The organism is Flagellimonas sp. L-11, from assembly GCF_056857735.1.
Genome location: NZ_JBSXNR010000068.1, coordinates 115344 through 173014 on the forward strand (window position 1 = coordinate 115344; position 57671 = coordinate 173014).

Annotated in this window: 56 protein-coding genes (2 of these 56 cut by a window edge); 23 read left to right on the top strand and 33 right to left on the bottom strand. The window is 42.6% G+C overall.

Features of this window, described 5'->3' with window-relative positions; all coding sequences use genetic code 11:
- A protein-coding gene (locus tag AC13CC_RS12595; protein ID WP_482878059.1) for a mechanosensitive ion channel family protein crosses the window boundary here: on the bottom strand, positions 1 to 1005 show its 5' portion. Its footprint begins 66 nt before the window's first position; only the first 1005 of its 1071 coding nucleotides appear in the window; its start codon is at positions 1003 to 1005; the stop codon falls past the left edge of the window.
- A gap of 146 nt (positions 1006 to 1151) precedes the next feature.
- On the opposite strand from AC13CC_RS12595, the gene hemH reads away from it, so the two are divergent.
- Genes hemH through AC13CC_RS12610 form a run of 3 tightly spaced genes read left to right on the top strand, consistent with a single transcriptional unit; the run spans position 1152 to position 4759 of the window.
- Positions 1152 to 2198, top strand: a complete 1047-nt coding sequence (gene hemH, locus AC13CC_RS12600) for a ferrochelatase (protein WP_482878060.1) — start codon at positions 1152 to 1154, stop codon at positions 2196 to 2198.
- 30 nt (positions 2199 to 2228) lie between these two features.
- Positions 2229 to 3605, top strand: a complete 1377-nt coding sequence (locus tag AC13CC_RS12605; protein WP_482878061.1) for an MATE family efflux transporter — start codon at positions 2229 to 2231, stop codon at positions 3603 to 3605.
- Positions 3606 to 3658: 53 nt separating this feature from the next.
- Complete coding sequence (locus AC13CC_RS12610) at positions 3659 to 4759, top strand: lactonase family protein (protein ID WP_482878062.1); 1101 nt, start codon at positions 3659 to 3661, stop codon at positions 4757 to 4759.
- A gap of 153 nt (positions 4760 to 4912) precedes the next feature.
- Here the strand turns inward: AC13CC_RS12610 and AC13CC_RS12615 are convergent, their stop codons facing one another.
- The 3 genes from AC13CC_RS12615 to AC13CC_RS12625 all read right to left on the bottom strand — a co-directional run bounded on the left by AC13CC_RS12615 (position 4913) and on the right by AC13CC_RS12625 (position 7150).
- Positions 4913 to 5515 carry a hypothetical protein gene (locus AC13CC_RS12615; RefSeq protein ID WP_482878063.1) on the bottom strand — a complete coding sequence of 201 codons (603 nt, stop codon included), beginning with the start codon at positions 5513 to 5515 and terminating at the stop codon, positions 4913 to 4915.
- Between the two features lie 20 nt (positions 5516 to 5535).
- Positions 5536 to 5742: a hypothetical protein gene (locus AC13CC_RS12620; RefSeq protein ID WP_326276784.1), complete on the bottom strand. Its 207-nt coding sequence runs from the start codon at positions 5740 to 5742 to the stop codon at positions 5536 to 5538.
- A gap of 313 nt (positions 5743 to 6055) precedes the next feature.
- On the bottom strand, positions 6056 to 7150 hold the full coding sequence (locus AC13CC_RS12625) for a TFIIB-type zinc ribbon-containing protein (protein ID WP_482878064.1): 1095 nt from the start codon (positions 7148 to 7150) through the stop codon (positions 6056 to 6058).
- 255 nt (positions 7151 to 7405) lie between these two features.
- Between AC13CC_RS12625 and AC13CC_RS12630 the strand changes: the two genes are divergently transcribed.
- On the top strand, positions 7406 to 7579 hold the full coding sequence (locus AC13CC_RS12630; RefSeq protein WP_482878065.1) for a hypothetical protein: 174 nt from the start codon (positions 7406 to 7408) through the stop codon (positions 7577 to 7579).
- Between the two features lie 165 nt (positions 7580 to 7744).
- Here the strand turns inward: AC13CC_RS12630 and AC13CC_RS12635 are convergent, their stop codons facing one another.
- From AC13CC_RS12635 to AC13CC_RS12650, 4 genes are all read right to left on the bottom strand, one after another.
- Positions 7745 to 9169: a Gfo/Idh/MocA family protein gene (locus AC13CC_RS12635; RefSeq protein WP_326276787.1), complete on the bottom strand. Its 1425-nt coding sequence runs from the start codon at positions 9167 to 9169 to the stop codon at positions 7745 to 7747.
- Between the two features lie 63 nt (positions 9170 to 9232).
- Entirely contained in the window at positions 9233 to 9892 is a 660-nt protein-coding gene (locus AC13CC_RS12640) for an HD domain-containing protein (protein ID WP_326277119.1), read from the bottom strand.
- Positions 9892 to 10626 carry a lysophospholipid acyltransferase family protein gene (locus AC13CC_RS12645; RefSeq protein WP_482878113.1) on the bottom strand — a complete coding sequence of 245 codons (735 nt, stop codon included), beginning with the start codon at positions 10624 to 10626 and terminating at the stop codon, positions 9892 to 9894. The genes AC13CC_RS12640 and AC13CC_RS12645 overlap by 1 nt, the downstream gene beginning before the upstream one ends.
- A gap of 79 nt (positions 10627 to 10705) precedes the next feature.
- On the bottom strand, positions 10706 to 11116 hold the full coding sequence (locus tag AC13CC_RS12650) for a BrxA/BrxB family bacilliredoxin (RefSeq protein ID WP_326276788.1): 411 nt from the start codon (positions 11114 to 11116) through the stop codon (positions 10706 to 10708).
- 122 nt (positions 11117 to 11238) lie between these two features.
- Between AC13CC_RS12650 and AC13CC_RS12655 the strand changes: the two genes are divergently transcribed.
- A complete protein-coding gene (locus AC13CC_RS12655) occupies positions 11239 to 11976 on the top strand; it encodes a TerB family tellurite resistance protein (RefSeq protein WP_326276789.1) in 738 nt (245 codons plus the stop codon).
- Here AC13CC_RS12655 and AC13CC_RS12660 read toward each other — a convergent pair.
- Positions 11973 to 13133, bottom strand: coding sequence for a PepSY-associated TM helix domain-containing protein (locus tag AC13CC_RS12660; protein ID WP_482878274.1), 1161 nt, complete (start codon positions 13131 to 13133; stop codon positions 11973 to 11975). The two genes, AC13CC_RS12655 and AC13CC_RS12660, sit on opposite strands and share 4 nt — an antisense overlap.
- Positions 13134 to 13247: 114 nt before the next feature.
- Here AC13CC_RS12660 and AC13CC_RS12665 point away from each other — a divergent pair, with 114 nt between their 5' ends.
- From AC13CC_RS12665 to AC13CC_RS12675, 3 genes are all read left to right on the top strand, one after another.
- Entirely contained in the window at positions 13248 to 13832 is a 585-nt protein-coding gene (locus AC13CC_RS12665; protein WP_326276791.1) for a HupE/UreJ family protein, read from the top strand.
- Positions 13833 to 13917: 85 nt separating this feature from the next.
- The gene (locus AC13CC_RS12670; protein WP_482878067.1) at positions 13918 to 14355 is read left to right on the top strand and encodes a deoxycytidylate deaminase; all 438 of its coding nucleotides are present in this window, start codon (positions 13918 to 13920) and stop codon (positions 14353 to 14355) included.
- A gap of 15 nt (positions 14356 to 14370) precedes the next feature.
- Positions 14371 to 15999, top strand: coding sequence for a S41 family peptidase (locus AC13CC_RS12675; protein ID WP_482878068.1), 1629 nt, complete (start codon positions 14371 to 14373; stop codon positions 15997 to 15999).
- Between the two features lie 216 nt (positions 16000 to 16215).
- Here the strand turns inward: AC13CC_RS12675 and AC13CC_RS12680 are convergent, their stop codons facing one another.
- Both AC13CC_RS12680 and AC13CC_RS12685 read right to left on the bottom strand, forming a co-directional pair.
- Positions 16216 to 16416, bottom strand: coding sequence for a hypothetical protein (locus AC13CC_RS12680; RefSeq protein WP_482878069.1), 201 nt, complete (start codon positions 16414 to 16416; stop codon positions 16216 to 16218).
- A 9-nt stretch (positions 16417 to 16425) separates the two neighbouring features.
- On the bottom strand, positions 16426 to 17010 hold the full coding sequence (locus AC13CC_RS12685) for a MarC family protein (protein WP_326276793.1): 585 nt from the start codon (positions 17008 to 17010) through the stop codon (positions 16426 to 16428).
- A gap of 122 nt (positions 17011 to 17132) precedes the next feature.
- Between AC13CC_RS12685 and AC13CC_RS12690 the strand changes: the two genes are divergently transcribed.
- Positions 17133 to 17702 carry a DUF3109 family protein gene (locus tag AC13CC_RS12690; RefSeq protein ID WP_326276794.1) on the top strand — a complete coding sequence of 190 codons (570 nt, stop codon included), beginning with the start codon at positions 17133 to 17135 and terminating at the stop codon, positions 17700 to 17702.
- Here AC13CC_RS12690 and AC13CC_RS12695 read toward each other — a convergent pair.
- From AC13CC_RS12695 to AC13CC_RS12710, 4 genes are all read right to left on the bottom strand, one after another.
- Positions 17695 to 19662, bottom strand: coding sequence for a tetratricopeptide repeat-containing sensor histidine kinase (locus AC13CC_RS12695; RefSeq protein ID WP_482878070.1), 1968 nt, complete (start codon positions 19660 to 19662; stop codon positions 17695 to 17697). The genes AC13CC_RS12690 and AC13CC_RS12695 overlap by 8 nt on opposite strands.
- A gap of 15 nt (positions 19663 to 19677) precedes the next feature.
- The gene (locus tag AC13CC_RS12700; protein WP_482878071.1) at positions 19678 to 20412 is read right to left on the bottom strand and encodes a LytR/AlgR family response regulator transcription factor; all 735 of its coding nucleotides are present in this window, start codon (positions 20410 to 20412) and stop codon (positions 19678 to 19680) included.
- 1118 nt (positions 20413 to 21530) lie between these two features.
- Complete coding sequence (locus AC13CC_RS12705; RefSeq protein WP_482878072.1) at positions 21531 to 22184, bottom strand: gluconate 2-dehydrogenase subunit 3 family protein; 654 nt, start codon at positions 22182 to 22184, stop codon at positions 21531 to 21533.
- Complete coding sequence (locus AC13CC_RS12710; protein WP_326276798.1) at positions 22184 to 23902, bottom strand: GMC family oxidoreductase; 1719 nt, start codon at positions 23900 to 23902, stop codon at positions 22184 to 22186. Before AC13CC_RS12710 ends, AC13CC_RS12705 begins: the two co-directional genes overlap by 1 nt.
- 136 nt (positions 23903 to 24038) lie before the next feature.
- On the opposite strand from AC13CC_RS12710, the gene AC13CC_RS12715 reads away from it, so the two are divergent.
- From AC13CC_RS12715 to AC13CC_RS12735, 5 genes are read left to right on the top strand one after another with little or no spacing between them, the layout of a single operon-like run.
- The gene (locus tag AC13CC_RS12715) at positions 24039 to 25034 is read left to right on the top strand and encodes a sugar phosphate isomerase/epimerase family protein (RefSeq protein WP_482878073.1); all 996 of its coding nucleotides are present in this window, start codon (positions 24039 to 24041) and stop codon (positions 25032 to 25034) included.
- A gap of 23 nt (positions 25035 to 25057) precedes the next feature.
- Positions 25058 to 25501: a DinB family protein gene (locus tag AC13CC_RS12720; protein WP_482878074.1), complete on the top strand. Its 444-nt coding sequence runs from the start codon at positions 25058 to 25060 to the stop codon at positions 25499 to 25501.
- A 23-nt stretch (positions 25502 to 25524) separates the two neighbouring features.
- Complete coding sequence (locus tag AC13CC_RS12725; protein WP_482878075.1) at positions 25525 to 26754, top strand: nucleoside permease; 1230 nt, start codon at positions 25525 to 25527, stop codon at positions 26752 to 26754.
- Positions 26755 to 26782: 28 nt separating this feature from the next.
- Positions 26783 to 28021 carry an MFS transporter gene (locus AC13CC_RS12730; protein WP_482878076.1) on the top strand — a complete coding sequence of 413 codons (1239 nt, stop codon included), beginning with the start codon at positions 26783 to 26785 and terminating at the stop codon, positions 28019 to 28021.
- A 22-nt stretch (positions 28022 to 28043) separates the two neighbouring features.
- Positions 28044 to 29180, top strand: a complete 1137-nt coding sequence (locus AC13CC_RS12735; protein ID WP_482878077.1) for a Gfo/Idh/MocA family protein — start codon at positions 28044 to 28046, stop codon at positions 29178 to 29180.
- A gap of 47 nt (positions 29181 to 29227) precedes the next feature.
- On the opposite strand, the gene AC13CC_RS12740 is transcribed toward AC13CC_RS12735, so the two are convergent.
- Positions 29228 to 29692, bottom strand: coding sequence for an ASCH domain-containing protein (locus AC13CC_RS12740; RefSeq protein WP_482878078.1), 465 nt, complete (start codon positions 29690 to 29692; stop codon positions 29228 to 29230).
- Positions 29693 to 29853: 161 nt separating this feature from the next.
- Between AC13CC_RS12740 and AC13CC_RS12745 the strand changes: the two genes are divergently transcribed.
- The 6 genes from AC13CC_RS12745 (at position 29854) to nadD (ending at position 34532) form a co-directional block, all read left to right on the top strand.
- On the top strand, positions 29854 to 30906 hold the full coding sequence (locus AC13CC_RS12745) for a sugar phosphate isomerase/epimerase family protein (protein ID WP_326276803.1): 1053 nt from the start codon (positions 29854 to 29856) through the stop codon (positions 30904 to 30906).
- Positions 30903 to 31649: a 3-keto-disaccharide hydrolase gene (locus tag AC13CC_RS12750; protein WP_482878079.1), complete on the top strand. Its 747-nt coding sequence runs from the start codon at positions 30903 to 30905 to the stop codon at positions 31647 to 31649. The genes AC13CC_RS12745 and AC13CC_RS12750 overlap by 4 nt, the downstream gene beginning before the upstream one ends.
- Before the next feature lie 43 nt (positions 31650 to 31692).
- A complete protein-coding gene (locus AC13CC_RS12755) occupies positions 31693 to 32406 on the top strand; it encodes a 3-keto-disaccharide hydrolase (RefSeq protein ID WP_326277121.1) in 714 nt (237 codons plus the stop codon).
- Positions 32407 to 32493: 87 nt separating this feature from the next.
- Positions 32494 to 33351: a YicC/YloC family endoribonuclease gene (locus AC13CC_RS12760; RefSeq protein ID WP_326276805.1), complete on the top strand. Its 858-nt coding sequence runs from the start codon at positions 32494 to 32496 to the stop codon at positions 33349 to 33351.
- Entirely contained in the window at positions 33348 to 33944 is a 597-nt protein-coding gene (gmk, locus tag AC13CC_RS12765) for a guanylate kinase (RefSeq protein ID WP_326276806.1), read from the top strand. The genes AC13CC_RS12760 and gmk overlap by 4 nt, the downstream gene beginning before the upstream one ends.
- Positions 33945 to 33947: 3 nt before the next feature.
- Positions 33948 to 34532, top strand: coding sequence for a nicotinate (nicotinamide) nucleotide adenylyltransferase (gene nadD / locus AC13CC_RS12770; protein WP_326276807.1), 585 nt, complete (start codon positions 33948 to 33950; stop codon positions 34530 to 34532).
- 2 nt (positions 34533 to 34534) lie between these two features.
- On the opposite strand, the gene AC13CC_RS12775 is transcribed toward nadD, so the two are convergent.
- From AC13CC_RS12775 to AC13CC_RS12790, 4 genes are all read right to left on the bottom strand, one after another.
- The gene (locus AC13CC_RS12775) at positions 34535 to 35641 is read right to left on the bottom strand and encodes a glycoside hydrolase family 130 protein (protein ID WP_482878080.1); all 1107 of its coding nucleotides are present in this window, start codon (positions 35639 to 35641) and stop codon (positions 34535 to 34537) included.
- Between the two features lie 5 nt (positions 35642 to 35646).
- Positions 35647 to 36363 (bottom strand): DUF6503 family protein, encoded by a 717-nt coding sequence (locus AC13CC_RS12780; protein ID WP_482878081.1) that lies wholly within the window; start codon positions 36361 to 36363, stop codon positions 35647 to 35649.
- A gap of 38 nt (positions 36364 to 36401) precedes the next feature.
- Positions 36402 to 38696, bottom strand: a complete 2295-nt coding sequence (locus AC13CC_RS12785; RefSeq protein WP_482878082.1) for an inorganic phosphate transporter — start codon at positions 38694 to 38696, stop codon at positions 36402 to 36404.
- Between the two features lie 72 nt (positions 38697 to 38768).
- On the bottom strand, positions 38769 to 39983 hold the full coding sequence (locus tag AC13CC_RS12790; RefSeq protein WP_482878083.1) for a porin: 1215 nt from the start codon (positions 39981 to 39983) through the stop codon (positions 38769 to 38771).
- 304 nt (positions 39984 to 40287) lie between these two features.
- Between AC13CC_RS12790 and dgt the strand changes: the two genes are divergently transcribed.
- On the top strand, positions 40288 to 41646 hold the full coding sequence (gene dgt / locus AC13CC_RS12795; protein WP_482878084.1) for a dGTP triphosphohydrolase: 1359 nt from the start codon (positions 40288 to 40290) through the stop codon (positions 41644 to 41646).
- Positions 41647 to 41654: 8 nt separating this feature from the next.
- Here the strand turns inward: dgt and AC13CC_RS12800 are convergent, their stop codons facing one another.
- Positions 41655 to 42713 (bottom strand): DUF3078 domain-containing protein, encoded by a 1059-nt coding sequence (locus AC13CC_RS12800; RefSeq protein ID WP_293166642.1) that lies wholly within the window; start codon positions 42711 to 42713, stop codon positions 41655 to 41657.
- Positions 42704 to 44482 (bottom strand): 1-deoxy-D-xylulose-5-phosphate synthase, encoded by a 1779-nt coding sequence (locus AC13CC_RS12805; RefSeq protein ID WP_482878085.1) that lies wholly within the window; start codon positions 44480 to 44482, stop codon positions 42704 to 42706. The genes AC13CC_RS12800 and AC13CC_RS12805 overlap by 10 nt, the downstream gene beginning before the upstream one ends.
- An 83-nt stretch (positions 44483 to 44565) precedes the next feature.
- Between AC13CC_RS12805 and AC13CC_RS12810 the strand changes: the two genes are divergently transcribed.
- Complete coding sequence (locus tag AC13CC_RS12810; protein WP_482878114.1) at positions 44566 to 45015, top strand: nucleoside deaminase; 450 nt, start codon at positions 44566 to 44568, stop codon at positions 45013 to 45015.
- A 55-nt stretch (positions 45016 to 45070) separates the two neighbouring features.
- Here the strand turns inward: AC13CC_RS12810 and AC13CC_RS12815 are convergent, their stop codons facing one another.
- From AC13CC_RS12815 to aspS, 4 genes are all read right to left on the bottom strand, one after another.
- The gene (locus AC13CC_RS12815; protein WP_163624136.1) at positions 45071 to 45265 is read right to left on the bottom strand and encodes a cold-shock protein; all 195 of its coding nucleotides are present in this window, start codon (positions 45263 to 45265) and stop codon (positions 45071 to 45073) included.
- An 82-nt stretch (positions 45266 to 45347) separates the two neighbouring features.
- A complete protein-coding gene (locus AC13CC_RS12820; RefSeq protein WP_482878086.1) occupies positions 45348 to 45608 on the bottom strand; it encodes a hypothetical protein in 261 nt (86 codons plus the stop codon).
- Positions 45605 to 47389: a chloride channel protein gene (locus AC13CC_RS12825; RefSeq protein WP_482878087.1), complete on the bottom strand. Its 1785-nt coding sequence runs from the start codon at positions 47387 to 47389 to the stop codon at positions 45605 to 45607. The genes AC13CC_RS12820 and AC13CC_RS12825 overlap by 4 nt, the downstream gene beginning before the upstream one ends.
- 63 nt (positions 47390 to 47452) lie before the next feature.
- Complete coding sequence (gene aspS, locus AC13CC_RS12830) at positions 47453 to 49201, bottom strand: aspartate--tRNA ligase (RefSeq protein WP_482878088.1); 1749 nt, start codon at positions 49199 to 49201, stop codon at positions 47453 to 47455.
- Positions 49202 to 49564: 363 nt separating this feature from the next.
- On the opposite strand from aspS, the gene AC13CC_RS12835 reads away from it, so the two are divergent.
- The gene (locus AC13CC_RS12835) at positions 49565 to 49915 is read left to right on the top strand and encodes a toxin-antitoxin system YwqK family antitoxin (RefSeq protein WP_326276817.1); all 351 of its coding nucleotides are present in this window, start codon (positions 49565 to 49567) and stop codon (positions 49913 to 49915) included.
- A 77-nt stretch (positions 49916 to 49992) separates the two neighbouring features.
- Here AC13CC_RS12835 and AC13CC_RS12840 read toward each other — a convergent pair whose 3' ends face one another.
- The 7 genes from AC13CC_RS12840 to AC13CC_RS12870 form a co-directional block, all read right to left on the bottom strand.
- Positions 49993 to 53487 carry an efflux RND transporter permease subunit gene (locus AC13CC_RS12840; protein ID WP_482878089.1) on the bottom strand — a complete coding sequence of 1165 codons (3495 nt, stop codon included), beginning with the start codon at positions 53485 to 53487 and terminating at the stop codon, positions 49993 to 49995.
- Between the two features lie 9 nt (positions 53488 to 53496).
- Positions 53497 to 54681: an efflux RND transporter periplasmic adaptor subunit gene (locus AC13CC_RS12845; RefSeq protein WP_326276819.1), complete on the bottom strand. Its 1185-nt coding sequence runs from the start codon at positions 54679 to 54681 to the stop codon at positions 53497 to 53499.
- Between the two features lie 24 nt (positions 54682 to 54705).
- Entirely contained in the window at positions 54706 to 56037 is a 1332-nt protein-coding gene (locus AC13CC_RS12850; protein WP_482878090.1) for a TolC family protein, read from the bottom strand.
- The gene (locus AC13CC_RS12855; RefSeq protein ID WP_326276821.1) at positions 56038 to 56643 is read right to left on the bottom strand and encodes a TetR/AcrR family transcriptional regulator; all 606 of its coding nucleotides are present in this window, start codon (positions 56641 to 56643) and stop codon (positions 56038 to 56040) included.
- A gap of 91 nt (positions 56644 to 56734) precedes the next feature.
- The gene (locus AC13CC_RS12860) at positions 56735 to 56884 is read right to left on the bottom strand and encodes a hypothetical protein (protein WP_326276822.1); all 150 of its coding nucleotides are present in this window, start codon (positions 56882 to 56884) and stop codon (positions 56735 to 56737) included.
- Positions 56862 to 57293, bottom strand: a complete 432-nt coding sequence (locus tag AC13CC_RS12865) for a hypothetical protein (RefSeq protein ID WP_326276823.1) — start codon at positions 57291 to 57293, stop codon at positions 56862 to 56864. The genes AC13CC_RS12860 and AC13CC_RS12865 overlap by 23 nt, the downstream gene beginning before the upstream one ends.
- Positions 57283 to 57671: the 3' portion of an RNA polymerase sigma factor gene (locus AC13CC_RS12870; RefSeq protein WP_326276824.1), read on the bottom strand. It continues 160 nt past the right edge of the window; only the last 389 of its 549 coding nucleotides appear in the window; its start codon lies beyond the right edge, outside the window; it ends in the stop codon at positions 57283 to 57285. Before AC13CC_RS12870 ends, AC13CC_RS12865 begins: the two co-directional genes overlap by 11 nt.

The following is a 57671-nucleotide window of genomic DNA, read 5'->3' on the forward strand; positions in this document are numbered from 1 at the left end:
ATAATTTTCCTGCAAATATACAATGAGCTTTTCTCTTACATGTACGCGCAAATCCCAAGCGGTGGGCGAATCCTTGGCGCTTACCAAGCTTCTTATCTCCACGTAATTGGGCTTGGTGTCGGTAACCTGAACCACATCCACTTTGCCGTTCCAGAGGTCGGTATTTTTTAATATACGGGTTTGTTCTTCCCTAATTTTATCAAACGGAACATTATAATCCACATATAAAAATATGGTTCCCATAAGTTCCGATGAGGTCTTGGTCCAGTTTTGAAAGGGTTGGTTTATAAAGTAAGGCGTAGGAACAATCAAACGTCTTTTATCCCAAATACCCACTACCACATAGGTGAGCGTAATTTCTTCGATTCTGCCCCATTCACCTTCCACAATAACCACATCGTCCAATTTTATGGGTTGGGCAATGGCGATTTGGATTCCCGCCAAAATAGTTCCGATAAATTGCTGAGCCGAAAACCCGATAATGATTCCCGCAACCCCCGCTGAGGCAAAAATACTGATGCCCACTTCTCGGATTTCTTCAAAACTCATCAGCATAAAGCCAATTCCCAGTAGAACTATTATGAAAATAAAAATGCGCTCCAAAATGGTAAACTGGGTATACACTTTTCGAGCCTTGAGGTTGTCGGCAGCACCAACATCGTAATGCTGGATAACAGTCTTTTTTATAATTTTAATTAGTGCTATCATAACCCAGGCCATGGCGAAGATAAAGAGGACGGTACTCGCTTTTTTAAACCAGTATTCGGCATCTTCAAGGCCGAAAATGTCTCGCAGGGCCTTCATTCGGAGTAGTACGGAGGTAAAAATTAAAATTAAGGGAAACGCCAACCGTTTAAAGGCACTTTTGGGCAGCAAGTATTTTGGATTTTTCCCCAAGCGTTTTAGTATAATAGAAGTACCCCAATAAAGGATAACGAGCACAAGCAGGGCCACGCCCAAATAAATGAGGGATTCTTTGGAAACATTGTCGTAAAAAGACTCCATATCTCAAAAATAAGACAGAAAAGGTCAAGCAGGTAAGAATGCTTGAACAAAATCGAAAAACATTATTTCATCATAAGAAAGTATTTTGATGAGGAAAAGGCGATGTCCACTTCGTGTTGTATTTTAGCGGACTAAATAGAAAAGCCGTGAAAAAAGGAGTTTTATTGGTCAATTTGGGATCGCCAGATAGCCCAACCGCCAAAGATGTTAAACCGTATTTGGATGAGTTTTTGATGGACGAGCGTGTTATTGATGTGAACCCCGTGCTCAGAAATATTATAGTTCGAGGGATTATCTTGAACACCCGCCCCAGAAAATCTGCAGAAGCCTATTCCAAAATTTGGTGGGATGAGGGTTCTCCATTGATTGTTATTTCCGAAAGATTCGCGGAAAAAGTGCAAAAACATACCGAGCTTCCCGTGGCCCTGGGCATGCGATATGGTTCGAACACCATAAAAGAAGGATTGCAGGAGTTGAAGGACAAAGGGGTCGATGAGGTTTTATTGGTGCCCTTGTACCCCCACTATGCCATGTCATCCTACGAAACGGTGGTGGTAAAGGCATTGGAAGTGCAACAGCAGGATTTTCCAGAAATGTACCTGACCACTTTACCGGCTTTTTACAGTAATCCGGATTACATCAAAATATTATCAAAAAGCATAGCCGAAGGCCTAAAGGGTTTTGATTATGACCATATCCTTTTCTCCTACCACGGTATTCCAGAAAGACATGTTAGAAAATCAGACCCGACCAAGTTCCACTGTCAACTAAATGGCAAGTGTTGCAAGACCAACTCTGTTGCTCACCATACCTGTTACAGGCACCAGTGTTACGATACCACCGAATTGGTAAAAAAACAATTGGGCTTGCCAGAAGATAAGGTGAGTACCTCTTTCCAATCCAGATTGGGCAGCGACCCATGGTTGCAACCCTTTACCGACAAAGAATTTGAACGATTTGGTGAAGCAGGTGTTAAAAACTTGGCCGTCATTACCCCGGCATTTGTTAGCGATTGCCTGGAGACCTTGGAAGAAATTGCCATGGAAGGAAAGGAGCAGTTCCAAGAAGCCGGAGGAGGTGATTACATCCACGTTCCGTGTTTGAACGATCGTGACGATTGGGCCGAACTCATGGCAAAATGGATCAATACTTGGGCCGATAAAGCCATTTTGCCCGAATATCATATCCGATAATTCCATTTCAATGCAACAAACAACCGTGGCATGGCCAAAATAACCTCAGATGAACTTGGGCAGGAACCTATAGGAAAATTACTGGTCAAACAGGCCGTTCCTGCTTCCATTGGTATTTTGGTAATGTCCCTGAACGTGCTGGTGGATTCCATTTTTGTGGGAAACTGGATAGGATCCATAGCCATTGCAGCCATAAATGTGGTGTTGCCCGTATCTTTTTTTATCGCCGCCTTGGGTATGGCCATTGGTATTGGCGGATCTAGCATTATATCGAGGGCCCTGGGTGCCAATAATCGGGAAAAGGCCCTTAAAACCTTCGGTAACCAGATTACATTGACTTTATTGGTTACCATTACCATGGTGGCTTTGGGACTTTACTATGTGGATAACCTAATTCCAGCCTTTGGCGGTAAAGGCTCCATTTTTGAACCTGCCAAGATTTATTATACCATCATTTTGTACGGAGTTCCCTTTTTGGCACTCTGTATGATGGGCAACTCCGTAATCCGTGCCGAAGGGAAACCGCGTTTTGCGATGATTGCCATGATTATACCTTCCGTGGGCAACTTGCTCATGGACTACATTTTTATTTATGTTTTTGATTGGGGCATGCACGGAGCCGCTTGGGCCACCACGATAGGCTATTTGCTTTGTTTCCTTTATGTGTTTTATTTTTTTCTATCAGACAATTCGGAATTGAAGATCGATATCTCCCATTTCGGGTTGGATCGTCCGATCTTGCGTGAAATAGGTTCTTTGGGTTTTGTTACCTTGGCCCGTCAGGCCGTAACCAGCATTGTGTATTTGTTGATGAACAATATATTGTTCAATCTAGGTGGGGAGGCCATGGTGGCGGTCTATGCGATTATCGCCCGAATGCTCATGTTTGCCCTGTTCCCCGTGTTCGGGGTAACACAGGGCTTTTTGCCCATCGCAGGCTATAATTATGGTGCGGTTAAGTACGATCGGGTAAAGGAATCTATATATACGGCCATTAAATATGCAGCCTTGGTCGCAACCTTGGTTTTTGTGGTACTCATGGTTTTCCCTTCGGAAATCGCATCCTTGTTTTTGAGCAATAGGCCCGAACTGTCCGCAAAAGAAATAGCGACCAACAATTTTGTACTGCAACATACGCCCTTGGCCATGCGTTTGGTTTTTGCAGCTACGCCCATCATTGCCATACAATTGATCGGGGCGGCCTATTTTCAGGCCATAGGAAAAGCCATTCCAGCCCTGTTGTTGACCTTGACCCGTCAAGGATTCTTTTTTATCCCCTTGATTTTGGTGCTGCCCAATTTTATGGGCGAAATAGGGGTGTGGCTATCTTTCTGTATTGCCGATGTGCTTTCGACCGTGGTCACAGGTGTTTTTCTAAGTAAAGAAATCAAATCCGAACTTTCCTAAATACTGTTTCTTTGATTTAGAATGTTTAATTTGGGTGGCCTAACTAAACATCCATGAAAAAATATATTCTAGCGGGCATAGCTGCTGTTTTGGCAATCGCCTGCGCTGAAAAACCTGAAAAAAAACCTATGTACACCCTATTTGTTGGAACTTATACCGATGGTGATAGCGAGGGCATCTACACCTACACTTTTGACGCAAATACAGGAGAACTGTCCAACCAACAATTGGCGGCCAAACTGACAAACCCATCTTATTTGGCCATTTCTGATGATAAAAAGAATCTGTATGCCGTTCAGGAAACGGCAGATTTTGATAGTTTGGGCGGCGGTGTTACTGCCTTTAGTTTAAACAAGGACGTTTTGAGGCTTCAAAATAGTATGGGAACCCAAGGCGCGCATCCTTGCCATGTTTCCCTTTCAGGGGATGGATATTTGGCCGTTGCCAACTATACTGGGGGCAATGTCTCGATATTTTCTTTAAATGACGATGGCTCTCTGGCGAATAATCCACAGATCATTGATCATAAATCGTTGGATTCCGTAAAAACATCCCATGCGCACATGGCCAAGTTCAATGCCGGTGGCCTTATGGTGACCGATTTGGGATTGGATGCCGTTAAACGGTATAATAAAAAAGGGGATGGGTTTGTGCCAGCGGAACAAAATTCCTTACCGTTTAAAGATGGGGCGGGCCCACGCCACTTTACCTTTGGCAATAATGGTCAGCTGCTGTACGTCATCAATGAATTGAACAGTACCATTTCCGTTTTTGAAAAAGCTGGGAACGGAAATTATAAAGAAGTCCAGGTGATCTCTACTTTGGATGCCGATTTTGATGGAGAGAGCTTTTGTGCCGATATTCATTTATCACCGGACGGAAAGTTCTTGTATGGCTCCAACCGAGGAGAAAACACCATCGTAATTTTTGAAGTTGATAAAGACTCCGGTCAATTGGAATTGGTGGGGCGGGAATCGGTACATGGTGATTGGCCGCGAAATTTTTCCATGGACCCAACGGGTGAATTTTTACTGGTGGCCAACAAAAAAACGAGCAACATTGCCATATTCAAAAGAGATGCTGAAAATGGTACCTTGACATTTTTAAACGAAGTAAAACACCCTAATCCGGTTTGTTTAGTGTTCTTGGATTAGAAGTCTTTTAGAACATAAAAAGGGCTGTCCAAAGTGTCGATTTTCACCGACCTGAACTTGATTCAGGTTCCCATAGCGATTTGCTTATCAGAATGACGCGCTTCAATACTTTTTGGACAGCCCTTCTGTAAATTCCTATTGGACTGGATTTACTTACATTTCAGGAGTGCTGCCCACTTTTTTTAACTGGTCGGCCTTCTCCTTTAGAATTTGTTTTCCTTTTTGAATGGAAACCTCGAGTTCGTTCAGCTTTTCTTCCACCCGCTTTAGCTTTTCTTCCTTTTTAGCGATTATCTCATCGTCCTCTCCGCTGTTTTTGGCTTCCTCAACACGTTTTTTGGCATCGGCCAAGGCTCTTCTGCCTTTTCTTAAGGTTTCTTCGTCTTGTTTCAATGCTTCCTCGGATTCCTTGAGTTTTTCTTTGGCCTGCGATGCGCGATATTGTCCGAACTCTTTGCCGGACATATCTCCTTTTTCCCTACCATAGGAATTACCCTTGGACAATTCCTCTTGGGCCTCATTTTCCGTTTCTTTAGCGGTTCGTTCGGCCTTTTCTTTGCCCTTGCCCTTGGCATTCTCCTTTTTTTCTTGGGCTTCTTCAGAAGTTTCCTTTACTTCGTCTTCTACTTCTTTCGATTTTTCCCTGACTTCCTTGGCTTTTTGTTTTCCCTGCCCTTTTTCTTGGGATTTCCCTTGGGCATTGGCCAAGTTTAGGGCTGCAATGGAAAACAAAACAATCAATAAAATTCGTTTCATGTGACTTTGGGTTTTTTAGATTAGATACTATCGAGTTCTTGGATCATTTGCTCGACTTCCGATGCTTTTTGGTCCACATCGTTTACGGTTGAATCCACTGTCTGTTCCACAGATTCAATCTGTTCCAGTTTTTGATTCAGTTCCTTTTCCTCTTTTTCGGTGTCCCTGCAAGACAAAGACAGCAGAGCGACAAAAATGCCGAGCACTGCAAATTTTTGGTAGGTCATAACTTATCTATTTACAGGTATATACGTGCAAAAACTGGGGAATGGATGTTATGGTGTACTTTACCGTCGATGAGGTTCCATATTGGGAGGTGGATGCTATCCTTAAGGTAAAGGTCAAAATGTCGTTTCATTGCATAGAACTTGTCCTCCCCAAATTCTCGAACACCGTGATCTGCCCCTTCAAAAGGAATAAATCTTGTTGGGTGTTTTGTTTGTACTTGTACAATTTACTTACCAAGTTTAGGGATTCTTCAGGCCAAACCCGCCAATGAGCACCGCCGTGCATGATTAGAAGCTTCTTCATTACTACATATTATTTCTTTGATAGGAAGACAATCACCCCAATGACCACAAGTGCCGCTAGAATCGTAAAGAAGATTTTCCAAAAACTATAAGGTCGAGTGCCCGATATTTGTCCATTTTCCCCATTGATGAAAAAGTTGTACTCTTTTCCATTGTACCGATACGCGCTAACGTAAACAGGCAACAAAATATGTTTAAAGGTCTCTTCGGACAGTTTCATATCCATAGAAAGCACACGTTGGGTATCGCCACCAATATCACGCCTGCACCAAGAATCTGCAATGTCCTTTGCCACCTCTTTGGAATGCAAATGGCCATCTTTTAAAGGGATGGTATATTTTTCGGTAACAAATCCGGATAAAAATCCACTGTTGAACGGTTGAAGCTTTTTCAAATCCCAAAAGGCAATTTTACTTGGAATCCTTCCGGTCTTTTGGTGCGAAGCTTTGATCAAGGTATCGTCCACAAATCCCGAAACTTCCCCCGATGCAGGGTACCATCTGGTTTTCCTGACCCTTTGGGTCACCATTTTGCCATTGGCATTGCGCACCCTTCGTGTCTCGTAATAATATTCGCCCCGCTGACCAGTATAGGAAGCATGGAGTTGCGCATCAAAAGTCCAGTACGGTAAGTAGAGTCCTTTGGTGAACTGGGGGTCCAGCGTAGCCTTTTTTAAATTGTTCGGCGCAAACCACAAGCGCTTTGCCCAGTTTTTGAAAATGGCAAAGGATTGTTTTTTATCAATTTGAAAAGGTAAAACGGCACCGGGCAAAATCCAGTTTTCGTTGTAGGCATCTTCTATGATCAAGGGTTGGCCGCAATACACGCAATGGAGTGATTTATAATTTTCCTCCACATGTTGGTCGGCTCCACAGTTTTTGCAATGCAGCATGGAAATTTCCTCGCTGTGCCTTAATGCCCCCATTTCTTGTAGGTAGGGTTGCAGCTCTAACTCTTCAAAACCGCTTTCTTTTATGGAGATGTTCTCCTTATGACCGCAGTATTCACAACTAATGCTGGTGGTGCCAGGTTTGTATTTTAGCTCTGCCCCACAATTGACACAGGCTTTTTTGAGTTCGGTCTTTTGGATTTTTTGTTCTTCCATATCTTCTTTCCCGCAAAAACGGGAATCAATAGAAATTAAAATGTACTGTTAAACTATCTTTACAAGAGGTTAGGATTATATTGATCTTTAAAAATGGATGAACACAAAAGCGAAAGAGCCAGATTGTTTATTGTCGTTGGTCCAAAAACAGCTCGAAATATCCGTCCCTTTCCGCAGATGCCTAAAGATTGAACGGTTCATCGGGCCAAAAGGCTGACTTAGAATTGATGATCCACGGGCATTTAAAAACTATATATGCATAAAATTATAGGAATCGGCATTGGCAAGCAAACTTTTGATGTTTATTTTAAGAAAGAAAACAAGATGTTCCTTGGTGTTTGCTTAATTGAACCATCAACCTTTAAAAAGCCGATCAAAGGTTTTCCATTGGCGGGCCGAGCCGTGGTCTATGCCTTTGGTCCATTTTAGGTTCAACGGACAGGTCGATTACCAAGGTAGGCACAGTCTATTTTTAGGGTGCCCATAACCTATAAACCTCAACTGTGCCGATTAATGGGATGCGTCTAGGGCAAGCATTGTTATAAGCAAAAAAAATGGCCCAAAACGGGCCATTTTCAATATAAAAAACTTAATCTATTTCAATTCCCAGCCTTTGCGGTAATCGCGGGTTACCCAGTCGTTGGCCTTCTCGTAATTGGTAATCTCCATGTTGTCGCCATCCCAAAAAAGCTTTCTTCTTCCAGGAGAGTTGTAAGGACTCCAATCGCTCGGAGTTTTCCCTTCTTGCAACTCTTTGTATTGAAAGGCTTTAACGGCCAAGTTGCCCATCAGTACGGTTTCGGTAAGTCTTCCTGCTTTTTCAAAGTTGGAAGAGGTGGGCGTACCGTTTTGGCAACCATCCACAAAATTGGCGAAGTGTCCACTCATTCCACCGGGCACTCTATCGTATTTAGGGGCCGGGGATTTGTACAGGTCCATCATTTCGGACGGCAACAATCTTGCATTTCGGGAATAGGTATCGCATACCAATATGCCTTTTTCACCGTACATAACGGTTCCCCCGCCACCATCACCGATGGTTTCATCATCTTTAAGTTCATCGGGCAAGTTTGGTTTTATACCACCATCATACCAGTTTAAAGCGATATCGCCGTGCTCTTCGTGCTCAAACTTCAAGTGAATTTTGGAAGAAGGGGGACAGGAATGGCTATAATCCGCTTCCACAAAATCATCTACCCAAACTGTGGTGCAACTTGCTTCTGCCTCTTTGGGGTAACCAAGGTCAAGAACGCTAAAAGGTGTTTCCATAATGTGGCATCCCATATCTCCCAAAGCTCCAGTTCCGAAGTCCCAGAAGCCTCTCCATTTAAAGGGAAGGTAAGCATCGTTGTAGTCCCTCATTTTGGCCGGTCCCAACCAAAGGTCCCAATCCAATCCTCTTGGAATACGGTCTTTTTTTGTAGGCAAGGGAACGCCCTGTGGCCACACAGGTCGGTTGGTCCAACAATCTATGGTGTGTACTTTTCCAATAATGCCCGATTCTACCCATTCGCGTGCTATTCGGCTACCATCGCTGGATGCTCCCTGATTTCCCATTTGGGTTACGATACCCTGCTCTTTTGCAACTTGGGTCATTAAACGTGCCTCGTGAATATTGTGGGTCAACGGTTTTTCCACGTAGGCATGTTTTTTTTCACGCATAAAAGGTAAGGAAATGGTGGCGTGTGTATGGTCTGGAGTTGCCACGGCAATGGCATCAATATCGTTTATATGTGCATCAAAAACCTTTCTAAAATCCTTAAAACGCTTTACGTCGGGGAATTGCTCGTAGGTTTGTTGGGCGCGACGGTCATCCACGTCGCAGAACGCCACAAATTTCACCCTTCCGGTGTCGTTTAAGCCATTGATTACGGAATTACCCCTTCCGCCAACACCGAAACCGGCTACATACAGCGTGTCACTTGGGGGAATGTGGGTCCTGCCCATTACATGACTTGGGACAATGGAAAACGCAGCTGAAGCGGCCGCGGTGTTTTTGATGAACTTTCTTCTTTGCATTTTGTTTAGTTTGATTTAAGTGAAATCCCAAGATACAAAAAACTGAAAGAGTAATCCTAGCGATTATTCATCCCCGTTCCACTCTTTGTAAAACTGATGGAGATAGTCCAGCATAAATTGATGGCGTTCCCCAGCCAGTTTTTTTCCGCTTGCCGTGTTCATTTTCTCCTTGAGCAATAATAGCTTTTCGTAAAAATGGTTGATCGTGGGTCCTTTTGATTTTTTGTATTCCTCCTTGGTCATGTTGAGGTTGGGCGGAATCGTGGGGTTGTGAAGTTCCCTGTTTTTAAAACCTCCGTAATTGAAGGCCCTGGCAATCCCAATGGCGCCAATGGCATCCAAACGATCGGCATCCTGCACAATTTGAAGCTCTTTGGATGTAAATTTTTCCGTTTCCGTTTCCAGACTGTTCTTAAAGGACATGTGCTTGATGATGTTCACAACATGATGGATGGTCTCCGCATCAACGGATTTGGATGTAAGAAATGTTTCCGCGGTTTTTGGACCAATGCTTTCATCCCCACCGTGGAATTTTGGATCGGCAATATCATGGAGCAGTGCTGCCAGTTGCACGACCAAAGCATCTGCCTGTTCGTGTTTCAACAGTAATTTTGAGGTGTTGAAAACACGTTCAATATGGAACCAATCGTGTCCTCCTTCGGCATCTTGGAGTTCCTCTTTGACAAAATTGATGGTATCTTGCACCAATGGGTCTTCCTTCATCATTTGGTTTTAACTCCCGATACAATCTGGGTTTCTACTTGGGCGATAAGCTCCTCTGCCTTGCCTTGGTTCGCTATGGGAGGATGTACTTCAAAAGTAACATGGGAACCCAGACCCATCGGAAATTTGCCATAGCGCAACAGTTTCCAAGAGTTGTTTATACTAATGGGTACGATCAAGGCGGAGGGCGCCTTCTTCATCAATACTTTTAAGCCGGTTGTCCTAAAAGGTTTGGGCACTCCGTTTCTACTTCGCGTACCTTCGGGAAAAATCACGGCACTTCGGTTGTTTGTTTCAATATAGTTTCCCAATTTTTGAAGCTCGGCGATGGATTGTTTCGGGTCTTTTCTATCGATTAAAGCGGAACCCCCATGCCTTAAGTTGTAAGATACGCTGGGTATTCCTTTTCCCAATTCAATTTTGCTCACAAATTTGGGGTGGTACTTGCGCATATACCAAATAATAGGGGGTATATCGTACATGCTTTGGTGATTGGTGACTATGATCAGTGGTCGGTCGGTCGGGATGTTTTGTTTGTTACGGAAACTGTATCGTGTCCCTAGCACATTGGTACACCGCATAATGAACCAATTTAATATGGAAACACTTTTTTTGTGTGCATTGTACCCGAACATAGTATGGCAAACCCACTGTAGGGGATGGAAAACAACCAAGACCAGGCCAAAAAGCAGAAAGAAAATAACGGTCAGGGGATACGAAAGCAGTTTTAGCACGTGTACATTTTTATTGGTTGCCGTAAAAATAAAAAAACCACCCTTTAGGGTGGCCATTCCGTATTTTATTTCCTTGATTTTAGCAATGCTCGTTATAGGCTTCCATCAAGTTTTCCGCAATAAGTTCGGCAGGCCTGCCTTCAATGTGGTGCCTTTCTATCATGTGCACCAACTCTCCATTTTTGAACAAGGCCATGCTTGGTGAGGAAGGAGGAAAGGGAACCATGTGGTCTCTGGCCGTTGCAACAGCTTCCATATCCACACCGGCAAAAACGGTAACCAAGTTGTTTGGCGTTTTGCTGTTTTGCAGGCTCAATTTAGCAGCTGGCCTTGCATTGGCCGCGGCACAACCGCAAACCGAATTTACCACTACCAAGGTGGTTCCATCCTTTTTTAAGGCCTCATTTACAGCTTCACTTGTATGTAGTTCTTCGAACCCGGCACTGGCCAAGTCTTCTCGCATAGGTTTAACCAATTCTTCTGGATACATAGGCTTTTTTTTGATTATAGTACAAAGATACGGTATTGTTAGCGTTTTTTCATCACCCTTAACATTGCTTAAAGCTTTGTTTCTCTATCAAACCGTTATCTTTGCCGTTTAAATTTTGAAACATGATCAAGTGGATAGCCGCCTTTATCGGTTATTATTTATTTCGATTTCCGGGTGCGATTTTAGGGTTTATCGTCGGGACCTTTTTGGATAATATGGGAGGTTCTGGAAATAACCCCAGGTCCATATTTGAAAATGTTACCCGGCAATCGGTTTCTCCGGCCGATTTTGAATTGAACCTGCTCTCGCTCTGTTCCATAATTATTAAGGCTGATGGGCAGGTGAACCAAAGGGAGTTGGATTATGTGCGACAGTATTTTTTGAGCACCTATGGCAAGGAAAAAGCGAACGCGATTTTCCGGACGTTTAATGATGTTATAAAAAATCGGGAGATATCCGCACAGCATATCTGTAATTTTATGGTACAGCGCACCCGATACGAGGTACGCTTGCAAATGCTTCACTTTTTATTTGGGATTGCCCAGTCCGATGGACAGGTAAGCAAGGCGGAAATCCAAAAATTACGGGAGATAGCGGGTTATTTTCGAGTGAACCAGCACGATTTTGAAAGTATTATGGCGATGTTCATAAAGTCGACGGACAATTCGTACAAGATTTTGGAAATCGAGAAGACGGCTACCGATGATGAGGTAAAAAAGGCTTACAGGAAAATGGCAAAAAAGTATCATCCCGATCGTGTGGTCACCGAAAATGAAGCCATCCGAAATGGGGCCGAAGAAAAATTTAAAGAGGTCCAAAAAGCTTACGAGACCATTCAAAAGGAAAGAGGACTTTCCTAAGCTATAGCCGATTTATTCTTCTTTCTTCCTTTGCTCTTCTTTTTTAGTTTGTTGATGTAAATGATGGTTCCTGTAATGGGCAAGCTGGTACCGATCAAGCAGGCCAAGAAATACAACCACTTGCTAGGTCCGCCATAGATGGTTCCGGTGTGAATCGGCTTTATGGCCGAAGCAATTTTCACATTGAGCGGTTTGTCGGCATATATTTCTTTGTTGATCATTTCGCCCGATTCATGGATCTGTAGTCTGTCCTGAGCCACGGTTGACCAAGAATTGTCCGCAATCTTACGGAAACCATAGATCGGGTTTTTTTCGTTGGGCAAACTCACCGTTAGTTCACCTTCGTAGTTCAACTCCTTATTGGCAAGGGCAATGGCTTCTTCCAAGTTAATGGATTTGCCGTTGTCCAAACGCTCCAAATCAACTTCTGTGCCCCCGCCACGGTTTCCGAACACCCGTGTCCCCATAACGGCGCTCAATCCATCGCGATACCCCTCAAAGGACCAACACAGCCCGGTAATGCCCATGATCAATATCAAAATGCAGGCATAAAAGCCCAAGGTGTTGTGCAAATCGTGGTTGATGCGCTTCCAATTGGCGCTGGTCTTGATTTTGAAGCCGGCTTTTACGGTTTTCCATTTTACTTTTTTAGGGAACCAAAGTACAATTCCAGATAAGGCCAATATCATAAAAATAATGGTGGCAATGCCCACAATAGGTCTTCCCCATTTAATGTCCATCAATAACCAACGGTGCATTTTAAACATGCTGAACATAAATCTGTCCATCCCCGTTTCTTGTGGCGCCAAAATTTCGGCGGTATAAGGGTTCACTTCATAAGTAGAGCCTCTTCTTTGCTTGGGATCTTCCTTAATGGATAATTTGTAGGGTGAAGTTTCATCAGAAGGTATAGTGATGGTGGTAAGGAGTCCTTTTGATCGGATGTTGGGGTCGTTCACCAAGCTGGAAAGTGATTTTTTTGTCCCCACAGCCACTACTTTCATATCTTTTTTGAACCACTGTTCAATTTCTTTTTCAAAAGTAAGGATGGTACCGCTAAGGCAAACCAAGAAAATAATGATACCGCTCACAAGCCCTAACCAAAGGTGTACATCGTTGATAAAAGCTCGGATTCCGTATGTGTTCTTTTTTCCCATGACCATAAAAAGACCCAACATTGGGTTGGGCCGTGCAAAGTTAATTAAAGTTTTGCGTTGATTTAAAATCAACAAAAAGTGGGTTTTATTGGTTAAATTTGGAGGCAAAAGATCATGCAGGAGTTTCTGTTCTACATAAAATTGGGACTTGACCATGTGTTGGATTTTGGTGCGTACGACCATATCTTGTTTTTATCGGCTTTAGCGGTCCCGTTTACTTTTAAACATTGGAAACGGGTATTGGTTTTGGCCACCATTTTCACCATTGCCCATTGTACCTCTTTGGCTCTATCCGTTTATGAAGTTGCCATTGTGGATGTTGGTCTGATCGAATTCTTGATTCCAGTTACCATTTTGCTTACGGCGCTTTTCAATTTTGCCTATGTCTACAAAGAGGCCTTGGACGTGGGTCTTTTTCTTCACATTTTGGCCACCGCTTTCTTTGGGTTGATCCACGGTTTTGGCTTTTCCAACTATTTTAAGATGTTGATGGCCGAAGAAGAGGATAAGATTACGCCCTTATTGGGTTTTGCCACGGGAATTGAGTTATCTCAAATCATCATCATATTGGTGGTTTTGATTATTGCCCATGTGATTTTGGACTTATTAAAGGTGAAGCGATCCATTTTTATAGCCGTTGCATCCATTTTGATCATTGCCATTACAATACCCTTGCTTATTGCTACGTTCCCCATATAGGGCCTAAGTTAAATTTTATTGAATAAGGTTGTAAGGGTCTGTCAAAGCAGGTATATTTATTTAATTATCAGCGTTTTTTGGATTTATGAAGGCGAGCAAACAAGAAAAATACGATAAAGCCTATTTGCGAATGGCCCAAGAATGGGGCAAACTGTCCTACTGTAAAAGAAAGCAAGTAGGAGCCATAATCGTTAAGGATAGAATGATCATATCCGATGGGTACAACGGAACACCCACGGGATTTGAGAATTTTTGCGAGGACGATGAAGGGTATACCAAATGGTATGTGCTGCACGCCGAAGCCAACGCCATTCTTAAAGTTGCCTCATCCACACAGTCGTGCGAAGGTGCTACGCTCTATATTACCCTATCGCCATGCAGGGAATGTAGTAAGCTCGTGCACCAAGCTGGCATAAAACGTGTGGTATACCAGAATGCATACAAAGACGACTCTGGAATTAAATTTCTGGAAAGGGCAGGAGTTGAAATCGTCCATTTGCCCGTTTTGGAAGAAATGGTTTAAAACCATAATTGCTATATGAAAAAGATCAAAGGATATATTTGGCCTACCCTACTTGCTCTAGCGGTAGCCATCGGCATTTTTATAGGAGGGAAACTTCATTTTAATGATTCCCCGGAGAAATTGTTCTCCACCAATTCCAAGAAAGATAAACTCAATCGGCTCATCGACTATATCGACTACGAATATGTGGACGATGTGGATACCGATAGCATTGTGGATGTCACCGTGAACAATATCTTGGGCAAACTGGACCCACACTCCGTATACATTCCCAAAGATGAAATGAAGGAGGTGGCCGAAAGCATGAAAGGCGATTTTGCGGGTATCGGCGTGAGTTTCTACATGTATAGGGATACCATTACCGTGATAAGAACCATCAAAAATGGACCGAGTTACATCAGTGGAATAAAACCGGGCGACCGTATTTTGATGGCCGACACGGATACACTTTACGGCAGAAGAATAGCCAACGATGATGTGGTCTCTACCTTAAAGGGCAAGGTCGGTACAAAGGTGAATTTGAAGGTTTTTAGAAAAACCGAAAACAAAATAATGGACGTTCCCGTGGTTCGGGACCGTGTTCCTATCAGAAGTGTTGAAGCGTATTACATGCTCACCAACGAGATGGGTTATATCAAAATCAACCGTTTTGCCGAATCCACTTTTGATGAGTTCAAAGATGCGTTGAGAAAATTAAAACTAAGAGGTGCAGAGAAACTGACCTTGGATCTAAGGGATAATCCTGGTGGTTATTTGGGCATTGCCGAAAAATTGGCCGACGAGTTCTTGGAAGATGACAAATTGATTCTTTTCACTAAAAACAAGAAAGGGCGCATTAAAAAAGCATACGCCACCAAAAAAGGGGATTTTGAGAACAAACCGGTATATGTGCTTATTAATGAACGCTCTGCATCGGCCAGTGAAATTATTGCAGGAGCCTTACAGGATAATGACATAGGCACTATTGTAGGTAGGCGTTCCTTTGGAAAAGGCTTGGTGCAACGCGAAATGGACTTGGGCGATGGCTCAGCGGTTAGGCTGACCGTTTCCAGATACTACACCCCAACGGGACGTTCCATTCAAAAAACCTATAAAAACGGTAACCACGACTATTACAAAAGTTTTATGGAACGCTACACCAGTGGCGAACTTATATCTGCGGACAGTATTAAAGTGGCAGACTCATTAAAGTTTGTTACCCCAAAGGGCAAAGTGGTCTATGGAGGCGGGGGGATTATCCCCGATGTTTTTGTTCCGATAGGAAACAACCAAGAAGAGGCCATAGAGAGCATGGACGATACCTATCAGTTTTTTGCCCGTTTTGTTTTTGAACATTTGGAAAAGGACAGGACCATGTACGATGGTTATGACCAAAACCAATTCTTGGACGAATTCAAGGTAGATGATATCCTTTTCGATAACTTCATCCAATTTGTACTGGATAGAAAGGTAAAATTGGATTTCTATGCCCATGAGGAAAAGATAAAGGCGTATATAAAGGCCAATATTGCCGAACAATTGTTTTCGCCCAACCTATCTGCCCAGATCAAGGGGGATTTTGATTCCATGCTCAATAAGGTGAAAGCATTGGATAAAGCAAGGATAGATCAATCCCAAATTGGTGCTGTGGAAGAAAAACCTTGATTTAGGGTTTTTTTAGAAATTTTTCAATTGTTCTGTTGTGCCCCTTTTTGTTGCCAACGCACTATCTGGCCCCTCTTTCAAAGGTCAAATCGTTGACCTTTTCATCGGTCCTGCTATAATTTTGAACCGTGGCCGCGGCTATGCTTAAAAATTATGTCTCAAACTGCATCAAAAAAGGCCTATATCAATTCCAATCAAAAATTCCTGAACAGGCTCTTAGTCTTTTAGCTTTTTGTCTATCTTTTTGGAAGTAATAAAGATCAACATAAGCACTATGGCAGACAACGAGGCCACTATCCCAATCAAAGCAATGGTGCTATCGCCCTGAAGCGGGTTTTCAAAATCCACTAAGGTTACATTATAGGCAATAAGGCCCAACGCCAGTATAATTAAAACTATAGCAAAGGTCTTGTTCATATCAATGGTTTAAATATTGTGCGTAAGTAACTCGTTGATGTTGGTGGCAAAAAGCTTGACCGCAATGGCCATAAGGATTACACCGAATACCTTTCGGATAATATTGAGTCCGTTTTTGCCCAAAATACGTTCGATTCTTGCACTCGACTTAAGCACGATGTATACAAAGATAACGTTTATGATAATGGCGACGATAATGTTCTCCACGTGATATTCCGCCCTAAGGGACAGAATGGAGGTCAAGGTACCCGCACCTGCGATAAGCGGAAATGCAATAGGTACAATAGAGGCGGTTTCCGGCTCATCATCCTTGTAAAGCGATATGCCCAAGATCATTTCGATCGCCAAGAAAAATATGATAAAGGCACCGGCAACGGCAAAGGAATTTACATCGATCCCGATCAAAGAGAGAATACTTTCCCCAACAAACAAGAAGGCAACCATTATACATGTGGCCACAATGGAAGCCTTTTCCGACTGCACATGGCCAACCTTGCTCCTTAGGGATAAAATAATGGGGATACTTCCCAAAATATCGATTACGGCAAACAATACCATTCCAGCGGTGGCAATCTCCTTAAAATTAAAATTCATCGCATCATTTTTTTCGGACGGCAAATTTACGGGTAAAAAACACTTTTGGACTACATAAAATGTTTATAAATCATCAAATTTTCGGTTTTGAATTACCTTTGCCCAAAAAGTAAGCCCTTAGTATGTTCCAGATAGGAAAAACCATAGTATCCGAAGAGATATTGCAAAATGATTTTGTGTGCAACCTAAATGCTTGTAAAGGTGCTTGTTGCGTAGGAGGGGAATATGGAGCCCCCTTGGATGATTCCGAAACCGATAAACTCGTAAATATTTATCAAGATGTAAAACCATTTTTGCGCCCTGAAGGCATTGCCGCCATTGAGGAGCATGGTTCTTTTGTAAAAGGAGAGGATGGCGAATGGGAAACCCCACTGGTAAACAACAACGAGTGTGCCTACGTTATTTTTTCCGATAATGGCATGGCAAAATGTGGCCTCGAGGCCGCTTATGAGGCAGGTGCCACCAAGTGGAAAAAACCAATTTCGTGCTATTTGTACCCGGTAAGGACAAGGGAGTACTCCGAATTTACGGCGGTAAACTATCACAAATGGGAAATCTGCGACCCTGCCTGTGCCCTGGGCGAAGAATTAAAGGTTCCGATCTATAAGTTTGTAAAGGATGCCTTGATCCAAAAATTTGGGGAGGACTGGTACAGGGAATTGGAGGAAGTAGCAGCCGAAAACCTTAGATAGTAGGAATGTCCAGCACTACTTTGGTGCCGTTCGGGTCTCCGTTTTCATCGAACAGGTCCAAAATATCCACATCGAATTTGTTTTGATAATCCTTGGCAAAATTGGCCAATCGTTCCTTGGTAATGCGGATGCCCAAGGACTTTCTCTTTAGTACCCTGTTTTCTTTGTTCACTTCTGCCATGGTTCGGCCCACACCATTGTCCACTATTTCGATGGTTACGTGACCTTTGTCCTTGTGCTTTACATTGATCTGGATTTTCTTTTCGCCATCTTTTGGCGATAATCCATGCCACAAGGAGTTTTCCAAGAAGGGCTGGAGGGTCAAAGATGGAATTTTAATATTGTCTATATTGATATCTTTTTCCACTTCGATCTTAAAATCAATCTCGTTGGAAAACCTAATGTTTTCGATGTTCATATAAAGCTCCATGGTTCCGAGTTCCTCCGATAGCGGGATTTCCTTTTGGGATGACGCCTCAAGGATCTTCCGTACCAGTTTTGAAAACTTGTTTAGGTAATGGACGGCATTTTTTTGCTCGTTGTTTATAATGTAAAGCTTAATGGAGTTTAACGAATTGAACAAAAAGTGTGGGTTCATCTGGCTGCGGAGCATCTGTTGTTCCAAGGTCAGTACCCTTTTCTCGTTTTTACTTTGGTATTGGCGATAGAGAATATAGAGAATGGATAAAATCAGCCCAACAATTAGAGCGCTGACAAGAAGTGTTGTTTGGTTCTTTTTCAGTCTAAGGCGAACAATCTCATTTTCCTTGGCAAGTACGGCAATTTGGTTGTTCTTCTTGTCGTTTTCGTACTTAACAATAATATCGTTCATGTACCTTAAGTTGGTGGCACTGGAAATCTGCTTGTCGTATTGGTCGGCTTTTTTGTAATACTCGTAAGCCTTTTTAAAGTCGCCCTTGGTATTTTGGAGTTCCGACATTTTTTCATAGGCGTACAGAATGTTGCTGGGAATGTTTCGGTTTTGGGCCATTTGCAAACCTTCTTTAATAAAGTCCTCGGCCTCCATGTAATTGCCCAATTTTGTTTGTGCCCAACCTGTATTGATAAAAACCAGGGAGGTTATGGAAAAGTCGCCTATTCTTTTTGACTCTTCCTGTAGCGGCTCCAAAAGCACCAATGCCAAGTAGGGCATATCCTGTTTAAGATAGATTTGGGCCAAGCTGTTCTTGCATATCAAACGGCCAATATCGGAATCGATCTCTTCATTATAGGCCAGCGATTTTCTGTAGTTTTCCAGAGCACCTTCCAAATCTCCTTTTTCTTCAAGGCAATGCCCTATGTTTTGATGGTTGATGGCCAACCCCAGTTTATTGCCGAGTTCTTCTTCAAGTTTAAGGGCTCTCCGAAACTGTAGTATTGCCAAATCATACTGTTCCAAGGTTTGGTACAGGTTCCCTATGCCGTTCAGCGCAACATTGATGCTTCTTTTTATATGGTTCGAGGGGTCTTCGACCTGCTCTGCCAACTCCAGGGCCTTTTGGTTGTAGTCCAAGGCTGTTTTAATGGCATCGGTACGTCTGTACACAACTCCCAACATATTAAGGCTAAGGACCCTAAAATCGATGTTGTTGGCCTCCTCGGAGGCTACCAGTGCCTGTTCATGGAGGGCCACCGCCTTTTCATATTGGGAAATATTTCTGTATTTCATGCCCAATTGGTTCAGGGCATAGGCTCTACCTACCAAATAATTATACTCTTTGCTTAAATTGGCAAAATATCTCAACAACGAGGTATCCCTTTTTTCTGAATTCAATTCTTTGTCGAGAGCTTCATACGTTTTGGGCTGAAGTTGTACGAGTGTTTCGGCCTTATCCTTAAATTCTTTTGGGATTTCCTGGGCGGTCAAGGAACCAAAAAACGAAAACAATAATAGCACGAGCAAAGTAGTGCTTTGCGGTCGATATGGATTTTCGGAGTATTGGAGCTTTACGATAGGCACGGGGACATTGTGGGATTAAAGCATATCCAAAAAGTCGGATTTTTTTTGCCGGGAAACAGGAATTTTATGATTGGACTCCAAAACCACATAACCATCGGTTTTGAGGAACTCTTTTATTTTATTGAGATTGATAATGTACGAATTGTGTATTCTAAAGAAGCTGCTCTGGGGTAAAAGTGTGTTTACTTCTTTTAGTTTTTTGGTAAGTAGTATTTTTTGACCATCAGTCAAGAAAATGGTACTGTAGTTGCCATCCGATTCAGCATACAGGATGTCGTCACTGTTCAAGAAGACCAGTTTGCCATCGGTGTTGATGGTTATTTTTTTGTTCTGTGATTCTGCATTGAAGTTGAGCAGAATTTTCTCCAACCGATCAATGCTCAAGTTCTTGGAGTTGAACTTTTTTATCTTGGCAATGGTTTCTTCAAGATCATCGGAGTCAATGGGCTTTAAAAGATAATCGATGGCCTCATTCTTTAGGGCTTGCAGCGCATATTGGTTGTAGGCTGTAGTAATAACGACCGGGAAATTCTTGTTCTTTAGGTTTTTAATAAACTGAAACCCGTCCATGGCGGGCATCTCTATGTCCAAGAACAGGCAATCGGGCGTATTTTGCTCCAAATAATCCAAGGCCTCGCGGGCATCGGTAAAAGATGCAATAATATCCACCTCATCGCTCAAGTTGGTCAGTTCCCAACTTAAACTTTGCAGGGCTTTTATTTCGTCATCAACTATTACAGCTTCTAGCATAATACAGAATAGGTTATATCAAATTTAGAATTATTCTTCACATAGTGATAAAATTATGTGTTAATGGATATTTAGCACGTATAACTGGTATAAAAAGGCAAATCATGGGAAAAACCATCATTTTAGGTACACGATAAAAGAACAGTAAGAGGAAAACAAACTCAATCTGAAAACCCTATAAACCAATTATACATAAAAAGGGACAGTTTATACATAGACCGCATACTTGTGGGGTATTGTTATTTATATTCGGCTTGTCAAAAATTGAAAGACGGTTTATAATGTTTTGGAAATGAGAAAATGTGCAGTATTATTTCTGATTTTGATAATGGCTTTGATTTTTGCGGCGGTGTTGGATAAGAATGATGCCGGATTAAATTCTGGTTGGAACAAGGTAGTTGTAAAGAAATAAAATAAGCTTGTGACCAACAGTTGCTCTTAAAAATTTTGTATTACCAAATAATTGTACGGCCACAGCAACCAATCTCTTGATTGTATAAACCGCTTGCACAATTAATCTTCAATTAGGTCTAAATCTAAATTTGATTTTAGGTTTCGGGGGAACTACCTAGGACGGATATAGGTTTGTGAAGGACATGATTGAAGAGGCCGTACTCTTTGGTAATATTCGGCCCCATTGGCCGGTTCATCATAAAAGCGGGACCAAGTAAGTAAACAGTATTGCTTCTTGGTCTTTTTATTTGGTGTAAGCTTATTCCCGTCTTTCCGGGAATTTCGACTCTCAAACCAAGGTCTTCAACATTTTATGTTAAAAACTTTATCCCTATTTAGCTAAAGAGACCTTTAAAAATTCATTGCGTTTTTAAATCTTTGCCAACGCAAACTTCAAGTTTCAACTTTTTATGTGGTATCGGTTGCGATAACATTTAAGCTGATTTTGAATGATGCAAAAAGCTTACTGTACATTATAGCATCCCAAATTTATGCTCCCTGGTGTACATTGATTTGTGCTGAAAACAGTACATGTGATAGTGTTTATTGATTTAATACCTCGGACAGGTTCACCCCACATTAGAACGTTCCGAGGTATTTTTTTAAAGGAAGTATAAAAAAAAACCTCCAATTTGGAGGCTTTTGATTTTATGGTCCGGTAAACCTTAGAGTGACCATGCTTTGCCGCTGGTCAGGGTGTTGAGGTCTCCACAAGGAACATACTCGCCGGGTATTGGCAAATAGGCCAATACTTCTTCACCAATATATTCTGATGATTTATAGGCCCATGTGGCCAAATCCCTTAAATCGTTGGCAAACGAAAAACGGGCGATATCATCATCCAAGCTGGCTTGGCCTCCTTCCAAAATAGCCTCCATATAGTTCATGATGGCTTCGGAATGTGCCTCTTCTTCTTCCTCGGTGCGTTTTTTGAGATAGGTTTGCAATGCTGGTTCAATATCAGCAGGCTCAATGTCCATTAGGCTTTCCTTTCCGGAGTCTGCAAGGACCTTATCATAGAATTTGTTCATTTTCATGACTACAAAGTCTCTTTGGTCCAAAGGCATCACTTCATTCAGGTATGCATCTATAAAAACGTGCACGTTCATCTCGGTTGCTGACGGAGTATCCGTTTTGGGAAGGATTACGTCCAAGGTCTGCGCCATAGCGTATCCCTGTTCTTTATTTAGGAAACCGGGTGTCCATTCGGCGTAGGCCGGCCTGTTCTTGCAGCTCTGAAGCAAAGAGAACAATGTTGGTGTGGCCACTGCATAACCGAAGGCCAATCCCATATTTTTAAGTGCTGATCTTCTTTCCATTATATATTTCCTTTTTTAAGTTCTTGGGCAGCATGGTTGGCGGCCCGTGCAGTAAATGCCATGTAGGTCAACGATGGGTTGACGCAGCTTGCAGAGGTCATAAAGGCACCATCGGTTACATATACGTTCTTACATCCATGCACTTGGTTATGTCCATTTACCACGGATGTTTTTGGGTCACGGCCCATACGTGCTGTTCCCATTTCGTGTATCCCAAGTCCTAGAGCGTAAGGTCTATCGTAAGGAGTAATGTCCTTGGCTCCTGATTTTTCCAACATTTGGACGGCCTGATCCTGCATATCTTTACGCATGTTCAGTTCGTTTTGTCTGATTTCCGCATCAAAAGTAACGGTAGGTAGGCCCCACTGATCTTTTTTGTCGTAATCCAAGGTCATCTTATTGTCGTGGTATGGAAGAATTTCTCCAAAGGCAAGCATGTTCATGGTCCAACCTCCAGGGGTAAGCACGGCATCCTTATAGTCTTTACCAAAAGAAGCCTCGGCGATCATTTCTTCATAATTGCCCCTACTGGCACCTCCTTGGTAGCCATAGCCCCTAACAAAATCCTTCATGTTGGAATCCCCGCCGAGGTTCCTAAACCTTGGAATGTACGTGCCATTGGGTTTTCTTCCTTTATAATACTTGTCTTCGTATCCTTCAAATTTACCCGATGCGCCGACCAAGAAATGGTGGTCCATAATGTTGTGGCCCAATTCACCGGAATCGTTGCCCAAACCATTGGGGAACCTATCGGATTTGGACTGCATTAAAATAGAGGTTGATGCTACGGCAGAAGCGCAAAGGAAAATCACTTTGGCCTTGAACTCGAATTCCTCTTTGGTTTCCCTATCGATAACCTTAACCCCTGTAGCCTTTTTGGTATTAGGGTCATAAATTACTTCGTGAACAATGGAATCCGGTCTTAGCGTCATGTTTCCTGTTGCTTCGGCAGCTGGCAATGTAGAAGAAACACTGCTAAAGTATGCTCCGAAAGGACATCCTCTAATACAACGGTTTCTAAACTGACAACGAACACGGCCATCGCCTTCAAATTGCTTGTCGCTATTAATGTGTGCCACCCTACCGGCTGTAATTACACGGCCGTTAAAATGTTCTGCAACTTTATCCCTAACATGGTCTTCCACACAGTTCAGTTCCATCATGGGTTCGAACTTTCCATCTGGCAGCTGCGGCAAACCTAAATTTTCACCGGATACACCAATGTAGCTTTCCACTTTATCGTACCAAGGTGCTATGTCTTTGTAACGTACGGGCCAATCAACCGCAATACCTTCGTTTTTGTTGGCGGTAAAGTCGATGTCGCTCCAACGGTAACTGTGTCGTCCCCACATAATGGAACGTCCACCAACATGGTACCCGCGCATCCAGTCGAATCGCTTGGTTTCGTTGTATGGGTGGTCCAAATCATTTACAAACCAATGTTTGGATGCTGCTCCAGTTGTGTACCCTGTTCTGGATTGTTTCTCCTGTTTTTTAATGTCTTCTCGGGTTGCTGTTCCCGCATGGGGGAAATCCCAAGGATCCTTATCGGCTGTTGGGTAATCTTCACGGTGCTTTACCATGGGCCCACGTTCCAAGACCAAAGTTTTTAGGCCGTTTTCGCACAATTCCTTGGCAGCCCAACCACCGCTGATACCCGTACCTACCACGATGGCATCATAGGATTCCTGCTCCTGATTGTAATAAAATTTACTCATTTATTCGGATTGTTTATTTGCTAAATGTATTAATTATTAAATTAATTTTCTACATTTAATCCCTATGTTTATTGAGAATTCAGCACTATAACGTTGTAGTTTTTGGATTCCGAACGAAATTAACTAACGTAAAAATATGAACAGAAGTAATTTAGCACAGAAAAGTATTGTTACCTTGATTATGGTGGCATTTTTAGGATTTTATTCCTGTAAACAGAATTCAAAAAAGGAATCGGCCGAAGAAACTGCAACAGAAGTAGCCGTTGAAGAATCCAAACCGGATTTAAAACTTTCTTTGGCACAATGGTCCATCCATAAAATGATTCTTGAAGAGGGTGTAGACCCTTACACTTTTGCAGAAAAAGCAAGTGAATGGGGCTTTGAAGGTCTCGAATATGTAAGCGCCCTTTATTATAAGGAACTACAGGCCGCTAATTTTTCGGAAGAGGCCATGAACAACTGGGTGGAAAAAAGCAAGGCCGAAAGTGAAAAATATGGCTTAACGAATGTTTTGATCATGGTAGATGGTCAAGGGGATATAGCCGTTCCTGATGAGGCCGAAAGGACAAAAGCCGTTGAAAACCATTACAAGTGGGTGGATGCCGCCGCAGCTTTGGGCTGCAGTTCCATCCGTGTAAACCTGAACGGGAGCATGGATCCGGAAGTTTGGATGCCGGCCTCTGTTGCAGGGCTTACGCAATTGGCCACCTATGCCAAGGACAAAAACATCAATATTATTGTTGAAAACCACGGAGGACCATCTTCCAATGCACAACTATTGGCAGAGGTTATGGAAAAAGTGGGCATGGAAAATTGTGGGACATTGCCCGATTTTGGCAATTTCTGCATCAAAAGAGAAGCAGGCGATTACTATTCGTCCGAATGTTTGGAAGAATATGATCGTTATAAAGGAACAAAGGAGTTAATGCCCTACGCCAAGGGCGTTAGTGCCAAATCCTATAGTTTTGATGAGGAGGGGTATGAAACAAGGGTGGATTATCCAAGAATTATGGACATTGTCCTAGAGTCCGGATACGAAGGTTTTGTGGGGGTGGAATATGAAGGCTCCGAACTTAGTGAAGAAGAAGGGATTTTGGCAACCAAGGCACTTTTGGAAAAAGTATTGGAGTAGTCCAAATTAATATGAATGGGTAGATGAAGGGATTTTTGCAACAACTCTTCGATTACAATTTTTATTGTAACAAAAAAGTAATTCAACAATGCAGTGGTCTGGACCATGTTCCGGACAACTGCATTAGACTTTTTAGCCATATACTCAATGCGCACCATATCTGGAACCACCGCATGTTGGGAATCCCAACCGAATTTGGTGTTTGGGACGAGCACGAATTGAGTAAGTGGGAAGATATCCATTACCAAAACCAGCGCACTTCTTTTGAAATTGTTTCCAATACGGATACTTTTGAAAAACGGGTGGAGTACGAGAACAGTCAAGGAAGAAGTTTTTCCAATGAAATAAAGGATATCCTTTTTCATATTATTAACCATTCCACGCACCATCGTGGGCAAATTATGATGGAGTTGAGAAATTCTGGAATAGCGCCAGAACCTTTGGATTACGTACATTACAAACGATAACAAGCAACTAACTAACACTTTACATGAATATTAAAACCAAACTCCAACTGTCCTTTATGATGTTCCTCGAGTTTTTTATCTGGGGTGGTTGGTTTGTTACTTTGGGTACTTTTTTGGGCAACAATTTGGAGGCCACAGCGGGACAATCGTCAATGGCCTTTTCCACACAGTCATGGGGAGCTATCATTGCTCCGTTCATTATCGGATTGATTGCTGACAGATACTTTAATGCAGAACGAATTTTAGGGGTACTGCATTTAATAGGTGCCTTTTTAATGTACCAAATGTACCGGTCAACGGATTTTACGGCCTTTTACCCCTATGTGTTGGGATACATGATCTTGTACATGCCCACATTGGCATTGGTGAATTCAATTTCATTCAACCAAATGAAAGATCCTGCAAAAGAATTTTCGAACATCCGCGTGTTCGGGACCATCGGTTGGATTATTGCCGGTCTGGTCATTAGCTATCTTTTTGTTTGGGATTCGCCAGAAGCGTTGAAAGCGGGAATGCTCAAAAACACATTTTTAATGGCGGGCATTGCTTCTGCCGTGTTGGGCCTTTTCAGCTTTACATTGCCCAAAACACCTCCAACAGTAGACAAAAATGAAAAGGTGACCATTTCAGATATGTTGGGACTGGATGCGCTAAAACTTTTAATGGACAAAAACTTTTTGGTGTTCTTTATCTCATCCGTATTGATCTGTATACCATTGGCCTTTTATTATCAAAACGCCAACCCTTTTCTGGCGGAAATAGGGTTGCCCAATCCAACGGGGAAAATGGCCATCGGACAAATATCGGAAGCACTGTTTATTCTAGCGCTGCCCTTTTTCTTTACCAAGTTTGGATTTAAAAGGACGATTTTGATAGGCATGTTGGCCTGGACCGTTCGTTATTTGCTGTTCGCTTACGGTAATGCCGACGAACTATCATTTATGCTGATCATCGGAATTGCATTGCACGGTATTTGTTACGACTTTTTCTTTGTATCCGGACAGATTTATACCGATACCAAAGCAGGGGAAAAATACAAAAGTGCCGCACAAGGATTGATTACCTTGGCCACTTACGGTGTAGGAATGTTAATAGGGTTCTGGATCGCTGGGTTAATAACCGATTCGCTTACTTTGGAGGATGGAACTCACGCCTGGGACACCATTTGGATTTATCCGGCAGGGTTCGCAGCAGTAGTATTTATATTGTTTGCACTAATATTTAAAAACGAAAAAGTAGAATATAAATCTTAGATACAACCAAAAATCAACTAATACAAACATGAAAAACGTAAACAAAAATCAGCTATTTGTAGCGGCCTGTATATCGCTTGTCGTTACATCCATGACCTTTGCCATCAGGGCGGGTATTTTGACCCAACTCGGGGAAGAGTTTATGCTTTCCAATCAACAATTGGGTTGGATAAACAGTATGGGCTTTTTTGGATTCCCAATTGCAATGATCTTCGGTGGATTGCTCTACAATAAAATAGGGGCACGTAAACTCATGGTAACGGCATTTGTCTGCCACATGCTTGGATTGGTGCTCACTATCATGGCAGGAGGTTTCTGGACGCTAATTATATCCACCTTCTTTATTGGTTTTGCCAATGGTTCGGTCGAAGCGGCCTGTAACCCCATGATCGCCGATATGTTCACCAAGAACCGTACAGCTATGCTGAACAGGTTCCACGTATGGTTCCCCGGAGGAATTGTGATTGGCTCCCTTATCTCCAAGTTCATGACCGATTTTGGAATGGGATGGCAGTTGCAGATAGCAGTAATGCTGATACCAACACTTATCTACGGATACATGTTCTTTAAACAACAATTTCCGGAAAGCGAGCATATCGAAACCGATACCACAAAAAATATCAAAGGGCTGGCAGACCCATTGTTCATTTTTATAATGATCTGTATGACGCTCACCGCGATATCCGAATTTGGACCACAACAATGGGTAGAGCGTATATTGGGCAATTCAGGAGCAAGTCCAATGCTGGTGTTGGCCATGGTGACGGGTATTATGGCCATAGGTCGGTACTTTGCAGGCCCCATTGTACATAGGCTCAACCCCATAGGAGTGCTGGTGATGTCCGCTCTGGTCACCACTGCGGCGGTTTACAGCATGAGTGTTGCCGAAGGGTCGATGATTTATTTTGCTGCCATTCTTTTTGCCCTCGGAGTTTGTTATTTTTGGCCAACCATGATCGGGTTTACCTCGGAATACCTTCCAAAAACAGGAGCACTGGGAATGTCCTTGGTCGGAGGTGCAGGAATGTTCTCCACGGCCATTTGGCAGCCTGTAATCGGCGGATGGTTGGACAGCGCAAAGGAAACAGCCGTAGCCTCGGGCTTGACCGACCAGGTCGCAGAGTTGGCCGCAGGAAAGGCAACCTTGGGAAAAATGATGTTTTTTCCCCTGGCAGTATTGATTTTGTTTTTCATTTTGTTCCTTTTCAGAAAAAAGCTGGAAGAACGAAGAGTACCACAAGGTCATACCGCAGAAGAAGTAGTATAATTATCAAATAAAATAACAGAAAATGCCTAAAAAGATTAGACTTGGAATTCTTGGAGGAGGAGGGGATTCCCTTATCGGAGTTTTACACAGAGTAGCCTCTTTCATTAATGACAATTATGAAATTGTTGGGGCGGTATTCAACCCAGATTTGGAAGATAGCATAGCGTTTGCCAGGGAAATTGACATTCCTACCAACCGTGTCTACAAAGATTTTGATACGCTTGTTGAAGAAGAGATGAAGCTCCCGGAAGATGAACGTATTCAGGTATGCTCCATTCTTACGCCGAACTTTCTACATTACCCAATGGCCAAAAAATTATTGGACAATGGTTTTCATGTGATTTGTGAAAAACCGATGACCACTACCTACGAAGAAGCCAAAATTCTTCAGGAAACCCTAAAAAAGGCGGGAACTGTATTTGCCGTCACCCATACCTATACTGGGTATCCGATGGTGCGTCAAATGCGTGAGATGATCAAGGAAGGAGTCATTGGAAAAGTACATAAAGTTGATGCACAATATTATCAAGGTTGGATGAACCCTATCATCCATGACAAGGAAAAACGCGGAACAGTATGGAGGCTCGACCCGAAAAAAGCGGGAATCAGTTCTTGTATGGGGGATATAGGGGTGCATGCTTTCAATATGATTGAGTATACGACCGGCTTGCAGGTACAATCATTGCTGTGCGATTTTAATTATATGTACGATGACAATGTGATGGACATGGATGGTACGGCCCTTATCCGTATGGACAAAAACGTAAAAGGGGTCATTAGGGCAAGCCAAGTGGCCACAGGAGAGGAAAACAACCTCACCATTGCCATTTATGGTCAAAAGGGAGGCTTGAAATGGGAACAGGAAAACCCCAATTACCTCTACAAATTGAACGATCCAGAACCATTGCAGGTGTACAAACCAGGCCATGAATATAATTCTGACCTATCCTTGGATGGAACCAAATTACCTCCCGGACACCCCGAGGGTATTTTTGATTCCATGGCCAATATTTATTTGGGCGTGGCCAGGGCCATTCGCGGCGAAGAATACAATAGCGGAGAGTTCCCGACCATGTTGGATGGAGTTAGAGGCCTTAATTTTATTGAGAACACCGTAGCTTCCCACAAACAAGGAAATGTTTGGGTGGATATGGATTGATCTATAGACCCAAAAACAAGACATGATGGCTGCCCTATGGGCGGCCATCATTTTTTATAAAGCATCTCAAATTCCTCAAAAACCACGATCATACTCTCGGTAGGTTTGGTGCCTAGTTCGGAAAGTTCACGGGTGTAATGGTCCCAATGTGTTTTTTTCCAGTGTTCCAAACTTTTGTCCCCCTCGCCCTCCAGGCGGGCATGCTCTTCCCGAATACTAAAAAAGGGCAGTAGTTTAACAGTTGTGGTACGAATAACGCACTTGGCATTACCCTCCCAATCGGTAACCACGTAAAAACCTCCGATTTTGGGCAAAGCTTCATTGCGTAGTTGAATCCCTTTTAAAGAATGGGTGGTGGCCCTTTTGATTTCTTTGCAAACCAAATCGGCACACAAATCGGCATCTTTTTCATTATCACAAAAATGAATCACTTTGGGCGCATCTTCAGAAGCAAATTCCAAATGGGCATCCAAAAAGTCGCCCCACAGATTTCGGGCAGAAGCATTTTCCATAAGTAGTGTTTAAAAAAAACCCTAAGTTGTTTTAATTGTTAATGAATCCCTATATTTATGTCTTACTACATGAGACGTAAAATTAGCATAGTTTTTTTCTTAAATATAGAGGATAAATCCCAATTAAATTGGGATTTCCAAATTTCTTAAAATTAAATTCAATGAAAACAATTAAAGGACCAGCCGTGTTCTTGGCGCAATTTGTGGACAGTAAAGCTCCGTTCAATACCTTGGACGGCATGTGTAAATGGGCCTCGGATTTGGGGTACAAAGGAATTCAAATACCAACTTGGGAATCCTTCCTGATTGACTTGGACAAAGCGGCCGAAAGCCAAGATTATTGCGACGAGTTAAAAGGAAAAGTCAATTCGTACGGATTGGAGATCACGGAACTATCCACCCACTTGCAAGGGCAATTGGTAGCGGTGCATCCCGCTTACGATATTATGTTCGACAACTTTGCGCCCGAAGCATTGCACGGAAAACCAAAGGAACGTACCAAATGGGCCGTTGATACCGTAAAAAAGGCCGCCACCGCAAGCCGCAGGTTGGGACTTGACGTGCATGCCACATTTTCCGGGTCATTGCTTTGGCACACGGCCCACCCATGGCCACAACGACCAGCTGGCTTGGTAGAGATGGGCTTTGAGGAACTGGCGAACCGCTGGATGCCCATCCTAAACCATTTTGACGAAGAAGGTGTGGATGTGTGTTATGAAATCCACCCTGGGGAGGACCTGCACGATGGTGATACCTTTGAACGCTTTTTGGAAGCGACGGGCAATCACAAAAGAGTGAACATTCTGTACGATCCAAGCCATTTTGTATTGCAGCAATTGGATTACATTACCTATATCGATCATTACCACGAGTTCATCAAATCGTTCCACGTAAAGGATTCAGAATTTAACCCAACGGGCAAAAAAGGAGCCTTTGGCGGTTACAACGATTGGGGCGATAGAGCGGGGAGGTACCGTTCCTTGGGTGATGGCCAGATAGATTTTAAGACCATTTTCTCCAAATTGACCCAGTACGGTTGCGATGTTTGGGCCGTAATGGAGTGGGAATGCTGCATAAAAAGCCCGGAACAGGGTGCTCGTGAGGGGGCAAAATTTATACAAGATCACATTATAGAGGCGACCACAAAAACTTTTGACGATTTTGCAGGTGCCGAAACTGATAAAGAAAAACTTAAAAACATATTGGGATTATGAGAAAATCGATATTATTCGTAGCCCTTGCCATTGCTTTTGCATGTAAGGACAAATCAAAGGAAACTAAGGAAGAAGTTGAGGAAAAGGTGACCGAGATGGCTGAACAAAAGGAATCCGAGTGGATCACTTTGTTCGATGGAACCAGTTTTGACGGTTGGCACATGTACAACGGAGGAGGGGTAACAGAACCTTGGAAACTCGAAGATGGGGCCATGGTTTTTTATCCGCCAGAGGAGCGGCCCGAAGGTGCCAACTATAACTTGGTGACCGATGAAGAGTTTACCGATTTTGTGCTTACCATGGATTGGAAAATTGCCGAAGGCGGAAACAGCGGTTTCTTTTGGGGAGTGAAAGAAGGTGAAAAATACGGACAGCCTTACTTAACCGGACCGGAAATACAGGTTTTGGACGATGAAAGACATCCTGATGCACAAAATGGGGAAGACCGATTGGCAGGTTCTTTGTACGATATTATACCTCCATCGGAAAATGTGGTGAAGCCTGCAGGGGAATGGAATTCCGTGGAATTGATGATCAATCACAAAACCAACCAAGGCCATGTTGTTTTGAATGGGACCAAGATAGTTGAGTTTCCAGTGCAAGGCCCAGAATGGGATGAGCTGGTGGCCAATTCAAAATTTGCAGATTGGGAAGATTTTGCTGCATTCAAAACAGGCAAAATTGGATTACAAGATCATGGGGATGTGGTAGCCTATAGAAATATCAAAATAAAAGAACTTTAAAATGAATAGAATCAAGATTGCCCTTACGTTGATAACATTTTCAATGGGGCTGTTCACATTTGGGCAAGAAGTAGAACCGACTACACCAGAAGAAACCGAATTTTATAAACCCGTGCCACCAAAAGTGACCCCTGGTGAAGATGGGGCCCCGCCAAGTGATGCCATTGTCCTTTTTGATGGCACCTCCTTGGACAAGTGGATCAGTTCGGTGGACAGTACTGCCGCCAAATGGATATTGAACAAGGATGGTAGCATGACGGTGAACGATAGGACAGGGGATATTCAGACCAAGCAAAATTTTGGAAGTATCCAGCTTCATATCGAATGGAAATCACCCGCAGAGGTACAACGGGATGGTCAAAACAGAGGTAATAGTGGCGTATTTTTGAATGGACTGTATGAAGTGCAAGTGCTGGACAACAACGATAACGACACCTATGTCAACGGTCAAGTAGGCTCTATTTACAAACAACATGTGCCCTTGGCCATGGCGTCTGTACCCACCGGAGAATGGAACACCTACGATATGATTTACCATGCTCCCGAGTTTGAAAAGGGGCAAAAAGTGAAGTCTGGAACCTTAACGGTAATCCACAATGGTGTGTTGATCCAAGACCATGTGGAGATAAAGGGAACCACTCCTTACATTGGTTGGCCCAAAAACCCGCCACACGGCAAAGGGCCGCTTAGGCTTCAAGATCATGGCGACAACAGCAGGGTCAGTTATAGAAATATTTGGGTAAGGGAGCTGGATTAGCTCCCTTATTGCTATTTTATACTGATACAGAATCTCCAATAGCCAAAACCTATTTTGGTTACCTTTGGCAAAATTTATCATTTATATATGATTCAATCCATGACAGGCTATGGGAAGCATGTAGTTCAGCTTCCTTCCAAAAAAATCACCATTGAGCTCAAATCGCTCAACAGCAAGAGTTTGGACATCAATGCCAGACTTCCCCAATTCTACAGGGAAAAGGAGCTGGAATTGCGTAAAATGATCGCTGGTGCCTTGAACAGGGGCAAGGTAGACTTTAACCTTTATGTTGAAATTACGGGTGAGGAAACAACAGCAGAGGTCAACAAAGGTGTGGTAAAGAATTATATGGAACAATTGGCCGATATTGCCAAGGGCGACGATATAAAATTGATGGAAATGGCATTGCGCATGCCCGATACCCTCAAAACCGATAAGGACGATATTGACCAAGAGGAGTACAAGGCCATAATAGAAGCCATGGACGAAGCCCTTTCCAAAATTGTTGAGTTCCGAAATGAAGAAGGAAAGGTACTGGAGGAGGATTTTGTGGCCAGGTTGAAGAATTTAAACGAACTTTTGGAAGCCGTGAAAGCCATGGACCCCGAACGTTTGGGAACGGTAAGGGAGCGATTGGACAAAGCGGTGGCCGACCTTAAAGTGGAATTGGATGCCAATAGATTTGAACAGGAGCTGATCTATTATCTTGAGAAGTACGACATCACAGAAGAAAAGGTTCGCCTGGCGAACCACCTAAAATATTTTGAGACCACCTTAAATTCCGATGACTCCAATGGTAAAAAATTAGGTTTCATTTCCCAAGAAATAGGGAGAGAGATCAATACCATTGGTTCCAAGGCCAATTATGCGCCCATGCAACAATTGGTGGTACAGATGAAGGATGAACTGGAAAAAATAAAGGAACAAATGCTCAATGTGTTATGACAGAAGGCGGTAAACTTATCATTTTCTCGGCACCCTCAGGCAGTGGTAAAACCACGATTGTGAAGCATCTGTTGGATCAACCAGAACTGAACTTGGCGTTTTCCATATCGGCAACATCCCGCCCTCGAAGGGGAAAGGAAAAGAATGGGGTCAACTACTACTTTATGTCGGTTTCCCAATTTAAAAGGCACATAAAAGAGGGTGATTTTTTGGAGTGGGAAGAAGTATATCGCGATAATTTTTATGGCACGCTCAAAAGTGAAGTGGAGCGTTTGTGGGCAGAAGGGAAAAACGTCATTTTTGATATTGACGTGTCCGGCGGGCTGCGAATCAAAAAGAAGTTTCCCGATAAAACATTGGCCGTTTTTGTTAAGCCACCCAGTGTTGATGAACTCAAGATCAGGTTAAAGAAAAGAAGCACTGAAAGCGACGACAAAATAAACATGCGGATTGCCAAGGCATCCGTGGAGCTGGCCACAGCCCCTCAGTTTGATAAAATCATCAAGAACTACGACCTCGATGTAGCTCTTAATGAGGCCCATAGATTGGTCGCCGAATTTGTTGGGGCCGAGATGCCCCTTAAAGAAGATTAGAACATGAAAAAGGTAGGGCTCTTTTTTGGGACCTTCAACCCTATACACATAGGCCATTTGGTCTTGGCGAACCATCTGGTGGAGTTTTCCGATCTGGATGAGGTTTGGTTCGTGATTACCCCACAAAGCCCGTTTAAGGTGAAGCAATCCCTTTTGGATAATAACCACCGTTATCAAATGGTGTTCGAAGCGGTTCAGGATTACCCCAAGTTAAAACCCAGTAAAATAGAGTTTGATCTTCCCCAGCCCAATTATACCATCAATACCCTGGCCCATTTGGATGACAAATACGGAAAAGACCATCAATTTTCGCTGATTATGGGGGAGGACAATCTAAAAAGCTTCCATAAATGGAAGAACTACGGGGCTATTTTGGAACATTATTCCATTTATGTGTATCCTAGGGTCTCGGACGGTAAGATAGCGCATCAATTTAAGGGACATCCAAAAATTAGCATGGTGAATGCGCCTATCATGGAAATATCATCCACTTTTATCCGCAAAGCACACAAAGCAGGTAAAAATGTTCGTCCCATGCTCCCACATTCCGTTTGGAAATATATGGATGAGATGAATTTTTACAGATAGCGCTATTTTTTTGCGGTGGCCACCCCTACCATGCTATCTGCCGTTCCGTAGTATAGATACCAAACATTTTTGAAGAGAACCAAGCCTTCCAGAAAGGTAGTGCCATCTTTATATTGGCCTGATTTTTCAAAAGGCAATTCGGGTTTAATAAAAGGTTTCCCGGTACGGTCCAATAGCTTCCAAGGTTCTTGGGCATCAAAAAGGGCCTGCCCTCCTGTATAAATTCGATTTCCAAGTTCCTTTACTCCAATATTTTGTGAATTCCCTGCATTATAGAGTACCACAATACCATTATCCGTTAGTAGCGGAGGTGGACCTGCTTCCACTAGCCAAGAATCGAAATAACCGGGCCTAGGGCTTAAAACAGGCGCCAGTTTGCCTTCGTAGGTTTCCACGGGCTCCCAATCTATCATGTTGGTTGATGTGGCCAGCCAAATATGGGGCACACCATAGTACATCCAATATTTACCATCAATCTTTGCAGCAACCAGTTTACCATCCTTAAGTGCTGTTACAATGGCTCCCGATTTGGTTTCTTTTTCGTGATAAACACCATTTTTATAATCCTGAAAAACGGGTCCATGTTTTTCCCAATGCACTAGATCTTTTGAGGTGGCAACGGCTAGCTTGGGGACTTTACGGTTCCATTGTGTATAGGTTAGCACATAAAGCCCTTCTTCGGTCCCGACTATGCGTGGGTCTTCAATACCGCCTGGCCATTCATTGATTTTTTGATTGTCGTTTTTTGGGTAAAATACAGGTTCTGGCCATTTGTTGTAGGAAATACCATCCGCCGAAGTGGCCATTCCAATTCGCGAACGGTGCCCACCGATTTCTTTCTCCCCCAATTTTTCTTCGGCCCGGTATAGCACATAAATGGAATCGTTTTTAGCGATAGCTGCTGGGTTAAACGTGGCCATGGATTCCCAATGGACTATTTTTTGCGTTATGGGGTCTTTAAAGGCAGATGTACTATCTTTCTGTAAAATAGGCTGCGCATTTTTGGGGCGTTCAAATGGCCCCAACATCCAATCTTTTTCTTGGGTTTGGGAAAACAGGCCAGTGCATGTAAATAGAAGAATGCACAGTTGAAAATACGTTGTTCTCATCAAAATTAAATTTTTTCCAGGGTATCAGTGCCTAAATACTTATCACCCTTATTAAGGTACCATGCTCTTGTTTTGGGCATTTTTATCCCGTTGATTTCCTCTAATCCAGTCAAAAGGATGTATTCGCCATCATTTTTACTTTCTTCATGATAAAATTGATATACTTCCATGGCGTAAGTGGTTGGGTCAAAATAAAAATACCATGTATCGGTGCCTACTTCAGCATCGTAGGTAACTTTTAAAACCACATATTTTTTGTCCTTGAATGTCCTATTGTAAACTTTGGGGTCTACATGTGTGCCCGGGTCATTCAACTTCATGGGAAGTCCATAGAGGTAGGTGTAGTAATCTTTCATAAAGTTGCCACGTTCACAATTCAGTTGGAATTCTTCGGCCTCTTCTTCGGAAAAGTCTTCGCTTCCGTTCAGGGTGATTTCACAGGAACCCCTGTTAAATTCATAGGCGTAGGAATTGCCTTTTTGCCCAACGTTCAAGCTGAACCCTTGTTTGGGAAAGTCCACTCCAATGATGCTTGTGCGTTTTGGACGGCTCGGGGTTTCCATCACCACTTTAAAAGTGGTGTTTAGGTTTTCCCAATTGCCGTTGGGGTCGTGGAACGCAATGGCCTTTTCCAGAACTTCATCTGCAGAAAGGGATTGTGCATGACTTGGCGTACTGAACAATACATTTACCAATAAAAGAACAAAGCAATACCTTCTCATACCAAAAATTTAATAGTTGATATGAGAAAGGTACTATTTTATTTTATCTCTATTGTGGCAGGTTCAACAGAACTATCATGTTCACGGTAATACTGCTCCAAAAGATTCATCATGGCTGTGATCAAATCCCTTGTTTCGAGTAAAATGGAGAAGTATAGCGTAGTGTTTTTTGGGCTGGATTCCTCGGTTCTTGTCCTAGATACTTGGATGTCAATTTTTTGTGAAACCAAATCATAAAGCTCTTGTTTGGAGTCCAAAATGACACCTATCTGCTCAAAGGATCGTTCTTCGAATGCTTTTTGGGTACCATTAAAAATTTCTTCCAACTTATGGTCGATCTCCTTAAGTTCTTTTATTTGGTTATATTTTAATTTTTTGTGATTGTTGTTGACATGGTTGTAGCTAACCTTCCCAATATATTCCAGGGATTGTGACATGTCTGTTAAGTACCCCATGATATTGATGTAAAAATTACTGGCACCAATATGGGCTTCCTCCAGATTTTTGATAAAATAGAAGGTATGTTCCCTTAAATCTTCTATTTCCATTGCAAGTTTATTGCCTTGTTTCTTGTTCTTTTTTAAGGAGTCCAGTGCTTGTTTGGCAAGCCCGTTGATGGAGTTGGTATAGATTTTATTGCTCCGTTTAATTACATTGGCAATGTTGGCGGCGCTTTCTTCTATAACTCCTTGGATGGAGCTGCTCTCCGCTCTTCTTAAGCGATCTCCGACCTTTATTTCCTTTGATTTTTTGTTATAGGAAATATAGTTTCTTACCAAAAGGAGGATAGCGGCGAACAATAGTATGGAGATGGCTGCTCCTTTTCCAAAGCTTATGAGCGCCAAAATTACTCCAGAAGCCAAGAAAGCAATGATGGCGGTACTGAACCAGCCCGCAATCACATTGAGCACACCAGCCACACGGTATACGGCACTTTCTGCCCCCCATGCCCTATCGGCCAACGACGTGCCCATGGCCACCATAAAGGTTACATAAGTGGTGGAGAGCGGCAATTTGTACGATGTGGCAATCGAAATCAGTATGCCGGCAACCATCAAGTTTACGGATGCCCTGATCATATCAAAAGCAGGTAGTTGGAGTACTTTGTCCTTTGATAGGTTTACGGTAGGTTTTTCGAAACGCTTATCAATTTTATTCTGTATGGATTTTGGTACCGCTGTGGATGCCCAAGTGGACAAACCTATGGAGAACCTGACCAACCCCCTGGATATAAAATTGGGCTGAAACTTTTCATTGGCCTCACCCTCACGGGACAGGTTTATCTCGGTATCGGCCACGTACCTTGCTTTTTTGGACAACCAAAGCGTTGCCACCATAATCATTCCGGAAAGGAACAGCAGTATTGTTGGGGTTTCGACTTTAGTGGCCAAGATTCCCATACTAAATTCAGAGGCTGCGATTCCAGATCCAACCCATGCTTGGTACGATTGCCATGCCGCGATGGGCACACCGATAAAGTTAACAAGGTCGTTTCCGGCAAAGGCTAGGGCCAGGGCAAAAGTTCCCACTCCAATGATAACTTTGTACATATTGACCTTGGCAAACTGGATAAGTAAATAGGATAGGAGGGCCCAAAAGGCAAAGTTGATCAATGCAACTTTGTAAATTTCGGTCTCTAAAAAGTCTTTGATTGTAATACCGCCAATAAAACCATAGGTTTGATCGGCAAAAGGAGTTCCTTTTATACCTTTTAATAATATAAAATAGGATATTGCCGATAGCGCTATTCCAGCAAAAATGGCTCCGACCCACTTCGCTTTTTTCTGAAATTGATAGGATAACAACACCCTTGACACCCATTGTACAAAGGCACCAATGGTAAAGGCTATTACCACTGAGGACAGTATACCAATGATTATCTCTATGGCCTTTTCGGTGTTGATGTAATTGACAACATCGGAGAAACTGCCGTTTACATCCGCTATTTTTAATATGGCCATGGCAACGGCCGCACCCAAGAGGTTGAAAACTATGGAAACTGTGGTGGAGGTGGGCATTCCCAATGTGTTGAAGAAATCCAGCAACAGAATGTCCGTTATCATCACGGCCATAAAAATGAACATGATTTCGTCAAAGTAAAACTCACCAGGATTAAATATACCTTTCCTGGCAACTTCCATAAGCCCGCTTGAGAAAATGGCACCACATGCAATTCCCAAGCTGGCAACAATCATAATGGTCTTAAATGAAATGGCCTTGGAGCCTATGGCGGAATTAAGAAAGTTAACCGCATCATTACTTACACCAACAACAAGGTCTGCTATAGCTAAAATGCCCAAAGCGACCAGAATCAGAAAATAAATGTTGTCCATAATTAAAATTCAGAAAAATTTTTCAAATATCTAGAGAAATGACCTTTTATTAAGTTATGTTAAGGTTATTTTTTAAAAATGTACCTCTACTTGTAAACGATACATTAATGTATCAAATCCAGCACCTATATTTAAATAGCTTAAATCGCTTTGCACCTTTAACTTATGGCCCACAATGTATTTTGAGAGCCCTAAAGTGTATTGTGTTTCAGGTGTTTTTCCGGTTATGCCGTAATCCAATTTAATGTTGGTATATCTGGCAGATACTTCCCAATTGTTGTTAAACAGGTAACCCGATTGAAGATTGAGCCCCCTTCCCACTTGTACAACATCTCCTGTTTCGGTATTGTCCGAGTTTACGGCTATCGGGTTGTCCGCATCACGATTTGCATATTCGCCCATCAGGGAAAATCCATTGTACTTGAACATAAAATCCAAAAACAAGGTAGAGATGTTGGTTTGGTAAAGCCCGGTATCATTGAACATATAGCTTCCCATGTTACTTCGGGTTTTCACGGCATTGTTATTTAGGTCATAGGTGGCTGCAACCATTAATTTCGGGGCCGCTTCCCGGCTTAGGTCAGCTCCTTTATAATCCCCTTTGGCGGTGAACTTTCCAAAGGGCAATAACTCTAGTCTTGTGGTGTATTGATGCCCTCCTAAATTACCTTCGGTAACATTTCTTCCGTCGCCTTGGGATAGGGCGAATTTTTCGCGCACCAAGAATTTGTTGCCCAAATAAAAATGATGCCTGAGCTGAAAGCCCATATCCCTGTCAATAGTAAACCTCCTGTTTAATAGGGACCGATCTACTTGCTGAAGGTTTCCTGATGAGATGACCCTTTCAATATTACCGGGCAACTTTGTTTGTCCGAACCAAAGCTCAAAGTTTTGGTAAAAATTCCACATTACAACGGCATCCAAAATGTATCGAGGTGTGTTTCTTGTGAATTCCGAGCCTCCAGAAAGATCCCTATTGGAAAGGCCAAGCTCTATTTTGTACTTGAGTTTTGGGGAATAGGCAAAACCATCAAATTTTAAACGGGCCCGCCTTACCAAAAAGTTCTGTTCTGGGCTGGCAAATTTATTTTCGCCATTGTCTGTCCAAGTAAAATTGGATAATATTTGCATTCTTGTTCCCACCTTCATGGACCAAGTACTATCCTGACCAATGATGTTGAGCAAGCCTTTGCCAAACTTTGTAGAGGATATCTCCTGGGAATAAGAAAAATGTGCGCATGTAAATAGAAAGAAGAAGCCTATTAAGGCTAACTTTTTGGTATTCATAACGGTACTAGTTTTTGTCGCTGCAAATTACCGTATGCAATGTTAAGTTAACATTTCCTCTATGTTATTTTAAGGATGTTATTTTTAATAAAATGGCTACCTTTTAAAAGGTAGCCATTGGATTTCTGAGAATAGTCGACAAAAACTAATATCCGCTAAAGAAATCCTTGTCAAAATTGAACTATCCAAATTTCTTTACTGTAATTTTAAGTTTAAGTAATCATTAAGTATTGCTTACTAAGGTGATATCCAGTTTTCTTGGTGTATAACCTAGGTTAAATGTATATTGCGCCAATAGTTGAGTATGAACTGGGAACAATTACTTTCTTTAAAACGTCACGGCGACACAGGCAAAAGATTACGCAAGGAACAGAACGAGACCCGTTTGGGTTTTGAGGTGGATTACGACCGGATCATTTTTTCGTCCGCTTTTAGGAGCTTGCAGGACAAGACCCAAGTATTTCCAATGCCCATAGCCGTTGGTTCCCAAAAAGATTTTGTGCATACCCGTCTTACCCATAGTTTGGAGGTATCGGTGGTAGGAAGAAGCTTGGGACGTATTGCAGGACAGCAAATTTTGTCCAAATACCCGTTTTTGTCCGAAGTGCACGGTTACCATTTTAATGATTTTGGAGCTATAGTTGCCGCTGCAGCCCTTGCCCACGATATTGGCAACCCTCCATTTGGGCATAGCGGGGAAAAGGCCATTGGCAATTATTTTAAACAAGGCAAAGGAAAGCAATACGAGGATATGCTTACCGCAGCGGAATACCAAGACCTTATCGATTTTGAAGGCAATGCCAATGGTTTTAAACTCTTGACCGAGTCCCGCGAAGGCGTTCCGGGAGGTCTCCGGTTGAGTTACGCCACTTTGGGCGCATTTATAAAATATCCTAAAGCCTCCTTGCCCAAAAAACCTTCCAAAAGCATCGTGGATAAAAAGTTCGGGTTCTTTCAGTCGGAGAAATCATTTTTTAATGAGCTAGTGGAAGAAATAGGCCTGTTGCCCAACCCGAACAATCCCGAGACAGGTTTTTTGAGGCATCCGCTTACCTATTTGGTTGAGGCTGCCGACGATATCTGTTACACCATCATCGATTTTGAGGATGGGATCAACCTGGGGCTCATTCCAGAGGAATATGCGTTGGAGTATTTGATCAACTTGGTGAAGGACAACATCAACACCAAAAAGTATAACGCCATGACCACCTCAAGCGACCGTTTGAGCTATTTGAGGGCACTTGCCATCAATACCTTGATAGGGGACGCTGTGGATATTTTTGTGAAGAACGAGGATAAAATCCTTGATGGAGTCTTTGATGTTTCTCTGTTGGACAAGGGGAAATACAGGGCTCAGGTAGAGGACATCATTAAGTTGAGCGTGGAGAAAATCTATCAATCTACCGAAGTGGTCGATAAGGAACTGGCAGGTTACCGCATAATTTCGGACCTGTTGGACATGTACACTACGGCACTGATCAATGTAAAAAAGGGGGAGGGCACCAATTATGACCGATTGCTAATCAAAAGTTTACCCAAAAACTATCAGAATACAAATACTTCGATGTATAAAATATTGTTGGATACCAGTTGTTTTGTGGCTAGCTTATCCGATAGTGCAGCGGTACACATTCATGATAAATTAACGGGGCGAAAAATCTAAAACAGGTTCTAAAACGAATAGAGCAATCCCACGCCCAGTAACTGTTTAAACTGTATACGGGCTATACCAGGGTTTATAACCGTGCCATCCTCGGCAATCTCCTCATCAAATTTTGTGTCATCATCAAAGATGAGATGGGTACCTATATTGGCATTGAGATACTCGTTCACCTTAAGGTTAAAATTCAATTCCCAGTCTACATCAATGTTTCCAAAACTACTTATATAATCGGTATACAGATTGATCCGGTGGTTCATCAATACATTTCTTGCGATTTCGGTTTCCCACGAATTGGTGATCAAAAAACCAAGTTCCAAAAAAACATTTTTGCCCTCTTCAACACCAAATGCACCTTGATTGGAAAGCACTTCGTCCAGAACAAAAGTGGATTTCATGGTAGCAGGTGAAATATATAGGTTGAAGTTGTCTTTAGTGGGGATATAGGATGTACCGACACCGACAAACAGATATCCAGGGGCCATAAACCTGGAAATCGGGTTTTCTCTATCGGGATATTTATAACCGTTGGAAAACTGGGTCCGTAAATTTGCCTTAACGGAATAGTACCAGTTTGTGATGGTATCTTTTCTAAAACTTAGGGTGGTGGACAATCGAATCTGGTCGTCCGTTTTTCTTAGTTTCCTCCCTTCTTGTGCATTGAGGCCGTATCTAAGTTGAACCTCGTTGTCCCAGTTTAAATATCGGAACTTATAATTTCTGGCAAAATCTGCACTTGCAAGTGCCGAAACAGAGTTGTCGCCCCCTGCATTCCAGTTCACAAAAGCTACTTCGCTAATATTAAGTCCAAATTTGTTCACTTTTTTCCAGAATGATGTGGGCTTAAAACGGTTGTACCAAATACTCAAAGGTTTTACACGGTTAAGAACAGTACGTGGGTCGGTGAGCTTGGCACTTCTTGTAAGATATTTTAGTTTAACATCTTTGATGCGAACAATTTTAAAACCGGCATCGGTACTGTCGGGTTCAAAAACCTTTAAACGGGTTATCTGTGCATTGGCAGACAGGAAAACAGTAAGGAATAGAATCAAAAAACAATTTATTCGCATTGGTCTAAGGTTGATTGTATGTATGAATGTATCGTATCAAAATCTATACCAGCCAATTGATGGGTCTCGGGTATGGTGCCATGCTCAACAAATTGATCGGGAACTCCAAATATTTTAACAGGTTTTGACAATCCCTCCTCATTGGCGAATTCCAAAACAGCAGAACCAAAACCACCTATTTTGGTACCATCCTCTACAGTAATAATGTACTTGTATTTGGTAAAAATAGTGCGTAGTGCATTCTTGTCCAAGGGTTTTACGAAACGCATATCGTAATGGCCAACTTTTTCGGAACCATCTAAATTTTTAATGAGGCCGGCGATAGTGTTACCTATATGACCTATGGTAAGTACCGCAATTTCGGAACCTTCTTTCAAACACCGGGACTTACCAATTTCAATAGGCTCAAAATCATTCCTCCAATCAATGTTCGTTCCCCGACCTCTAGGGTATCGTATGGCAATGGGATTATTTAGCCCCAATTGTGCGGTGTACATTATATTTCGGAGTTCCATTTCGTTCATTGGAGCAAAAACGATGAAGTTTGGGATGCAACGCAAATAGGCCATATCAAAAACACCGTGATGGGTCGGGCCGTCCTGTCCTACAAGTCCTGCACGGTCCAAACAAAAAATAACCGGAAGCTTTTGTAGGGCCACATCATGTATCACCTGGTCATAGGCCCGTTGTAAAAAAGTGGAATAAATATTACAAAAAGGCACTAAACCTTGTGTGGCCATTCCTGCAGCCAAGGTAACGGCATGTTGCTCGGCTATCCCTACGTCAAAGGCACGGTCGGGCATTTGGTTCATCATAAATTTTAGCGAGCTGCCACTGGGCATGGCAGGGGTGATTCCAACAATATTTTTATTTTTTTTGGCCAATTCCACTATGCTGTGTCCAAAAACATCTTGATATTTTGGAGGTTCATTCTGCCCAGATTTTTTCAGACGTTCCCCGGTAAGCTTGTCAAACTTTCCAGGAGCATGGTACACCACTTGATCTTCCTCAGCCTGTTTCAGCCCTTTCCCCTTTGTAGTGATGATATGAAGCAACTTTGGTCCCTCCACATGTTTTAGGCGTTCCAGTTCCTTGACCAAGGCTTTTACATCATGACCGTCAAGAGGGCCAGAGTAGTCGAGGTTGAGGCATTCAAAAATATTTTCGTCCTTGGCCGTACCTGCCTTTACATTGGTAAGGTATTTTTTTAGGGCCCCGACGCTGGGGTCGATTCCAATGGCATTGTCGTTGAGCACGATTAATGCGTTTACATGGGTCACTCCGAGATGGTTCAATCCTTCAAAGGCCATTCCGCTGGCAATGGAGGCGTCGCCCACCACGGCAACATGCTGTTTGTCAAGGTCACCTTTCAACTTGGATGCCATTGCCATTCCCAATATGGCCGATATGGCGGTGGAGCTGTGTCCCGTTCCAAAATCGTCGTATTCGCTTTCACTTCGCTTGGGAAAACCACTAATGCCGCCCAACTGTCGATTGGTTTCAAAGATTTCCTTTCGTCCGGTCAAAATTTTATGTCCGTAGGCTTGGTGGCCCACATCCCAAATAAGTTTGTCGTTGGGAGTGTTGAACACATAATGCAGGGCAATGGTAAGTTCCACCACTCCCAAACTTGCACCTAAATGCCCTTCTTTGGTAGAAACAATATCAATAATAAACTCCCTTAATTCTTGGGCGAGTTTGGGCAGCTCATCCAAAGGTATTTTTTTGAGGTCTTCAGGGGATTCGATATGTGGTAACAGCCTTTTCAATGGATAAAAAACAAAAGTATTGATTCTCCCCAAGATTATTTTATGTGTAGCTTAGCAATCTCATGAAAAATGACATAAAAATCGTGGAGAATCCGTTTGATGACAACTATTTTATGAAGAAAGCCATGCAAGAGGCAGAAATTGCCTTTGAAAATGGCGAAGTTCCCGTTGGAGCGGTTATCGTAACAGACAATCGAATCATTGGGAGGGCCCATAACCTTACGGAACGATTAAAGGATGTTACGGCCCATGCCGAGATGCAGGCGATTACCGCTGCTTCCAATTTTTTGGGCGGAAAATACCTTCAGGGCTGTACGCTGTACGTTACTTTGGAACCTTGTCAAATGTGCGCGGGCGGTTTGTATTGGAGCCAAATTTCGAGAGTGGTCTATGGAGCTTCGGATCTAGAGCGCGGGTTTAGCGTTATGGGAGGCCATCTGCACCCAAAGACAGAAGTTGTGGGCGGGGTAATGGAAAAGGAAGCTTCCGAGCTGTTAAAGCGATTCTTCATTCAAAGAAGAAACCTGAATTAAACAAAAAACCCCGGCATCGCCAAGGTTTTTAAATCAAAATCAAAATAAAATATTATTATCCGATTACTTGCACTTGTGCAGCAACCACTCCTTTTCTTCCTTCTTCTTCAATGTATTCTACTTTGTCGCCTTCGTTCAATTCCACACCGTTCAATGCCGTAACATGAACAAAAATGTCTTTTCCTGTGTCGTCGTTTGTAATAAATCCATAACCTTTGGATTCATTGAAAAATTTTACTGTACCAGTCATTAAAAAATAAATAAATGTTAAATTACGAATGTAACTTTTTTTGTGGCTGATTGGATGAAAAGAAGTTTAAATCTTAAGAAAATTATTGATTTTTTGTTTTTTTACGCTCTTTTTCTTGCATTTTCTTAATATTTTCCTTAGTAAGCATATAATCTTTCATGTTTTTGCCCTGGCTCTCCTTCCATAGAAAAAGGGGCATGGCCACCAAAAAGAGACCTACAGTACCTCCTCCAATATATTTTTGGGCCTCCGGATGGTCTTCATCCAGGGAAAGGCCATAGAAGATTGAAACAAAAGAAGCTATCATGATAAGGAAAATGATATGTTTTAGTTTGATTTTCATTGGGAATAATTAATGAGTTTTCTACGATAGGCCGTCAACATTTTGGATTTGGATATAAAGCCTTCGTATTTGCCATTTTTGATAACGGGCAAATTCCAAGCACCGCTATCTTGAAACTTTTTCATCACCTGTTTCATATTGTCCGTCTCGTAAAAGATAACCTCTGGGGGGGCATGCATCAAATTTTTAACAAAAACGGTGTCGTACATTTCGGTATCGAACATCATGGGCCTTATATCGTCCAGAACAATTATTCCAATCAGTTTTTTTTCATCATCCAAGACTGGAAAAAGATTTCTTTTGGATTTGGAAACGGATTGGTGCAGCATTTCACCCAAGGACATTTTGGGGTGCACGGGCCGAAAATTCTTTTCAATAACATCGTCCATTTCCATAAGCCCAAGTACCATTTGGTCCTTGTTGTGGGACAAAAGCGCCCCTATTTTGGCCAATTCTTTGGTGTAAATGGTGTAATCGAGCGCGTTTTTGGTGATTAGGTAGGAGATAGCGGCAGTAATCATTAAAGGTACAAAGAGTTGATATCCTCCAGTAATTTCGGCAATCAGGAATATGGCGGTCAAAGGTGCGTGGATTACCCCGGCAATCAAACCCGACATACCGATCAAGGTGAAATTGCTTTCAGAAACAGAAAATCCAAACCCTATATTGTTGATTACCTTGGCCACCACATTGCCCAACGCACTTCCCATAACCATGGTGGGGATAAACACTCCACCTGCACCACCTGCCCCGATGGTGGTCGTCATGGCAATAGCCTTAAAAATGGTGATGCCGAACAAGAGGGCGATCACCACCCAAATATTATGTGTGTAAGCATCAAAAGGGGTAGTGCCGAGCGCTTTTAGATGATCACCACCCAAAAGGTTGTTTATGAATCCAAAACCTTCACCATAAAGCGGTGGAATGGCATATAACATTACACCAATGGCAATTCCGCCGACCAAAAGTTTATACTTTGGACTTTTAAGCTTTTTAAAAAGGGACAATATGGCGAAATACATTTTGGTAAAATAGATGGAGGCAAACCCTGTGCCGACACCCAATAAAATGTAAAAGGGGGTGTCTTCCAATTTAAATCCTTCGGATAGGGAAAAGCTGAACAATACTTCGTTTCCCAAAAAGAAATAGGATGTCAGCACCCCGGAAATGGATGCTAAAAGCAGGGGCAGCATGGACATCATGGTCAGATCTAGGGTGAAAATCTCAACGGCAAAAATAATGGCCGCAATGGGGGACTGAAAAATGGAGGCAATTGCCCCGGCCGATGCGCATGCCACCAAAAGCGTCCTGGTCTTGGCATCTATATGGAACAATCGGCTCAAATTTGAACTTACTGCGGATCCCGATTTAACGGCTGGCCCCAACAATCCTACCGAACCACCAAAACCAACGGTGAGGGGAGCGGTGATCAAAGGGGTATAAATATCTTTTAGTTTGAGCAATCCTCTTTTTTTGGAAAGCGAGAAGATGATGGATGAAACCGCATGCTGCAAAGGTTCCTTATGCACAAATTTCACATAAAGATATACCAACGTAAGCCCTATGGTCGGGAGTATAAAGTACAGTTGATTCTCTGAAAAAACAATGCCCTTTTTTAAAAGGTACTCGATAAAATAGGTGGAGTTTTTTACCGTAACGGCAACCAATCCTGCCAAAAAACCCACAATAAGGCTCATTATTTGAATAAAGGTCCTGTTGGAGATATTTCTATATCGCCATTTAAGAAATCGGGTGAGCAGTTTTTTATTGCTGTAGGGCATCGAGGTCTATAATACTATTAAAAGTATTAAAAAATCCCGCTAACAAAGCGGGATTTCAATATATCATAGATCCAACTTTAAATGGAGCTCTTTCAACTGTTCCTCGTCAATGGTCGCGGGAGCATCGATCATAACATCGCGTCCGTTATTGTTTTTAGGGAAGGCAATGTAATCCCGAATGGTTTCCTGTCCGCCCAAAATGGCCACCAATCTGTCCAAGCCAAATGCGATACCGCCATGGGGGGGTGCTCCGTATTGGAATGCATCCATTAAAAAGCCAAACTGGGCCTTCGCTTCTTCGGGGGTGAAGCCCAAATGCTTGAACATGGTTGCTTGGGTTTCTTTATCATAAATCCTGATGGATCCCCCACCAATTTCGTTTCCGTTGAGCACCAAATCGTAGGCATTGGCCTTTACCTCGCCCGGTTTTGTTTCCAATAATTGCAACTGACCTGGTTTTGGCGAGGTAAACGGGTGGTGCATGGCGTGGTATGCGCCTGTTTCTTCGTCCTGTTCCAATAATGGGAAGTCCACTACCCACAATGGGGCAAACTCATCCGGTTTTCTGAGACCTAAACGGGTGGCCAACTCCATTCGCAAAGCGCTCAATTGAGCACGGGTTTCGTTGGTGTTTCCGGATAGCACACAGATAAGGTCGCCTGGTTTGGCCCCGGTTACCTCGGCCCATTTGGCCAGGTCTTCTTGGTCGTAGAATTTATCCACGGAAGATTTATAGGTACCATCTTCGTTACATTTTACATAGACCATTCCTTTTGCGCCCACTTGTGGGCGTTTTACCCAGTCTACCAGTTTGTCTATTTCTTTTCTGGTATAGGAAGCTGCTCGTGGAACAGCGATTCCCACCACCAATTCCGCAGAGTTGAACACGTTAAAATCTTTGTGCTGGGCCACATGGTTGAGCTCGCCGAACTGCATTCCAAAGCGAATGTCGGGTTTGTCGTTCCCGTACAGGCACATGGCATCATCATAAGTCATTCTCGGGAACTCATCTATTTCCACACCTTTGATTTCTTTCAAAAGATGCTTGGTCAAACCTTCAAATGTGTTCAAGATGTCCTCTTGCTCCACAAAGGCCATTTCGCAGTCTATTTGCGTGAACTCCGGTTGGCGGTCGGCACGGAGGTCTTCATCCCTAAAACATTTTACAATTTGGAAGTACTTATCCATTCCCCCGACCATCAACAATTGTTTAAAGGTTTGCGGGGACTGGGGCAGGGCGTAGAACTGGCCTTCGTTCATTCGGCTGGGCACCAAAAAGTCCCTAGCTCCTTCGGGAGTGGATTTTATCAAATATGGAGTTTCAATATCGATAAAGCCTTGGTCGGATAAATATTTCCTAACCTCCATGGTTACTTTATGCCTAAAGATGAGCTTGTTCTTTACTGGATTTCTACGGATATCCAAGTAACGGTATTTCATACGGATGTCTTCCCCGCCATCGGTCTCATCTTCAATGGTAAAAGGAGGCAGGAGGGACTTGTTCAAGAGGGTAAGTTCTTTGACCAGTACCTCAATATCACCAGTGGGAATATTAGGGTTTTTGGAAGCACGTTCAATAACCTCGCCCTTGGCTTGGATAACGGTTTCACGACCAAGTTCCCTAGCCTGTTCAAGCAATTCCTTGGAAGTGCGTTCCTGGTCAAAAACCAATTGGGTGATGCCATAGCGGTCACGCAGGTCTACCCAAGCTACAAAACCTTTGTCGCGGAGCTTGTGCACCCATCCACTTAAAATAACTTCCGAACCTATATCCGATGCCCTTAATGCACCACAAGTATTGCTTCTGTACATGATGTTTGTTATGAGAGCGCAAATTTAATAGGAATGTGGCTATTTTTTAGGAGATATGCCCATTTTCTGTTTGTCGATTTTTTTTGAAGGGAGAAGTGATTGCATAATTGAGGCCTGCTTAACGTTAAATTAACATTGTAAGCGGTCAATTGGGCAGTATTGAACGATTATGAGTAAAAATATTCGCTAAAAGTACAGATTGGTAGTATTTAATTAAAAATTAACTTACTGAATAACAATTAATTAAAATATTAAAGTTAATTTAATGTAAACTAAAAGTTATTTAAATGTGTGATTAACGTAAAATTTAAGTAAATTTGATACGTTATCATTAGGAATAAACAATATTAAATCCCATAAAGAATGAAAAAAGCAATATTATTTTTGGCGGTGATGTTTGCGGTTATCGTATCTGCCCAAGATGCAAAGCCGACCTTTGAGAAAATGGGAAAAATGGTGAAAGCCACTTATTTTCATGACAATGGTGAAATTGCCCAAACAGGTTATATGTTGAACGGAAAATTACATGGTAATTGGGTAATGTTCAATGTTGAAGGTGAAAAAATTGCCACTGGCCAATACGAAAATGGAGAAAGAACCGGTAAATGGTTTTTTTGGAAAAACGATGGATTACGCGAAGTGGACTTTACGGACAACCGTATAGTGCAAGTAAAAAACTGGAACGAAGGAGATGCCGTTACGGTAAACCAATAGGATAAATCAGTAGTTTAAAAAAGCCCCGGCCAATTTGGCCGGGGCTTTTCTATTTTCTATTATTTATGGATAAACCATTATTCACTTGCTGCTTCAGGTTTAAGGTTTTTGGTCCTTAACTTTTGGATCCATATTTTAAGTCTGTAACTAATATTGAACAGTACGGGCACAATAACCAATGTTAGGAATGTGGCCACAATCAGGCCAAAAATTACCGTCCAGGCCAACGGGCCCCAAAATATAACATTGTCACCACCCATGTAAACCTGTGCATCAAAATCGGAGAACAGGCTAACGAAGTTGATGTTTAATCCTATGGCCAATGGAATCAATCCTAAAACGGTTGTAATGGCTGTTAGTATAACCGGGCGCAAACGTGCTTTCCCTCCCCTTATTATGGCATCCGTAACATCTTCACGGTTCAGCAGTTCATCATCGGAAATTCCTAGCTCCACTTTTTTTCGATCAATAAGGATTTGGATGTAATCAAGCAGTACCACACCATTATTTACCACAATTCCTGCCAAGGAAATAATTCCCATCATGGTCATCATAATAACAAATGGCCACCCTGTTATGATCAATCCTCCAAACACGCCTATAAAACTGAGGAATATGGCCATCATGATTATAGCGGGCTTGGAGATGCCGCCAAATTGGAAAATTAAAAGAAGCATGATCAATCCCAGTCCCAAAAAGAATGCGCTTACTAAAAAGGACATTTGCTTTTCTTGTTCCTCAATTTGGCCGGTAAAATCAATTTTCACCCCCTCGGGAAGGCCTTTGAATTCCTGCATTTCTTCCTGGATTTCAGCAACAATGGCACCGGCATCTGTAAACCCGGGTTTTAAGGCGGAGTATACCGTCACCACCCGTTTGGTATCGACGTGCTTAATGGCGCTGAACGATGAGGTGTTTTCTTGGTTTGCCACGGCAGAAATGGGAATTTCCTTTATTTGACCGTTGGAGGGATCCCTAAAGATGATTTTTTGGTCGAACAAGGCACTGGTATTGTAACGAAGATCTTGGTTAAAACGAACATTAATGTCGTAGTCGTCACCGTCTTTTTTGTAAATCCCAGCTTTATCACCAAAAATAGATCTACGTAATTGCTGTCCAACTTGAGCTACGGAAACACCCAGCTCTCCTGCTTTGGCCCTGTTCACTGTAACCTGTATGCCGGGCTTGCCTTTATTCACATCTATTTTAAGCTCTTCGATACCTGCAATGTTCTTGCTGTTGATAAAGTTGCGCATGCGTTCAGCGGTGTTTATCAAGGTATCATAATTTTGGCCTTCTATCTCTATATTGATGGGATAGCCGGCAGGAGGGCCAACAGCATCTTTTTCTACGGAAATGGTTACGCCTGGGTACACACCGGACAACGTATCTTGAATTTGTTGGCGAAGCTCTTCGGTATCCAGCCCGTTCCTGTATTTAAACTCGCGCATGGAGAGCGTAATTTTACCGCGATGGGGCGTTTCTGCAGCAGAACCACCCTCGGTAAATGGGTTTTCGGCTCCCTTACCTACTTGGGATACGCTGGATTGAACCAGATAATTGAAGTCCCCTTTGTTGTATTTGTTCCTACCGGTTACACCATAGACCCTTTCCTCAATTTTTTTTGTGATGGCATTGGTCTTTTCTATATCGGTTCCCTGTGGATACTCGATGTACACATAAATTTCGTTGGGCGTATTGTCTGGAAAAAACTCCACTTTTGTACGTTGTGTTTGCAACGACATCCCGAAGAAAACAAATGATAAAATCAAGAGAAGGGAGGTAAGTCCAAAGTACCAATACACATTTCTGCCTTTGAGCGCTTTTTTTAACTGACGTTCGTAAAAGTTTTCAAGTTTTACCAAGCTTTTGGTCTGAAATCCCCGTGCCCATGGCTTCAAGAAATATTTGTATATCCAGAACATGATGCCGACGACTATCATTAATGTGCCAAGGCCGCGCACGGGACCTCCCACAATAAAGATAAATAGTCCAAAGCCTCCTAAAATCAAACTAAGTCGTATCAATTGTTTTTTTGTGAGCTCTTTTTCACCGATCTGCATAAACTGCGAGACCAACATGGAGTTCATGAATATGGCCACGAACAATGAAGAACCTAGTACTACGGACAATGTAATGGGGAAGAAAATCATGAATTCGCCCATAATGCCCGGCCACATTCCCAAGGGAACAAAAGCTGCTACAGTGGTTGCTGTGGATATGATGATAGGTATGGCAATTTCACCGATACCTTTTTTGGCAGCTTCTTTACGGGACATGCCTTCTTGCTCCATGAGTCGATATACGTTTTCGACCACAACAACCCCATTGTCCACCAACATACCAAGTCCCATGATCAACCCAAAAAGGATCATGGTATTCAGCGTATACCCCAAGGCTGTAAGAATCATAAAGGACATGAACATGGACATGGGTATGGCAAAACCAACAAAAAGGGCGTTTCTAAAGCCTAAAAAGAACATCAATACGGTTACAACGAGTATAATCCCAAAAATGATGTTGTTTACCAAATCATCCACTTGGTTCAGGGTCCTGCTGGAGGAATCGTTGGCAATGGTAACAGTTAGGTCTTTTGGAAAGTAATTTTCCTTGGCCTCATCCACCAAATCCCGTATAAGTTCAGATGCTTCAATGGTATTTTTACCCGATCTTTTTTTAATGTCCAACATGACCACTGGAGAACCGTGTTCCCTAGCAAAGGTGGTCTTGTCTTCCTCGGTAAACGATACAGTGGCAATATCCCGCAGATAAATGGCCCCGTTTTCGGATTTGACCACAAAGTTTTCCAGTTCGGAGGGTTTTTCGACTTCGCCCAAAATGCGTATGGTCCTACGTTGGCCGCTGGTGATCATGTTACCGGCGGACATGGTGATGTTTCCGTTGGATATGGCCTGGATGACATCATCAAAGCTAACCCTGGAAGCCATCATTTTATAAACATCCACCGCTATTTCGACCTCTTTTTCCTGCGCACCTCTTATATCTACCTCTTTTATTAGGGGGAGGTCTTCAATTTCATCTTCCAAATATTCGGCAAACTCTTTTAGCTTTTCCACAGGATAATCTCCCGTGAGGTTCACGTTCATTATCGGAAAGGATTCCGCCAAGTTCAGGTCAAAAACATTGGGCTCTACCTTTGCCCCGTTGAAAATGGGCCAGTCTTCACCGGCTTTTTCGGTATCAACTTCGTCTTTTACTTCTTGTTTTGCGTTTTCGACCGAAATTTCTTCATCAAACTCAACAATGATCATGGAGTAGTCTTCTTGAGAAGTTGAAGTGATTTCGACCACGTTGCTCACATTTTTGAGCACATCTTCGAGAGGGTCGGTGATCAAACGCTCCATATCCTCAGCCGTATTGCCGGGATACACGGTACTTACATATATTTTGGTTTCTTCCACTTCAGGGAAATCTTCCCTGGGCATGGCAAAATAGGAAGACAAACCTATGATAAAGAACAACCCGATCATTACATAGATCACAGACGGATTGTCTATGGCCCACGATGAAAGGCGGAATTCCTTGTTTGCGTTCTTTTTAGCTTTTTCCATTTTGGTGAATTAGTTTTTTGCGGTTGTGGTTGTGTCCAGTACTTTGACAGTTTGCCCATCCCTTATGCTGCGGGCACCTTCAACTATTACTTGGTTTCCAGCCGAAATACCTTCAAGAACTTCTAGATAATCGCCTTGTTTTTTACCTGGTTTGATAATTAATTTTTTGGCGGTAAACTCACCATTATCTTCCCGGATAGCATACACATATTGTTCACCCTCTGCATTTTCCGAAACTATACTTTGTGGTATAAGGATGGCGTTTTCATTGGTATAATCGTTGATCTTTACCTGTGCCGTTAGATTCGGTTTTATATGGCCATTCTTGTTGGGCACAGGTATTTCTGCAATAAAGGAGCGGTTGCTGGGATTGATGAAATTTCCAGTTTGGCGTACTTTGGTGGTAATGGTTTCTCCCAAAACGGGGAAATAGGCGTCTACCAGTTTACCAGGGGTTACATTGGGCAAATGGGCTTCTGGCACCTCCACATCAATGTACATGTCCGAAAGGTTCACTATTCTAAAAACCTCGGAACCTGGCCCTGGGCTTACCACCGTTCCTTGATCTTTAATCACATCGTCCACAATGCCCGAAAATGGAGCCCGAATGGAAGATTTTTCAATTTGGCTTTCCATTTGTTTCACCGCATTTTGTTGGGCCTCGTAATTGGTCTTGGCCTGTAGGTATTGGATCTCGGAACCGATATTTTGCTCCCAAAGCCTTTTTTGGCGTTCAAAAGTGGTTTTGCTCAATTCCGCTTGGGTTTTCAATTGAGCCAATTGGCTTGAGAGTCCGCCGTCATCAATCGAAGCCAATAACTGGCCTTTGGACACCCGTTGTCCCTCTTCAACGTACACACGGTAAAGGGTACCGGCCATTTCTGGATAAACCAGTACATTTTGGTCTGTTTTAACATCGCCCTGTAATTCTAAAAAGTGCTGGAATTTTTTAGGATTTACGGTAATTGTAGATACCAATGGCAGTTTTGAATTGTCGTCCAGTTCTGCAATGGCTTCGTCCAACTTCTTAACTTGATTCTCAAGTGTTTTAAGTTCTTCGGTAACGGAATTTCGTTTTGCTCGAATGGCTTCCACATCCTTGCTGGCAATTACTTCGTCCAAAGAATTGCTGCCGCTGCCCCCGCATGAAGCAAGAACTGCAGCTATTAGTGATATATATATTGCTTTTTTCATGATGGAATGGTTTTCTCCTTTAGATTATTCATTTAAAATGTTTTCCAGTGCTATTTTCTTGTTGATCACATCGACCATGGATTGTAAATATTCTTGTTGACTGGTATATAATTGGGTCTGGGCCTGTCTCAATTCAAAACTGGTCGCCAAACCTTCGGAATATTTGATTTGATTCTTTTTTTCGATGCGTTCCGCCAGTTCCAAATTGTCCTTGGACGTGCCGTATTGCTCTATGGCAAGGATGTAATCGCTCTTGGCGCTTTCCAATTGAAGGCGGATTTGCTCCTGTGCCTCGGTGAACCGGGTTTTTGCCTTTTCCAGGGCAATCTTGGCACGTTGTGTACTGGCACTTCTTTTTAAAGAGCTGAAAATTGGAATGTTGAGGTCGACCCCCAAAATGGAGGAACCGAACCATTGTTGGCCACTGTCCAAAAAGTTGAAATTGTTACTGAAGGAGTTTCCCCCGTAATTGATAAAGGCATTGAGTGTTGGCAAAGCGCGGCTTTTGGCCAGTTTTAATTCAAAGTAACGCTGCTCGTTGAGGTTGGCCGCCAATTTGTAATCCACATTGTTCTCTATATTGAACTCGGTATCGATCAATCCCAAATCAATTTGGCTTTGGGAGAGGTCATCCAAATTCTCGGTCAACACGGTAGGTGTTTCAATGGGGAGCCCTAACATCAAGTTCAACATTTGCAGGGTTATCTTCTCCATGCGGCGTGCATTTTTAAGTTGGTTGTCCACCGTGGAGAGCGTAATCTGCAACTGGTCCACACTTTCCTCATCACCGAGGCCGTTTTCGTAAATACGCTTGGTCTCGTAAAGGTTTTCTTCCAGGGTCGCTTTGTTTTTTTCGGAAATCTTTACACTTTCCTGTGCCAAAAGCACATTGCCGTAGGCTTCCACCACCGATTTTCGCACATCCAATTCGGTTTTTTCCTTAGTGTTCTGGCTATAGTCCAAAAAGGTTTTGGTGGCCTGTACGCCTACAATGTACGATCCGTCAAATATTTGTTGGGTCAAAGTAGCCGTTGCCGAGATGGATTGTGCCTGTCCAAAAACCACTTCTTGGTATGTTCCGGGTTCCCCGCCAAAAAATTCGGCAGGAATTTGTGAAACAGGTTGCTTTAACTGGTTTTGGTAACTTATGGCCCCATTGATCTGGGGAAGTCCCGATGCAATGGTTTCCCATTTTTGTTTTTGGGCGTCCACAATGTCCCTCTCTGCATTTTGAGCACTGTAATTGTGTTCCAAAGCATACATTATGGCCTGATCCAAGCTGAAACTAGGTATGGTATCTTGAGCGGATGCCAACCAGGGCAATATAAATAGTAAGGTGATTAGTGTTTTTTGCATTTATTCTTGATTTGAATTGATGATTGAGTTGAGTACATTTCTTCCCTTGGGCGTTACAATCCCCCTAAGGTGATATTCCAAATAATAGTCCAATAATTCAGGTTTGCTGAATATTTCTGTTGGGAACAAATTATTGTCCTTGATGCTGGTAACACCGGTAAAGTATATTCTGGATACAAATTCAACATTTAGGTTATCCCTGTAAATGCCCAGCTCCATGCCTCTTTTCACGTTTTCGGCAATACAACGGTGGGTGCATTCAAATTGTATTTCTTTAAGTGAGGTATAGATTTTTGGATAATACTTTTGCAGTTGGTACAATGGGGATGATTTTTCGTCCTTTAAGTGTACCATTATAAATTTTTTGATTTCGTACAGTTCTTCAATTGGGTTTTTCTTGAACCCAACAATATCGTCTATGCCGCAGGTGATAGTATCCGACATTGTTATTGCGGTCTGTTCCACCAATTCTGTTTTGTTCTTAAAATGGGAGTAAATCGTTTTTTTGGATATTCCCATCTCCTGTGCCAAGTCGTCCATGGTAACGCTCTTAAACCCTAGGTTTAAGAACATTTCAGTTGCCTTTTGTATAATATTTTCCCTCATAATCAGGGAGCAAATGTAGGTATGGAAACTTTAAAAACAAAAAAAGTTTCCTCGGTTTTACAATTTTTTAACGATGGGTTTAAGGTTTATTTTAACTGGACTCTGTACTATCGTTGAACACATGGGGAATTTGGCGGTCGTTGTTGTCGGTTTCGGTACGAATGTTTCCCAACCGCCAAAAAAAGGGACTGAACTGAAGTAAATACTTCTTCTTTGGATTATTCTTCTTTTGATTTATCATGATTTTCGTTTTTGATTTTTTCTATATATGCTTTGAATGCTTCTTCGCCTTCTTCTTTCCAAAATTGATCGTAGTGTTTCCACTCATCAAAATCCCTTCTCCAAGAACCACACTTGTTGGACGATTTAATCTTCTTTTTGTGACTTGAACCTCCTTTGCCCTTACCGCCGCCGCCAAAGCCAAATAGAAGCTTTGCCAATACAAAAATGCCCAGGGCCTGCCAGTAGGTAACCGTTCCCACGCCGAAAAGGTCGGGCATGAGCCAGTTCCATAAGCGCATCAATACATAATTGGCCAACAGAAAGATCAGGACCCCCAAAATGACCATGGCGGCAATTTTGACCACTTTTTTTACGGTGCTCTTCACCTTTTTTTCCACGGCTTTCTCGAATTCTTTTTTATGTTCCATAACTCAGTTCTTTAATATTCTCTAATTTTTTTGATAGTTCCGACATGGCACGGTGTCTTCTGGACATTAACGTACCTGCCGGTATCCCGGTTCTTTCTGCTATTTGTTTGTAATTGTATCCTTCAAAATCTATGGCAATCACAATATCGCGATATGCGGGCTTCAAATCTTCTACCGCTTTTTTTAGGGCTTGTTCCATCTCTTGTGAATAGCTGTTATCCGCATCGCCATAAAAGAAATCCGCAAACTCCCGCCATTGTTGGTCAATATCCTCGCTGGACAACTTTCTCTCTTTTTTACCACGCATAATATCAATGATCCTATTGCGAATGGCATTGTACACAAACCCACCAACATTGGTTATGGGTATGGCATCAT

What these genes read in the sequence shown, in the direction of transcription:
- AC13CC_RS12700 (WP_482878071.1), bottom strand. Translation starts at nt 20,412, where the DNA reads ATGCTAGAAGCTGTAATAGTTGATGACGAAATAAAAGCCCTGCAAAGT.
- gmk (WP_326276806.1), top strand. Translation starts at nt 33,348, where the DNA reads ATGACAGAAGGCGGTAAACTTATCATTTTCTCGGCACCCTCAGGCAGT.
- AC13CC_RS12705 (WP_482878072.1), bottom strand. Translation starts at nt 22,184, where the DNA reads ATGGAAAGAAGATCAGCACTTAAAAATATGGGATTGGCCTTCGGTTAT.
- AC13CC_RS12690 (WP_326276794.1), top strand. Translation starts at nt 17,133, where the DNA reads ATGTTCCAGATAGGAAAAACCATAGTATCCGAAGAGATATTGCAAAAT.
- AC13CC_RS12740 (WP_482878078.1), bottom strand. Translation starts at nt 29,692, where the DNA reads ATGGAAAATGCTTCTGCCCGAAATCTGTGGGGCGACTTTTTGGATGCC.
- AC13CC_RS12670 (WP_482878067.1), top strand. Translation starts at nt 13,918, where the DNA reads ATGAAGGCGAGCAAACAAGAAAAATACGATAAAGCCTATTTGCGAATG.
- nadD (WP_326276807.1), top strand. Translation starts at nt 33,948, where the DNA reads ATGAAAAAGGTAGGGCTCTTTTTTGGGACCTTCAACCCTATACACATA.
- AC13CC_RS12610 (WP_482878062.1), top strand. Translation starts at nt 3,659, where the DNA reads ATGAAAAAATATATTCTAGCGGGCATAGCTGCTGTTTTGGCAATCGCC.
- aspS (WP_482878088.1), bottom strand. Translation starts at nt 49,201, where the DNA reads ATGTACAGAAGCAATACTTGTGGTGCATTAAGGGCATCGGATATAGGT.
- AC13CC_RS12755 (WP_326277121.1), top strand. Translation starts at nt 31,693, where the DNA reads ATGGGGCTGTTCACATTTGGGCAAGAAGTAGAACCGACTACACCAGAA.
- AC13CC_RS12655 (WP_326276789.1), top strand. Translation starts at nt 11,239, where the DNA reads ATGATCAAGTGGATAGCCGCCTTTATCGGTTATTATTTATTTCGATTT.
- AC13CC_RS12615 (WP_482878063.1), bottom strand. Translation starts at nt 5,515, where the DNA reads ATGAAACGAATTTTATTGATTGTTTTGTTTTCCATTGCAGCCCTAAAC.
- AC13CC_RS12685 (WP_326276793.1), bottom strand. Translation starts at nt 17,010, where the DNA reads ATGAATTTTAATTTTAAGGAGATTGCCACCGCTGGAATGGTATTGTTT.
- AC13CC_RS12760 (WP_326276805.1), top strand. Translation starts at nt 32,494, where the DNA reads ATGATTCAATCCATGACAGGCTATGGGAAGCATGTAGTTCAGCTTCCT.
- AC13CC_RS12720 (WP_482878074.1), top strand. Translation starts at nt 25,058, where the DNA reads ATGAAGGGATTTTTGCAACAACTCTTCGATTACAATTTTTATTGTAAC.
- dgt (WP_482878084.1), top strand. Translation starts at nt 40,288, where the DNA reads ATGAACTGGGAACAATTACTTTCTTTAAAACGTCACGGCGACACAGGC.
- AC13CC_RS12625 (WP_482878064.1), bottom strand. Translation starts at nt 7,150, where the DNA reads ATGGAAGAACAAAAAATCCAAAAGACCGAACTCAAAAAAGCCTGTGTC.
- AC13CC_RS12845 (WP_326276819.1), bottom strand. Translation starts at nt 54,681, where the DNA reads ATGAAAAAAGCAATATATATATCACTAATAGCTGCAGTTCTTGCTTCA.
- AC13CC_RS12680 (WP_482878069.1), bottom strand. Translation starts at nt 16,416, where the DNA reads ATGAACAAGACCTTTGCTATAGTTTTAATTATACTGGCGTTGGGCCTT.
- AC13CC_RS12635 (WP_326276787.1), bottom strand. Translation starts at nt 9,169, where the DNA reads ATGCAAAGAAGAAAGTTCATCAAAAACACCGCGGCCGCTTCAGCTGCG.
- AC13CC_RS12840 (WP_482878089.1), bottom strand. Translation starts at nt 53,487, where the DNA reads ATGGAAAAAGCTAAAAAGAACGCAAACAAGGAATTCCGCCTTTCATCG.
- AC13CC_RS12605 (WP_482878061.1), top strand. Translation starts at nt 2,229, where the DNA reads ATGGCCAAAATAACCTCAGATGAACTTGGGCAGGAACCTATAGGAAAA.
- AC13CC_RS12630 (WP_482878065.1), top strand. Translation starts at nt 7,406, where the DNA reads ATGCATAAAATTATAGGAATCGGCATTGGCAAGCAAACTTTTGATGTT.
- AC13CC_RS12730 (WP_482878076.1), top strand. Translation starts at nt 26,783, where the DNA reads ATGAAAAACGTAAACAAAAATCAGCTATTTGTAGCGGCCTGTATATCG.
- AC13CC_RS12855 (WP_326276821.1), bottom strand. Translation starts at nt 56,643, where the DNA reads ATGAGGGAAAATATTATACAAAAGGCAACTGAAATGTTCTTAAACCTA.
- AC13CC_RS12725 (WP_482878075.1), top strand. Translation starts at nt 25,525, where the DNA reads ATGAATATTAAAACCAAACTCCAACTGTCCTTTATGATGTTCCTCGAG.
- AC13CC_RS12850 (WP_482878090.1), bottom strand. Translation starts at nt 56,037, where the DNA reads ATGCAAAAAACACTAATCACCTTACTATTTATATTGCCCTGGTTGGCA.
- AC13CC_RS12775 (WP_482878080.1), bottom strand. Translation starts at nt 35,641, where the DNA reads ATGAGAACAACGTATTTTCAACTGTGCATTCTTCTATTTACATGCACT.
- AC13CC_RS12790 (WP_482878083.1), bottom strand. Translation starts at nt 39,983, where the DNA reads ATGAATACCAAAAAGTTAGCCTTAATAGGCTTCTTCTTTCTATTTACA.
- AC13CC_RS12620 (WP_326276784.1), bottom strand. Translation starts at nt 5,742, where the DNA reads ATGACCTACCAAAAATTTGCAGTGCTCGGCATTTTTGTCGCTCTGCTG.
- AC13CC_RS12835 (WP_326276817.1), top strand. Translation starts at nt 49,565, where the DNA reads ATGAAAAAAGCAATATTATTTTTGGCGGTGATGTTTGCGGTTATCGTA.
- AC13CC_RS12735 (WP_482878077.1), top strand. Translation starts at nt 28,044, where the DNA reads ATGCCTAAAAAGATTAGACTTGGAATTCTTGGAGGAGGAGGGGATTCC.
- AC13CC_RS12815 (WP_163624136.1), bottom strand. Translation starts at nt 45,265, where the DNA reads ATGACTGGTACAGTAAAATTTTTCAATGAATCCAAAGGTTATGGATTT.
- AC13CC_RS12750 (WP_482878079.1), top strand. Translation starts at nt 30,903, where the DNA reads ATGAGAAAATCGATATTATTCGTAGCCCTTGCCATTGCTTTTGCATGT.
- AC13CC_RS12820 (WP_482878086.1), bottom strand. Translation starts at nt 45,608, where the DNA reads ATGAAAATCAAACTAAAACATATCATTTTCCTTATCATGATAGCTTCT.
- AC13CC_RS12860 (WP_326276822.1), bottom strand. Translation starts at nt 56,884, where the DNA reads ATGATAAATCAAAAGAAGAATAATCCAAAGAAGAAGTATTTACTTCAG.
- AC13CC_RS12785 (WP_482878082.1), bottom strand. Translation starts at nt 38,696, where the DNA reads ATGGACAACATTTATTTTCTGATTCTGGTCGCTTTGGGCATTTTAGCT.
- AC13CC_RS12825 (WP_482878087.1), bottom strand. Translation starts at nt 47,389, where the DNA reads ATGCCCTACAGCAATAAAAAACTGCTCACCCGATTTCTTAAATGGCGA.
- AC13CC_RS12780 (WP_482878081.1), bottom strand. Translation starts at nt 36,363, where the DNA reads ATGAGAAGGTATTGCTTTGTTCTTTTATTGGTAAATGTATTGTTCAGT.
- AC13CC_RS12660 (WP_482878274.1), bottom strand. Translation starts at nt 13,133, where the DNA reads ATGGGAAAAAAGAACACATACGGAATCCGAGCTTTTATCAACGATGTA.
- AC13CC_RS12745 (WP_326276803.1), top strand. Translation starts at nt 29,854, where the DNA reads ATGAAAACAATTAAAGGACCAGCCGTGTTCTTGGCGCAATTTGTGGAC.
- AC13CC_RS12675 (WP_482878068.1), top strand. Translation starts at nt 14,371, where the DNA reads ATGAAAAAGATCAAAGGATATATTTGGCCTACCCTACTTGCTCTAGCG.
- AC13CC_RS12665 (WP_326276791.1), top strand. Translation starts at nt 13,248, where the DNA reads ATGCAGGAGTTTCTGTTCTACATAAAATTGGGACTTGACCATGTGTTG.
- AC13CC_RS12800 (WP_293166642.1), bottom strand. Translation starts at nt 42,713, where the DNA reads ATGCGAATAAATTGTTTTTTGATTCTATTCCTTACTGTTTTCCTGTCT.
- AC13CC_RS12715 (WP_482878073.1), top strand. Translation starts at nt 24,039, where the DNA reads ATGAACAGAAGTAATTTAGCACAGAAAAGTATTGTTACCTTGATTATG.
- AC13CC_RS12650 (WP_326276788.1), bottom strand. Translation starts at nt 11,116, where the DNA reads ATGTATCCAGAAGAATTGGTTAAACCTATGCGAGAAGACTTGGCCAGT.
- AC13CC_RS12710 (WP_326276798.1), bottom strand. Translation starts at nt 23,902, where the DNA reads ATGAGTAAATTTTATTACAATCAGGAGCAGGAATCCTATGATGCCATC.
- AC13CC_RS12640 (WP_326277119.1), bottom strand. Translation starts at nt 9,892, where the DNA reads ATGAAGGAAGACCCATTGGTGCAAGATACCATCAATTTTGTCAAAGAG.
- AC13CC_RS12865 (WP_326276823.1), bottom strand. Translation starts at nt 57,293, where the DNA reads ATGGAACATAAAAAAGAATTCGAGAAAGCCGTGGAAAAAAAGGTGAAG.